Here is a 57,671-nt window from a genome sequence, read left to right on the forward strand (position 1 = left end):
GACAGTGAAGCTGGCTGAACTTGAGTACTCAAAAGCATTATCAGCACGAGTGAGTCAGTTAGAGACAGCGATTAGTGCAAAAACAGCGCACATTAGCAAGCAAGCAGAGCAGTCTAAGTTAACGGCTTTATTTGCTGCTCTTGAGAGCGGCAGCGAACTTCCTTCGCAATTCCAAGCCGCATTAACGACAAACTTAAATGCTGCGCAGCTCTTAACTCGTATCGAAATTTTGGCAGGTGTTGAGTCAGCTGATAGTCAGTTACGTATGACAGAGCAAGTTGCGATGTTAGATGATAAACACCGTGGTGAACATGCAGATGTTTATTATTACTTAAAGCAATTACTTGCAGTCAGTAAGGGTTCAGTTTCAGCTGACACACTAGCAAGGCTTAAAACAATATTTGCAATTTAACGAATAAAACCGCTTTTTGAAGCGGTTTTTTTCCGTGTGTTTTTGAGGAAAACAATGAGAATTTTATTACTACTTACCTGTTTATTTTTAGGGGCATGTAAAAGTACAGATCAAGGAATGTCGGTGTACTCGTTTACTAATTCAGAAATTGAAGCAGCCCTTGCTAATCAATTACCAAAACTAAGTGAACAGATTAAGCTGATGGGCTTACCTGTTGATTTTGCTGTAAACGATCTGAGTGTCAATGTCGGCCCAGATAAGCGTGATGTGGTGGTTTTAGGGGCTGATTCTAGTGCTGTCATCAAAGCTTTCGCGCTTAAGTATCCAGTCCGCTTAAAGCTTCAAATCGAAGGTAGTCCATTTTATGACAGCGAGAAAAAAGCGGTCTTTTTACGAAATGTAAAACTGGTTGATACAACTTTAGATACAGCGGGTTTTAAGGGCAGCTTAAACTTATTAGATGATCAAGCAATGCAAGTGATTAACGGCTTTTTAGCGGTTAACCCTGTTTATAAATTAAATATGAACGACCCTAAAGTTGCATTACTGAGCAAATTGCCATTAGATATGAAAGTATCTCAGGGCGAAATTATCCTAGTACCTAGACTATAAAAAAATATTAAAAATTTTTAAAGCGGCCTTGAGCCGCTTTTTTGTAATTACTTGTTAAGCAAGTTCAACCTTGCCATAATTGCTCGTGATATTTCGCGAAACAAGTAATTGCTATGATCAAGGAATTTTTAAACGACCCTACGTTACTGTTAAATGCAGTTGGTGAAGGGATCTATGGCTTCGATTTATCGGGTAATGCGGTTTTTGTAAACCCTGCCGCTGAGCGCATGACAGGCTGGAAAGCAGACGAGCTCCTTGGTAAAAAAATACACCAATATCATCACCATACTCGTAAAGATGGGTCACCATATCCCGCAGATGAATGCCAAATATATTGCACTATGTTCGATGGTAAACATCGTCATGTAAACGATGAAGTCTTCTGGCGTAAAGATGGTAGCTATTTTGCCGTCGAGTATACTTCAACCCCAGTTTATAAAAATGGCGCCTTGATTGGTGCGGTCGCGATTTTTCGCGATGTATCAAAACAGCAGCAAACAGAAGTGGCATTGCGCGACGCTCTAGCGCAAGTTCAGCACTTGTCTGAGCAACTACAAGCTGAGAATGCTTACCTTATTTCAGAGTTAAACGAAGATTGGCAAGATTCCGGTTTGGTTGGTCAAAGTCATTCATTCCAAAGTATGCTCGAGCAAATTACCTTGGTAAGCCAGACTAATAGTACAGTTTTGATTTTAGGTGAAAACGGCACGGGTAAAGAGCTGGTGGCACGAAACCTTCATCGCTTGAGTAGCCGTGCTGAGCAACCTTTTATAAAGGTCAATTGTGCTGCGTTTTCAGCTAATTTAATTGAGTCTGAACTATTTGGTCATGAAAAAGGGGCATTTACTGGTGCAAATGAACGTAGAAAAGGGCGTTTTGAATTAGCTGACAAGGGGACTTTATTTTTAGATGAAGTGGCAGAGCTGCCATTAGAAGCGCAAAGTAAATTACTGCGCGTGCTACAAGAACAAGAGTTTGAGAGAGTTGGTGGCAGTCAAACTTTAAAAGTTGATATTCGCGTGTTAGCTGCAACAAATCGAAACCTGTGGCAAATGGTTGAGCAGGGTAGCTTTCGAATGGACTTGTATTATCGTTTAAATGTGTTTCCTATTCGTGTGCCAGCTCTACGTGAACGCAAAGAAGATATTCCACTTTTAGCAGCAAACATAATAACTCAGCTTAATAAGCGCTTAGGTAAGCAGTTAAAGGGGCTTAGCAAAGCAACGCTCACTAAGCTGGGTAACTATGATTGGCCTGGCAATATTCGTGAATTACAAAATATCCTTGAGCGTGAAGCTATTTTATCTAAGCAGTCTGTACTACAACTCTCTGCTCCGTTGAATAATGAACAACCGGATGAGCAGGTTGTCTCGCTTGATGCTGTACAAAAACAGCATATTCTCCAGGTGCTAAAGCGTTGTAACGGACAAGTATCAGGTGATAATGGCGCTGCAACTTTACTGGGTCTTCCAGAAAGTACCCTCAGGTCAAAAATGAAAAAGTTGGCTATAACACGCTAATTCGTGAAATATCGCGAGTATTCGTGATATTTCGCGATTTTAATATTCTTAAATTTAAATTTTCCCTTTTATATCAATGGTTTGATTTTATTTTTTGTTGGCCTGATAGTTGCTGTGTCAGGTTATTACCGACACAATAGTAAGTAGCAAAATGAAATTTGATATAAAAGAGCAAGACTTAATCATCAAGCCCTACAACCAAGATGGGCCAATTTATATTCGAGAGCAAAAAGGGCATTTCCAACGTATCCGCCGTTACTTAGGCTGGGTGCTGATGCTGACTTTTATAGCTATTCCGTGGATCCCATATGATGGTCGGCAAGCTGTATTACTTGATGTAGCAAGTCAAAAATTTACCCTGTTTGGATTAACGTTGTTACCGCAAGATTTTATGATCTTAGCCATGTTATTTATGACTGGTGCGTTTGCTTTGTTTTTCGTCACTAACTGGCTAGGTCGTGTTTGGTGTGGTTACACTTGCCCGCAAACAATCTGGATGCTTATGTTCACTTGGGTTGAACACAAAGTTGAAGGTAACCGAAACCAGCGTATTAAACTTGATAAAACAGCTTGGTCAGCAAGTAAATGGCAAAAGAAAATCACTAAACATGCCGCTTGGCTTGTGATCTCTTTACTCACATCAATGTCATTCATGGCTTATTTCATCCCGGCTAAGTCTTTATACATGAGCTTATTTACCCTAGAAATGTCTGGCATTGTAAGCTTTTGGGTATTCTTATTCGCATTTTGTACGTATGGGAATGCGGGATTCTTGCGTGAAAAAATGTGTACTGTTGCTTGCCCATATTCGCGTTTTCAATCAGTAATGTTTGATAAAGACACCTTGGTGGTCACGTACGATCAAGAGCGAGGAGAATCTCGCGGTGCTCGTAAGCGTAAAGCCGATCCAAAAGAGTTAGGCTTAGGTGACTGCGTAGACTGTAATTTGTGTGTAGAAGTATGTCCAGCTGGTATAGATATTCGTAATGGCTTGCAATATGAATGCATAAACTGTGGTTTATGTATTGATGCCTGTGATAGCACAATGGAAAAGTTCAACTATCAAAAAGGGCTGATCAAGTACGCCTCGGAAAAACAAATGGAAGGTAAAACGACCAACCCATTTAGACTAAAACTTCTTGGTTATGGTGGTTTGACGGCGCTATTTGTCGTTGGGATGGTTGTGTGGATGGCAATGCGCACACCAATCGAGGCCTCTGTAATTCGTGACCGTAATGCACTGTACCGAGTTAATTTTGAAGGCTTGGTAGAGAATCCATATACCTTATCAATCATCAATAAAACGCAGCATAGTTTGAGTTATTCAATTGGTATAAGTGGTATCGAAGAAGCAAGCTTACAATTGCCTGAAACTATCAAAGTTGAAGCAGGTCAGATGAAGCGAGTACCTGTTACTGTGGTTGCCGATGGCTATGACTTAAAGTCAAAAGTAACGCCTATCAGTTTTCACATTCAAGCATTAGAAGATGCCAATATCGCAATTACTAAAGAGACTAAGTTTTACCGAGATTAATCCAACCCCAAAATGAAAATGGCTTGTTTTTAACAAGCCATTTCTGCAAATTCGAGTTTCTTTAGCACATGGGCTTTAGCGCTATCTAAATCATCAAATAAACAGTCCATTATCTGAATTGGTGATTGTGCTTGTGCAATGATGCGTTTCATTTGATTGAGTACAATTGATGAGCTAAACATGTATGCGGTAGCGACACAGTTAGTGCTTTGTAGAGCACGTAACAATTGGATAAACCCGCGTTCGGCCTCAGGAGTAGTAGCAAGTAATTGGGTAGAATGACTAATATAAGCCCACGGCTTTCCAGCTAGATCAGAAATATGCTTTTTTATATCTACTGCAAAGTCATTGACTAAACGTGCGTTAATATTACCAGAAAATTGTCCAATTATAATTGGACCATCAGTGATGATACTGACACTGCCATAGTGATTCTTAAATTCCAATTTGCTTCCCTTTTGAATTAAAAGAGCGCGAATTTTATACAATTCTATGTATGTGTCTAGTTATTTAATATACATTTATTAAATAACATAAATAATTCAATTGAGTTTTTTATTTGTGTGTTTTATTCATTTAAGTGGTTTGGAGTAAATTATTTATTTACTCCAAATTTAAAATATAACTAACTATTTATTAACAATATAGTTCAATGCACCGGTAACCGAGGCTACTTGTGCATCAATACAGACTTCATCATTTGCCTGTGGGCTATCAGGGTAAACTTCTGTTGTTGTCACAAATTCAGCATCAGTGAGACCCATACATAAGCCGAGTTTTTTCGCTTGGTAATGAATAACACCCAATTGGGTTTGCGGTACACCAATCAACTGGTTATTCTCATCGCTAGGTGCGATATGAGTTACTTTTTCAACAGACTTAATAATCGCTGCCTGAAACGCGTCATGTGGACGTTCACTATCAGCAACGAGATAAAAGCCATCTGGGATGTTCCAGTTATCGTGAGTGGTTGCATCACGTGCTGCAAGAGCAGGACGAAACTCACTATTATCAGTATCAGTTGTTTCATGTAGGTCGATATGCACGTAAGGTGCAATGGTATTGTCAGCTAAATACTGCATGATTGCTGCAGACTCTTCAGCTGGGCTGTCAGCGTAGAATGAGCGGTTTGGATCTGTCGCATTAGGGTTCCAGCGATTAATTGTTTCATAACCCCACGGGCTGATACACGGTGCTACTAAAATATTAAAATCGGCAAAGTAGTCTTTAGCTTTGTTCTTAGCAAACGCTAATGCGCCATGCACACCACTTGTTTCATAGCCATGAACGCCACCGGTAACCAATACTGTCGGTTTATCAGCTTGCCATTGCTTGCTCTTTAAAATGTAAAGAGGGTACTTGTCGCTGTCGTAACTTAATGCACCATACTGTTCAATATTGAAATCGATTGATAAAGACTCTAATTGCGATACAACATCATCTATATAGCTACGTTTTACTGTCTGTGATTTAAACCATGCTTTTTTATCTGCTTCGTTCCACGGTTTACCTGGGGTTCCTATAGGGTAACTCATAAAATACCTTATTCGACTTGCTACAAAACGCCAAGCTTATCTAAGCCGTTAAGTCACTGCAACTAGATAAGTTCAGTGGTAAAGGTACCTTGCTCATACAGCTTTGCGTGATGGTGCTTATGGGCCTCAAATAAGTATCTACGAAGTTCCTCTTCACCTTTGCAAACCTTTACGATCTTACCTGCAATCCCTTTACTAGTGGTTCGAATTGGCTTCACACTAAGAATAATGTGATCTCTGCTAGGTAAATCAAATGCGAGTAATATGTCTTTGTTTAGCTCTGGAGCTTGACGCTTAGGCTTGAGTAACACGCCAGTACTTGATAAAGATAATATTTGAAATTGCTCGGTATGTATTTCGAGATCAGGAGTTCGCCAGCTGCGTTCGATCCCTTTGGTATCTATCACTTCTGGTGCACTGAGTAAGGGTATCAGCTGGCCATTTTCGTCATTGATAAACTCAAGTGGAAACCAAAGCTGATAAATACCCACCTCGGCAAGTAAAGTTAGTTTGGAATTTGCTAGTAAGCCGTTTAATTTATTTGGCAAGTTGAGCCTAACAGACATTTTTGTATCGGTTGGATCGCCATCAAGGTTTTCAGCCTCGAATAAACGGTTGAAAAAAGTAAGTTCTTGTTCGGATAAATGTGCCATATAAAGCTCCTTCTTTAGCACGCTTACTTATATGTATCATAAATTGTTCAAATTATGCACGTATAATCAGCATTAATTATGCCAGAAGCTTTGTGATTTATTTTGCGGCGTATTTCACTTACACTGATAAAAAAGTTAACAAGGATTTTATTTTGTCGAGCCTGACTGGTGTAAATAAAAGTTTAGTAATATTTGCTGCTTTAGTCGTTGTTTTAGCGGGTATTAAAGCTGCAAGTGTGATTGTTATTCCATTTGTGTTGGCGGCCTTTATCGCTATTATTTGTAATCCCTTAATCCGTTTCTTTGCCAAATACGGTATCCCTAAAGGTATTGCTGTGGTTTTTGTGATGCTGATGATTGTCGGTATAGGGATAAGCCTTGCCGGTCTGGTTGGGCAATCTATGACCGATTTTTCAGAAAATTTACCTGAGTACAAGGCACAACTCAAAGAAGAGTTTGTCTGGGTGGTTAACGTTGCTGCAAGCTATAACATTTTGATTGATAAAGAGCAGATTATTTCTTTATTTGATCCAGGTAAAATGATTGATGTTGCAACTAATATGCTCACCGGGTTAGGTGGGGTGATGGCGAACCTGTTTTTAATCATATTAACTGTCGTGTTTATGCTATTTGAAGGGCCAATGCTCAGCAAAAAAGTGCATTTAGCACTCGATGACCCTGAAATGAAAATGCAGCAAGTTGACCGTTTCTTAGATTCAATTAATTCTTATCTAGCCATAAAAACAATGGTTAGTCTAGGCACAGGTGTTCTTGCAGGATTCATGCTGTGGGCACTTAATGTTGATTATTTTGTGCTCTGGGCTGTGGTGGCGTTTATGCTTAACTATATTCCTAATATTGGTTCTATTATTGCTGCAGTACCAGCTGTGTTACTTGCTTTAATCACGCAAGGCCCATTGGTAGCAGGGTTTATCGCTGGTGGATATTTAGTTATTAACACAGTGATGGGTAATATTGTAGAACCGCGCTTTATGGGGAAAGGGCTGGGCTTATCGACGCTAGTGGTGTTTTTATCGTTGATTTTCTGGGGCTGGTTGATGGGAACAGTTGGTATGCTATTGTCAGTTCCATTAACTATGATAGTTAAAATTGCTTTAGAAACCAGCCAAGAAGGGCGATGGCTTGCTACTTTGCTAGGTAATGGTGAAGAGCTAAAACTTGAGGATTAAAAAGGCGCTTAAGCGCCTTTTTATTTTTCAAAATGATTAACGATTATAGCGACTTGGTATCACTTTAGAGGTTGTTGTAAAACCTTTACATGGTTTTTGAGAATTTCAATCTCACATTGTTTGTAGGCAATAGCGGCACTAGTGCCATTTGGCATTTTTTGTAAGTAGCGCCAACGACAACTGTCTTCTAAATAACGCTCTTGGTTTTTTATACTGCGATTAAAAATTGGTAGCAATTGGCTATTACCGGTATCTTCTTTTATTTTTTCAAGATCCATAGTGAGCTTATTAACCCACATTTTTTGGTCACGTTGCAGGTCTGCAATAACTTGATCAAGGCATTGAATATACCGCTTGGTGTCATCAGTATGGTTGCTCGCGAGCTCACAAGCTTGCTCTGCTTGAGCCTGTGATGCAGTCGTAATTAAACCTAAAAAGATGCTCTTAACGAATATGGATGTTTTATTTTTTATCATGGTAATTAAACTCTAATATAAACTCAGCGCCGGCTAGCTTCTCTGCATCTTTAATGGTTAATGTGCCATTATACGAGTTTACTAAATCAGATACGATAGCCATGCCAACACCATGGCCACTTTCGTAAGTATCGAGTCTGGTACCGCGAGTCAGTAATGATTCGCGTTTGTGCTCAGGAACACCTGGGCCATCATCACTTATGCTGAGTGTTAACTTTTTGTTCTGTTTAACCTTTATATCGACCTGTGAACGGCAAGCTTTACAGGCATTATCGATTAAATTACCGAGTAGTTCCATTAAATCGGTTTTATCACCTAAGAAATAGTCTTTTTCACTAACCTCAGAGGTAAAAATAATATCTTTATCGCGATAAACCTTGCTCATCGCGCTTAAAATTGAATCAATAACAGGTTTAATATGGGTTTGCTTTTTCCAAGTATCAGAAGCACCCGTTGCAGCTCGTTTTAATTGATGTTCGATCATCACATTAATACGATCTAACTGCTCTTGTGCATCGGCATCATTGGCTAAAGGGCTTGATTTAAGGACTGCCAAGGGGGTTTTTAATGCATGAGCAAGATCGCTTAACGAAGCCCTATAGCGCTCTTTTTGGCGCTGTTGCGATTCAAGTAATAAGTTTAAGTCGGCTTTTATGGTTTGCAGCTCTACTGGGTAGAGACCTTTTATTTGCTGATTATCGCCCGATTCAATGGCTTTAATTTCTTTATCAAGACGTTGCAATGGCCTTGCACTCCAAACAAAACCAATCGCCATAAGCGCTGCAATGGCCACACCCATTACATACATCCAATTTACTAACGTTTGTTTAAAGCCATCCATCAGCCTGAGAAGTGCATCATTACGTTTTAATAAGATAAAACGCGCATGCTCCGATTGGTCAATGTTTTCTAAAATAACGGTAAGGGTTAATTGCCAGTACACGGTCTTGTTGTATTCAACACGGCGAAAATCCGCAGAGCCTGCTGGGGCTTCAAAGTTATCTGGAATAAAATTGATGTTGGTGGCTGATTCAGAATACCAAACAGGAAGATCACCACGATAAATCATTGCATAGGTATCTGAATTTAAACGATTTAGCTCTGGAGTTAAGATGGTGCTCGGCATTACAATGCCGCGTTCAGTGAAGTCAACTTCAGAAATAAGAGAATATAAATGAGCTTCGAGGGTTTTTTCGGTCGCTTCGACCAAAGAAGCGTAGTAAGCCTTACCAATTGAGAAAAACAGAATTGGCAAGGCTACTAATAAAACAAAGACAAGGATAAATCCTTGCCTTACTTTAAGCGGTATTTGCGATGCTACCACTGACTTTTAAGCCTATAACCACGGCCACGTAATGTTTCAACTGGGTTAAGGGTACCGTCAGGGTCAAGCTTCTTACGTAAACGCAATACGAAAACTTCTATTACGTTTGAATCAAGGTCGAAGTCTTGATCATAAATGTGCTCTGTCAATTCAGATTTAGAAATTACCTTTTGTGGGTTAACCATTAGATATTCTAAAACTTTGTATTCGTATGCAGTTAAGCTAAGTTCTTTATCATTAACCCAAACTTGTTGTGAGCGAGTGTGTATTTTGATAGGACCTGCTGTCATTTCTGGGTTTGCTTTACCTGCGCTGCGGCGGATAAGTGCATTACAGCGTGCAATCAGCTCTTCAACATGGAAAGGTTTAGTTAGGTAGTCATCAGCACCTGCATCTAAGCCTTCTACTTTATCCTGCCAACGGTCACGTGCAGTTAAAATCAAAATAGGGATAGTAATCCCCTGAGCACGGGCTTTGGTAATTAATTCGATACCATCTACTTTTGGTAAGCCTAGATCTACTACCGCCATATCAAGCGGGTACTCGGTAATATGGAATAAACCAGCTTCACCATCGTGACAAAGGTCAACGCTATAACGCTCTTTTTCAAGTGCATTACGGAGGTTATCTGCTAAGTGTAAATCATCTTCAATAACTAAAATTCGCATTCTTAATCCTTTTTCACTTCGCCAGTCTTTTTGTTCACATGGACATCAACCACATGGCCGTTCGTTTTTAAAATTCTTACGGTAAATACTTTATCTTGCTCTGTGATTTTTAGGGTTCGGCCGTCCTCAGATTTTTTGGCAATTGTCACAGCCTGTTTTTTAGTCACTTCAGAGACTTGTTTCTTACTGGCATCAGCATGAAAGCTTGATAATGCAAATAAAAGACTAAAACTGAAGGCTAATAATATGCGCATGACGGGGAACTCCTAAACCAGACCCATTTAGTTTAATTAACCAATTAACTAAAATTCAAGTAATTACGTTCAATTCTGTAATTTCAATAGGCAAATCTTAGTTAATAAGCCGTGAACAAACACTGAATTAATGATTCAGTTAAGTTCAGACGTTAACCAAATACTTTTTTAAATGGTTTTACAACTGAGTTATCGTAAACACCTGCAGCAATATAAGGATCATTTGCTGCCCATTCACGAGCTGCTTCTAATGACTCAAACTCAGCAACGACTAACGAACCTGTAAAACCAGCTTCAGCGGGATCTTCACTATCAATGGCAGGAAGCGGACCTGCTGTGAATAAACGGTTTTGTTCATCTAATTCTTGTAGACGTGCTAGGTGAGCAGGACGCGCAGATTTGCGTGCTTCTAAACTATTTTCAACATCAGTTGAATAAATCATATACAGCATGGTGTGTTCTCAATGTTATTTTTAAAAAATAGTAGCATATTCTTAGCAATAGACGAGAGAATATTCGCGTAATAATCTTTACACAAACCCATATAACTTTAACTTATAAAGCTTGAAATACGCGGTGTAACACTGGTAGAGTCGCTGGGTTGAGAAAATAATAATAAGGTTTTTAAATGAGCGAAAAACGCGAGCATTTTAGCTCCCGCCTCGGTTTTATTTTAGCGGCAGCCGGTTCTGCTGTAGGTATCGGAAACTTAGTGGGTTTTCCTGTTTCAGCTACAAAAAACGGCGGTGGTGCTTTCCTATTAGTTTATGCATTGTTTGTCATTTTCATCTGTTTACCAGTGATGATGGCTGAAATGGCAATGGGTCGTAAAGCGCAAAAAGATCCTCTTGGTTCTTACAAATTATTAGCGGGCAACGATCCTAAATGGAACTTTGCAGGCTTTTTAGCAGTATTAACGCCATTTATGATTGCTGTTTTTTATATGGTTATCACTGTATGGATTTTTGGTTATTTATCGCAAACTGCATTTGGTAATTTAGATGCTTTGGCTCAGCCAGATAACTTTGGCACTTTTATTAACAGCTACACCGTGTTTGGCTATATGGCAGTGGTTGCTATCATCGTTAACTTGATTTTGGTTGGCGGCGTAAAAGAAGGTATTGAAAAAGCAGCTAAGTTTATGATGCCAGCTTTATTCGTTCTACTAACAGCGTTGGTTATTTATGTATTAACACTTGATAACGCGATGGCTGGTGTGAAGTACTATATAGTGCCTGACTTTTCAAAAATGGATGCAAGTGTATTAAATGGTGCATTAGCACAAGCGTTTTTCTCATTGTCGTTAGGTATGGGTATTTTAATGACCTATGCATCTTATATTTCAAAGAAAGACGACATTGTTGGTAGTGCTAAAATGGTTGCTGTAACCGATTCTCTTGTTGCATTTATTGCGGGTCTTATGGTTCTTCCTGCTATATTTAGCTTTAACCCAAACACTGACCCAAGCACTTTATCTGACTCATCGGTATCGATGATTTTTGTTTATTTACCAAAAATTCTATTAGCGTTACAAGCTGATATTGGTTATGTAGGTGCATCAATTGTTGCGTTTGTATTCTTTTTACTCGTCTTTTTTGCTGCAATTACGTCGCTTGTATCAATTGTAGAAGTTCCAACAGCAACATTAAGTGACCGCAAAGGTATTAGCCGTAAAAAAGCGTTGCTTATCTTAACTTTATCTACAGGTGTATTAACTGTGCTTTGTACGATGTCGTTTGGTATGGTTGAATCACTCACTAAGTTTGTTAGTTATGGCGGCGCAGATAAGAGTTTATTTGATATTGTTTATGATGTGTTTTATGACACAATTTTACCGCTTAACGGTTTAATGGTGTGTTTATTCGTTATGTACCGTTGGAAAAAAGCAAACTTATCAGCAGAGCTAAGCCAAGGCTGTGACGGCTATGTTGGTAGCTTCACAGAGAAGTATGTGAACTTCTCACTATCAACGTTTATCCCTGCCATTTTATTACTAATCTTTGTAAATACGGTGGCGACTAAATTCTTTGCATTTAGTATTTTCGGATTTTAAAAACCAGTTCAATACTTAGCCGCGCACTTTGCGCGGCTTTTTTATGCCTGCTATTTGTTGTGCTTTAATAATCAAAATGCTCCTGCATCAAGCACATCACCCAAGCCAAGGGTAAACATCCAAAGTCCCCACAAACTGTGTTCAATTACACACACGAAGGTAGAGCGGCTTTGCGAATAAGTATATGAGAACAACAGTCCACCTAAAAATGCTAGAAGTATGGCCAATACATTCGCATAGACAATATGCGCCAACGCAAACACCGATGCGCTGACAATAATACGCACCGTTTTACTTGGCATAATGCGTTTATAACGATGGAAAAAATAGGTTCTAAAAATAAGTTCTTGCGGCATCACCGATAAGATAGGGTAGAGCAGTAGCAACATTAACCAATCGTTGAATGAGTTTCGTGGTAGTGAAAACCAGTTTTCTTGATTCATGATGCCGTAAAACATCCCGGAGAATAGCGCTCCTAAAAAGAAAAAACTAAATAAACGACGTTTTACCGCACTAAATTGTCCGAGGCTTGTTAAGCGAAAACGCTTAAAGTGGGGATCAGACAGAAGCAGCATGCCACATACAATCATTAAGATAATAAGTGCGGGAATGAGCCAGTTAGCGAGGTAGGCACGCAAAAAGAAGCCTAAGAGCGGCAAAGAAACAAATATGAGGGTAAATTCAAACCAGCGGTATTGGTTAGCGTTCAATGTCGTCTCAGCGTTTTTTTGTTTACGCTAACAAGCTAAGACGACAGTTTTATGACACTAAGATTGCTTTGAATCTTTCTCTTCGTCATCTTCTGGTAAGTATTTGAATAGGGTGATGATTGTTGCTAACACGCAGACAAAGGTAATACCCATTAAGCCAAACACTTTAAAGTTAACCCAAAAGTCGAGTGAGAAGTTATACGCAATGTAGATATTAAGCGCAGAAATACCTGCAGTAATTGCAACCCAAAACAGGTTAAGCTTGTTCCATAATGCTTCTGGTACCTTTATTTCTTGTTTACTCTCAGAGGCATTTTCTAAAATCGAGCTAAGTGCTTTTTTCACTAGGTTTTTGCCAAGTACATAGCGGCTTACTAACAAAGTGACACTGAAAATTGCATATACAATGGTGGCTTTCCATTTGACAAACTGTTCATCGTGAAAAACTAAAGTAAGTGTACCTAACACCACCGCGATGGCAAAAAACAGCCAATGTCTGGTCGGCACTTTGCCATCCTTAAAATAACAATAAGCAACCTGAATTAAGGTGGTTAGCATCAGCAATGCTGTTGCCCAATAAATATCAACTAACTTGAAAACCGCAAAGAACAAAATCAGCGGGATGTATTCAATAATCGCATGCATAGATTTATAAATGCTCTAATTTAAAAAGATACTGGGTTGTATCAAGTTATTGCGCAAGATACAAGGTTGACTTAGTAGAGCTGAAAGCTTAGCCTCCCGAGCCAATCTGGCCTAAACCTGCGTTTAGGTTGTTTTACCTTATCTTTTTCCGCTTAACCTCAGATGATTAAGTGGCGTATTTTGGAGCATTTTATGAATAAAGCCGCGTTAGTATCACAAATGGCTGCCCACAGTGAATTAACAAAAAAAGACACACAAGCTGCCTTAACTAGTATGTTAAATGCTATCGAAAAATCACTGTCTGAAGGCGATCAAGTGCAAATTAATGGCTTTGGTACGTTTGCATTGAGTTATTACCCAGCACGTAAAGGTCGTAATCCACAAACAGGTGAAGAAATTGAAATTGAAGGCGCTAACAAGCCTGTTTTTAAACCTGCTAAAGCATTAAAAGACGCCCTATAAGCAGGATTTGCAAATTCGTTGTAGCATTTACACACTGAAACAGAATATTTTTAGATTAAGTTAATACTTTCAATGTGTTAAATTTGGCATGTTGTCTGCTGCTATTACTTTAGGTTTACCTAAATAAGGAGATAACATGTCAAATTTAAACAGCCAACTTAATGGTAAAAAGATTGCCATTCTAGCAACCAATGGTTTTGAGCAAAGTGAGCTATTATCACCACGCAGCGCATTGTTAGAAGCAGGTGCACTTGTAGAAGTCGTGTCTCTTGAACGTGGAGATATTACTGGCTGGGATGAAAACCAATGGGGTGAAAGAGTCACAGTGGATCGTGTGGTTAGCGAGGCTGACTCAAGTGAATATGATGCCCTATTGCTACCTGGTGGTTTATTCAATCCAGACACACTGCGTCAAGATAGCGAAGCAAAAGCCTTTGTTGATGGTTTCTTCAGTGCAGGTAAAAATAAACCCATTGCAGCGATTTGTCATGGACCATGGCTACTAGCTGAAGTTAACAAATTACGCGACCGCAAGGTGACGTCATACCCAAGCATTAAAACCGACTTAATCAATGCTGGCGCAAATTGGGTTGATCAAGAGGTGTGTGTTGATGAAGGTATAGTCACAAGCCGAAGCCCAGCTGACTTAGAGGCTTTTAATCGAAAATTCATTGAAGAAATTAAAGAGGGTGTGCATCGCCATCATTAATAGTTAGATACAAAAAAGGGCCTATAAGGCCCTTTTTTAAGTAAACTAAACAACTTATTTTGTAGCTGCTTTCATACTGGCTACAAACTCTTTCAACCCACTTAGCATCGCTGCCTGGTCATCAAGGTTTGCTTCTATGATTTTAACTACTGCAGAACCTGAAATCGCCCCAGCGGCCCCTGATTCGAGTGCTGATTTAACATCTTCCGGTGTTGATACTCCAAAGCCTAATAAAGCTGGTGCAGCATGATAATCTTTTAGCTTTTTAACTAACGAGTCTGCTGGCATTTGTGCTTTAGTTTCTGTTCCCGTAACGCCCGCGCGTGATAACAGATAAGTGTAACCACGGCCATATGAAGCACACTCGCGTAAGGTGTCGTCATCAGCATTAGGCGTTGCAATAAAAATTGGGTCTATGCCATTTTTCATTGCTGTTTGGCGAAATAGCTTTGATTCATGTAGCGGTACGTCAGCCACTAAAATTGAATCGACACCTGCTTCTTTAGCATCTTGATAAAACTTTTCGATGCCACGCTTAAACACCAGATTTGAATACAATAATAGGCCAATTGGAATATCTGCATTGTATTCACGCACTTGTTTGATGATATCAAAGCAATCTTGGGTATTAATGTTTTCATCAAGCGCACGAATGTTGGCCGCTTGGATAACAGGGCCATCTGCAATCGGATCAGAAAATGGAATACCTAACTCAAGGGCATCAGCGCCGCCATCAATTAAGCTTTTGATGATTTCTACACTCAGTGCTTTATTAGGGTCGCCAATAGTCACAAACGGCACAAACGCACCTTGGTTTGTTTCATTTAATGTGGCGAACAATTGTCCGTAACGGTTAGTCTGGCTCATAGTGCGCCTCCTTCAGATAAAACACTGTGTACGTGAGCCAAATCTTTATCGCCTCGGCCGCTTAGGTTAACCACTAAAATAGTGTCTTCGGTTTGTTGCTCGGCATATTTAAGGGCATATGCTAGGGCGTGGCTTGACTCAAGGGCTGGAATAATCCCTTCGTTTTTAGCTAATAATTGGAATGCCTCTAGAGCTTCAGTATCGCTAATACCAACGTATTGTGCACGGCCTGTTTCATGTAAATGAGCATGCTGTGGACCAACGGCTGGGTAATCAAGACCTGCTGAAACAGAGTAAGACTCTTCAATTTGACCATCATCATCTTGCATAATATAAGTATAAGTACCGTGTAAAATGCCCTTTGTGCCCTTACATAAGGTGGCACCATGTTGATGCGTATCTAAGCCTTTACCAGCAGGTTCTACACCAATCAGTTTTACGCTTGGCTCATCAATAAAGTCTGTGAACATACCAATTGCATTAGAGCCACCTCCAACACAAGCAAGCACGGCATCCGGTAATCGACCTTCTGCTTTTAACACTTGTTGTTTTGCTTCTTCTCCAATCATTTTTTGGAACTCACGTACCATGGTTGGGAATGGGTGAGGGCCTGCTGCAGTGCCCAGTAAATAGTGAGCATCTTTGTAATTAGCAGACCAATCGCGTAGTGCTTCGTTTACTGCGTCTTTTAAAGTACCAGAGCCTGCTGTGACAGGAATAACCTCTGCACCCATTAGTTTCATTCGAAATACGTTTGGTTGCTGACGTTCAACGTCTTTTGCGCCCATGTAAACACGGCACTTTAAGCCAAGTAGGGCACACGCGAGGGCAGTTGCAACACCGTGTTGGCCAGCACCTGTTTCTGCAATGACTTCTTTTTTCCCCATGCGCTTTGTAAGTAGTGCTTGACCAAGTACTTGGTTGGTTTTGTGCGCACCGCCGTGGAGTAAATCTTCACGCTTTAAATATAGTTTTACCTTTGGGTTTTTAACTAAATTACGTGTCAATGTTAGTGGCGTAGGGCGACCTGCGTATTCATTTAATAGTTTTTCAAATTCAGCCTGAAAAGCTGGATCTTTTTGTGATTTATTAAACTCTGCTTCTAGTTGCTTGAGTGCAGGCACAAGCAACTGTGGTACAAACATACCACCGAATTCACCAAAATAAGCTGGATTTTGCATTATAACCTCAATAATTTCTGATATGCGAAAACGCATTTTGTAATTTTGTTTGGCACTTTTTACCCGCTGACGCTTCAACGCCAGAATTTAGGTCAAGGCCATTGGCACCGCGATAAAGCGCTGCATGAATATTCTCTGGATTTAAACCACCGGCTAACATAAAAGGCACCGTTGCCGTTTCTAGTACAGACCAATCAAATGTTTCGCCTGTGCCGCCTTTTTGGCTTTTGCTGTAAGTGTCGTACAAATGGCGGTCAACCCCTTCAAGCGGTTTTGGTAATTCGCCTTTAACGGCTTGTGCTTTCCAAATTTCACAGCCAAGCGGTAATTGCTTTCTGAGAGTTTGAATATATTCGCTATTCTCGTCACCATGTAATTGCACTGCAGCTAGCTTTAAACTTTGTGCATAATCTACTACTTGTTCAACAGGCGCATTGACAAAAACACCAACATAAGCGAGCGGGGCACTTTGTGTTACTTGCTTGGCGCAGTCGATATCGACATAACGTGGTGACTTAGGGTAAAAAATTAAACCGCCATAAACAGCACCACTCGCGTAGGCTGCCATCGCGTCTTGTGAACGGGTTAAGCCACACACTTTATTTTCACCTAAAATCACTTTACGACACGCGGCTTCTAAGTCGCGCTCAGCCATGAGTGAGCTACCGATTAAAAAGCCGTCGCATAATGGCGCTAGGCGTTTTACATCTTTATGGGTATAAATGCCCGACTCTGAAATGACCACTTTGTCATTTGGGATAAGCTGGCGTAATCGCTCTGTTGTCGCAAGATCAGTACTTAAATCACGAAGATCGCGGTTGTTAATGCCAATAAGGCTGGCATTAAGTGCAAGTGCGCGGCTTACTTCTTGCTCATTACTGACTTCAGTGAGTACCGACATATTCAAAGAATCAGCCACTTTATGAAGCGCTAAATATTGTTCGTCATCAAGGACAGAGAGCATTAATAAAATAGCATCACCACCAGACAAGCGTGCTAAATAGACTTGGTACTCATCAATAAAGAAGTCTTTACAAATTAGCGGCTGCTCAACTTGGCTGCGCACATATTCAAGGTACTGATAGCTGCCTTGGAAATATTTTTCGTCAGTAAGCACACTCATGCAGGTTGCGTACTTTTTATATACCGAAGTAATTTCGTCTAAATTAAACGGCTCGCGAATAAGCCCTTTTGACGGTGATGCTTTTTTACACTCTAAAATAAATTGTGTGCCAGTTGCTGCTAACGCTGCTTCAAAGTTTCGCTTGGTTGGTACAACATCCTCAATGAATGACTCAAGCGGGCGCTGTGCTTTTCTTTGTTCTAATTCAATGCGTTTGTCGGCAACAATTTTGTCTAACACGTTAGCCATGACTTACCTCAATAATTGCGTTCAATGTGTCCATCGCTTTGCCTGATGCTAATAATTCACTTACTTGATCTGCGGCTGCTTTTAAATCACTTGTTTTATCAGTTAAATAAAGAAGTGCCGCAACGTTGGCTATAATAGCTGCGTTATGCGCCATTTCACCTTGACCTTGTAAAATCGCTAAGCTTGCTTTTGCGTTATATTCTGGCCCTTGGCCTGTTAGTTGTTCAAGTGAATAGTTTGCAAGACCAAAATCGCTCGCTGTTAGCGTGTATTCGCTTAGTTCACCGTTATTTAGCTCAACCACTTTGGTTGTCCCGTGCAAGGCAATTTCGTCAGTGCCTGCACCATGAACCACCATGGCGCGTTTAGTGCCAAGGGTTTTTAAGGTTTCTGCCATTGGTAAACACAGTGAAGCGTCATAAACACCAAGCAATTGAACCTCGGGTGCAGCAGGGTTGGCAAGTGGCCCTAAAATATTAAAAATTGTGCGGCTTTTAAGGGCTGTTCGCACGCCCATCGCATGGCGTACACCACTGTGATAATGCGGCGCAAATAAAAATGTGAAGCCAGTATTTTCTAAACAAATGGCTGCTTGCTCAGGGCTCATATCGATATTGATACCCAAGGCTTTTAGTAAATCCGCAGAGCCAGAATTACTCGATACACTACGATTACCATGTTTGACCATGTTGATGCCCGCAGCGGCGGCTACAATAGCAGCAGTGGTACTAATATTAATTGTGTTTGAGCCATCGCCACCGGTACCACAGCTATCTGCAAGCAAGGTTTTGCTGGTTTTAAATGGCACTGCATTGGCGCGCATTGATGCTGCCGCACCGGCGATTTCATCACTCGTTTCGCCTTTTAGTTTTAGGGCGATAAGTGCAGCGGTTAATTCAATATCATTAAGCTGACCATTCATGATGGCGTCAAACAATGCAGTTGCTTGCAGAAATGATAAATCTTGCTTTGCTAATAATTGGTTTAACTGGGTTTGGGTTGTTGCTTCCATGTTATTCCTCTACTGCACGCGTGCGGTTAAAAATTCAATGCTTTGCTGTAATAGCAATGCGCCATTTGGCGTTAAAATTGACTCAGGATGAAACTGATAGCCAAGGGCATTATCTTGTTGGTGGTAAATTGCCATCGGAATAGTCTCATAAGAAGCAATTACTTCAACGTCATCAGGGACTTTGGTTGCCATTAATGAATGATAACGAGCAACCGGCATTTTATCGCCCATACCTGCAAATACTGGGTGCTCAGTCAACGCAATAATTGATGACTTGCCATGCACTGTTTCACCTGCATGACCAATAATCCCACCGTAGCTTTGTGTTAGTGCTTGCTGTCCTAAACAGATGCCCAGCATCGGGAAGCGGCCTTTACACAGTTCAATGAGTTCCATTAAACAACCCGCATCCGATGGTGCGCCAGGGCCGGGTGAAAGCACTAATAACACGGGCATTGTCTCTTGGCACATTTTGTCAAAGATGCTTTGTGCACTGATGTTATTACGGTATACCACTAACTCGCACCCTAACATAGAAAGTTCATCGACTAAGTTATAACTAAATGAATCAAAGTTATCTAAAAAGTAGATTTTATAGGCTGATGTTGTTGTCATTATTGTGCCTCGTAGGTCGATTGAATCGCAGTGATCACGGCTTGCGCTTTAGCACGAGTTTCATTGGCTTCTGATTGTGGTTCTGAATCAAACACCACACCTGCACCTGCTTGCACGAAGGCTGTGCCGTTTTTAACAAAGGCAGAGCGAATAACAATGCAGCTATCCATGGCACCATCACCCGTTAAATAACCTACTGCACCACCATAGCTGCCACGGCGTTTTTGTTCGGTTTGACGAACTAATTCAGCGGCACGTACTTTAGGTGCGCCCACTAACGTGCCCATGTTCATACAGGCTTGGTAGGCATGGAGCGCATCTAATTCTGGCTTTAAAGTACCAACAACACGTGAAACTAAGTGCATCACTTGTGAGTAGCGGTCTACTTTTAATAACTCTTTAGCGTGGCGTGTGAAAGGTACGCTAATACGAGCTACATCATTTCGCGCTAAATCTACTAACATCAAGTGCTCAGCACGTTCTTTTTGATCGTTGCGAAGCTCAAGCTCAATGCGGCTGTCTAGGTCTGGATTAATTTGTCCGTTAGCAAACTTGCCACGAGGGCGAGTGCCGGCAATAGGGTATACCTCAACTTGTTTACTCTCTGGACAATATTTGAGGGCTGACTCGGGCGATGCACCAAATAATACAAACTCTTCATCGCGCATGTAAAACATATATGGGCTTGGGTTTTGTTGTTTTAATTGGCTATAAGCATGAAGTGAGTCAGGACAGGCGAGAGAAAAAGTACGTGATGGAACAACTTGGAAAATATCACCATCAACAATGTTCTTTTTTAACCTGATAACATGTTCACAGTATTGCTCGTCGCTAACATCGATAGAAATAGGGTTTGAGCCTGTTTGTTTTTGCCCTTGGTAGCTTTGTGCATTGTCACATACGGTATTTAAACGTTCTAACTGTTGACCCACTTCAAAGCAGTTAGCGTGTACTTCAGGGCCGTTAAACACATTGCCGATTAGTTCTGTTGTTTTTGCCTGATGGTCGATGACAACTAACGTTTCAGCTAAGTAGAAAACATAATCTGGGCAGCTATTTTCGCCGTCAGGTACATCAGAAAGGGTTTCGAAATTAGCAACCATATCGTAGGCAAACACACCGCCTAAGAACACAGAAAACGGGTTGTCTGTGGTACTTTTAATACTGTTAATGCAGCTACGTAGCGCACTAAATGCGTTATCTGCTACTAATTTACTGGCTTCATCAATGTCGCTTGCGATCTCGTTGTAGGTTAACGTTAACGTGTCATCTACAAGCTTTGCAGAACAGTTTTGCACATGACTTTGTAAATAAGGCAGTAATTGTTTGCCATTATTTGACTGTGCTGTGAGTGTGACCTGTTTGCCTTGGCAAACAATACGTAGCGCTGAGTCAACCAAAATTAGACTTTTTACACTGTCTTTTGAATCAATTTCAGCAGACTCTAACAGCAGTGAATTAGGCTTATCGAGTAAACTGTATAACGCAAGTGGGCTACTAATGTAGTCACGCACTTGAGTGATACTGGTTACTTCACCCGGTGTCGTCGTTATATGACTAAAAATCAAACCTTATTCTCCCTCATTCCCAAAAACTCTTTAAAAAACAAAACCCCGCGAAGCGATGCTTGGCGGGGTTCGTATAAAGATGCCTATAAATTAGATAGACCCTTACCGTCCCGCTAAGCCAGGCGCCACCACCAATGATGTGTAAGAGTTGCTATGTAATTCATTATAAAACCTTAAAATTTAGATATAAAAAAACCCGCTACATGAGCGGGTTTTGAAATCGTTAGACACGACAATTCGTCACCCGCTAGTTACGAGTGCCACCACCAAATTGTGATTTGAATTGTTTTGTTCATTGTTATTTCTTATTTAACGTGTCTGAAAGTGCCTACAGTAAAGCGTACCTAAGCCGATACTGTCAAGCATTAATTTACATATTAATACGAGTTCGGCATTTACCCATCGTAATTGCCCATTTATGAGGGTAAAACACACAGTTATATATCTTACTTAAAAAGATAATCACGCCCTCGCACTAAATTTTTGTTATACTCACATCATTGATTCAAGAACTTACGTAAAGCAGTCTTTCCCTTTGATAAAATACGATTTACATAGCCACACCACATACTCAGATGGTCAGCTATCAGTCGAGCAATTGTTACACCGCGCGGTTGAGAAAAACATAGATGTGTTTGCAATTACCGATCACGATACGTTAAGTGCGATAAAACCAGCACGCAAAGTCATTGCAGATGATAATTTACCGCTTAAATTGATTGCTGGTGTTGAAGTATCAACAAAATGGGAAAGCTTTGAGATTCATATTGTTGGCTTAAATATTGATGATGAGAACAATTCACTGCTGTCATTATTACACGCGCAACAAGCCAAGCGTGAAGAGCGAGCCACCGAGATAGGTCGCCGCCTCGCTAAAAATGGTTTTGAAGGCATTTACGACCAAGCAAAAACATTCGCTGAAAACGCACAGATCACACGCGCGCATTTTGCTCGTGCACTGATAGAGCGTGGCGTAGCTAAAAACTTCCCAGGCGTATTTAAAAAATACTTAGGGCGAGGAAAAACAGGCTATGTACCAAGTAGTTGGTGCGATATGCAAACGGCAATTGCTGCAATTCACCAAGCTGGTGGGGTTGCAGTACTCGCTCACCCTGGGCGATATCAAATGTCTAACAAATGGCTGCGTAAGTTAATTATTGAATTTAAAGACGCGGGTGGCGATGCAATGGAAGTAGCACAACCACAACAAGCACCGAGTGAGCGCCAGTTTTTAGGTGAACTTAGTCGTGAATATGGTTTACTTGCGTCGCAAGGATCAGATTTTCATTTTCCGACCAGTTGGTTGGAGTTAGGTAAAAATTTATACTTGCCAAAAGATTGCCAAGGGGTTTGGCAAGCATGGGAAGGGCAATAGGAGCGTGTAATGAGTCAGCTTTTTCATATTCATCCAGATAATCCGCAACCACGCTTAATCAGCCAAGCGGTTGATATTATTAAGCAAGGTGGTGTTATTGTATACCCAACCGATTCGGGTTATGCACTTGGCTGCAGCATTGGTAATAAGCAAGCAAAAGAGCGCATCGAACGTATTCGTGGTATTGAAAAACACCATAATTTTACCTTAGTTTGCCGCGACCTATCGGAGCTATCTACTTATGCTCGCGTCGATAACCAGCTATTCAGATTAATTAAAAATAACACGCCGGGGCCTTATACGTTCATCTTTAAAGGCACAAAAGAAGTACCAAAGCGTTTATTAAACGAAAAGAAAAAAACCATTGGTATTCGTGTTATCGAACACCCAATCACCTGCGCTTTATTGGCTGAACTAGGGGAGCCGTTAATGTCGTGTTCTTTGATTTTACCGGGTGAGCAATATACCGAGGCTGATCCTGATGAAATTCGCGATCGCATTGAAAAGCAAGTTGATTTAATTATTCATGGTGGTTATCTTCCTGAACAAGCAACCACAGTGATTGATTTGTCGGATGATGATATTGAAATCTTACGTGTGGGTTGTGGTGATACTAAACCATTTGAAATGTAGAGACTTCGTTGACTAGCCCAGAGCTTGATGCCCCAGATAATATACAAGAGCCAGTTCAGCAAAAGCTGCCTTTGGCTTTTTTGCATGGCAAAGCGGTAGTCGACAAACCTGAAGACTTATACATTCCACCTGATGCGTTAGAGATCATTTTAGAAACCTTTGAAGGGCCTCTCGATTTACTTCTGTATTTAATCAAAAAACATAAACTTGATGTACTAGAGCTCTCTATTTTTAGTATTACAGAGCAATACGTTAGTTATGTTGAAATGATGAGTGAATTTCAGCTTGAACTAGCTGGTGAGTACCTTGTGATGGCGGCGCTATTAGCACAAATTAAATCACGATTATTACTGCCAAAACATGAAGAGCTTGAAGAGGAAGAAGATCCAAGAGCTGAGCTTGTAAGACGTTTACAAGAATATGAGCAATTTAAAAAAGCAGCGGAGAATCTTGATGAAATCCCTCGCGAAGGCCGCGATATCTTTGTAGCCGAAGCGCTGGTGCCAGAATTCAGTGAACGTGAGGTACTGTTACCTGATGTTGACATGAAAGACTTACTCGTTGCGCTAAGCGACGTTATGGCCCGAGCTAAAACATTTGAACACCATCATATTACAGCAGAAGCTTTATCGACCCGTGAACGCATGAGCTTAATATTAGATAAGCTCTCAGAAGCGCAATCACAATTACCTTTTCATACTCTTTTTACCATTGAAGAGGGCAGAAGTGGTGTTGTAGTAAGCTTTATCGCTATGTTAGAGCTAGTGAAAGAAAACCTGATCAGTTGCTTTCAGGTTGATGCCAATAGCCAGATTTATATTGGTTTGGTGGAAGAAAGCGAATAGTAGCAAGCTAATCGTTTTAAGCGGTAAGTTCTAAGTTTCAAAAGCTGTACCTGCTTTCATAGCAAGTAGGTATTCACCACTCAAAAAATAGATATTTCCATACGAATGAAGCGCTTAACTAACAGAGTGTTAAATAATTGCGCCAAGGCTCAGTACTTGTTAAGTTGTTTTTCCCACGCTGCTAGGTATAAGCCTACTATTAAGGAAAATATAATGAAAAAGTTAGGAATGGTACTGTTATCTCTCGCGGCATTTGGAGCCTCTGCTGCAGAAAATTTGCAATTAGACCTTAACCTTTATTTGAATAACCAACTTGTAAAAACGCACGCAGTTAAAACTGAAGAAGACAAAATTCAAACAGTGACTGCAGATGGCATTCTTAAATTTGATGTAACCCCTTCGTTGCACAACCAAATTGTGACACTGACATCAACACTATATAAATTTGAAAATGGCTCTTACAATAAATTTCAAGAACCTAAGTTAATGGTAAACCTTAACGAACCTGCAACGATTGAGGTTGGGACTGAGGGTGTTGAAGTTTATAGGATTGAAATAACAGCAAGTAAAATATAGCTGCTCTGAAATTTACTATACATTTTTATAGCGGCTAGATTTAGGTATGCGTTTAATAAATAGATGTATTTTGAGTGGCATCATAATACAAATAGCTATTGAGTTAGAGGTATTTCAACTTTTTAAGGAAAGCAGATGCAGAGTAAACACTTTACAATCAAAACCATGACCAAAAAGGAAGTCGAACTCATGATTGATTGGGCTGCAGCAGAAGGTTGGAATCCAGGCCTTAATGATGCAGATTGTTATTTTGCAGCTGATCCTGAAGGATTTCTAGTTGGTTTTCTAGACGATGAGCCTATAGCGACAATTTCTGCCATTAATTACCACGATGTATTTGGCTTTATTGGCTTCTACATTGTTAAACCCGGTTACCGTGGCAAAGGTTACGGAATACAAATCTGGAATGCCGCTTTAAAACGTCTTGAAGGCTTGAATATTGGCCTTGATGGTGTGGTGGAACAGCAAGAGAACTATAAAAAGTCTGGTTTTAATCTGGCCTATCGCAATATTCGCTTTGCAGGAGTAGGTGGAGGTAGTACACCGCAAAATGCAGACATTGTTGATCTTAATGCTGTGCCATTCGAAATCATTGACGCATACGAACAGGCATTTTTTCCTGTGAATAGGTCAAACTTTAATAAAGCATGGTTAAGCCAACCCCAGTGCGATGCGTTTGGCATAATGAATAACGGGAAATTGGCAGGGTACGGCGTAATTCGCAAATGCCAAAACGGCTTTAAAATTGGCCCTTTATCTGCCGACTCACCAGAATTGGCTGAATCTCTATTTCTAGCTTTAAAATCTAAAGCGAGTGCATCCGACGTTATTTTCCTTGATACGCCAGAAATCAATCAAGCTGCTGTTGCTTTAGCACAGAAGTACAACATGCAGGTGTCATTTGAAACCGCCAGAATGTATACCAGCGAATGTCTGAGCTTGCCATTAAATCGTATTTTTGGTGTTACTTCTTTTGAAATCGGCTGAGTTAAATCTTATAGCTATTCAATTTCACGAGATATTCAAAGCTCGATTAAACATTAATATAAGTTCTTACATTTATCCAAGGACGTATTTTGGAAATTAGAAAACTTAACTCACTACGTGCTTTAGCTGCGCTCATTGTCTTTTTCACTCATTTTAGCGACATAACTAATTGGCTTGGTGGTGTGTTAGGAGGAGGCTCAGGGGCATACGGGGTGATGCTTTTCTTTCTTCTTAGTGGCTTTTTGATGTCTTATCTATATATAGAAAAAGGCTTTAATAAAGATAATATTGTCCGCTATTTTTCTGCTCGTTTTGCTAGAGTTATTCCTTTGTATTTAGTGGTTGTTCTTGCCTCTTACTTGTTATCGAATAATGGTAGTTCTGTTCTTTATAACATTCCTGATACCGAGACCTTAATAGCTCATTTACTGTTTATTTATGGCGAAAGTGTTCTGTGGTCAATACCGCCAGAAATATACTTTTATTTTATATTTACACTTTTTTGGGCAATGGCGAAAAATAGAACAGGGTATATTTATCTTTCAATTTTAGCTGTAATGCTATTGTTGTTCTTTACAAATTATCCACGTATTTATGGTGATATAAATGGTGTTCCATACAGTCTGTTTAGTGTATTGAGGACATTACCCTTCTTTTTTGTCGGGGTTATCTTGGGTATGAACTATCGTTCATTAACTATTCCATATTACCTGCGAAAACATTGGTTTGTATTAACGCTTGGTTTTATTCCTTTGCTGTACCCAGCATTTTCTCCCATAAATACTGCTGATAAGGTAAGAATGTGGTTGAGTTATGAAGTTCTGCTTGTAATGAGCTCTGTTTTCTTTTGTGTTGTTTTCCTCGTGCCAGACAATAATATATTGCTCGTTAATCGATTTGGTGATTTTATCGGAAAGATATCGTATTCGCTTTACTTGCTCCATATGCCAATAATCGCAAAAGTGAACCAATTAGACGCCTCGATTGAGCTAAAACTCTTGCTATCTCTGCTGCTGAGTGTCATAGCAGCAGCTATTTCATATCAATTTTTTGAAAAGCCAGTAGCAAATTTAATTCGAAAAAAAGTATCTAATCGGTCAAATTCAGCCACCAGCCCAGCTTAGCGAAACTACATTCGTTTTTTACTGAAGATACAATTTTAATATTGCGGTAATAAGCTCTCCATCATCTGCTAGCACCTAGCACCTAGCACCTAGCACCTGTTTTCCTTTTTCCTTTTTCCTTACAACTTTCGCCTGGAGTGTGCATATACGCACAGAAACTGTTCGTTTTACGCTATTTTCATTATTTAACCCATCGGTTAATCTGTATTTAATTTCACGATTCTCATGGGAAATGAGTATGTTAAAGAATTCAAAGTCAAGTTATGGCTGGGTGGCCATCTTAGTGCACTGGTTAATGGCACTTGGGGTGTTTGGTTTATTTGGCTTAGGCGTTTATATGGTTGAGCTAACCTATTACGACGCTTGGTACAAAGGCTCTTTGGATTTGCATAAAAGCGTGGGTATTACCTTAGCGGCATTATTGTTGTTTCGTTTTGGTTGGCGCTTGTTAGGTACTCAACCTGAGCCTGTTGCAGGTAACTCGAAAGCAATGAATCGGGTTGCACACTCAGTACATAAACTGATTTATTTAGCTTTAATTGTCATTGTGACATCGGGCTATTTAATCTCTACGGCCGATGGCCGTGCAATTGAAGTATTTAATTTATTTGCTGTACCGGCAATACCAGAGTCGGTCGCAAACCAAGAAGATATTGCAGGTAAAATTCACTTTTATGCCGCGTATGGGCTAATAGCTGTGGTTGTTTTACATGCTTTAGGGGCACTAAAACATCATTTTATCGATAAAGATAAAACCTTAATTAGAATGATCAAACCATTGAAGGATGATTAACATGAAAAAATTACTATTAGGCACAGCACTAAGTGCTGCACTTTTCTCAACTGCTAACGCAAATGCAGCTGACTACGTTATTGATACAGACGGTGCGCACGCATTTGTAACTTTTAAAATTAAGCACTTAGGTTACAGTTGGTTACATGGTCGTTTTAATACCTTTTCAGGTGATTTTAGCTATGACGATAAAGCGCCGAATGCGTCTAAAATCAATGTAACGATTGAAACGAAAAGCATCGACTCAAATCATGCTGAGCGTGACAAACATTTACGTAGCAAAGATTTCTTAAATGTTGATAAGTACCCAACCGCAACATTTAAAAGTACTTCAATCAAATTTGATGAAGACGGTGATGAAGCTGATGTAACGGGTGAATTCACCTTAAATGGTGTCACTAAAACCATTACCTTTGAAATTGATAAAATTGGTGAAGGTAAAGATCCATGGGGTGGTTATCGTGTTGGCTTTGAAGGCGAAACAAGCCTAAAACTAGCTGACTATGGTATCGACTACAACCTTGGTCCTGCTTCGACACATGTTGATATAGGTTTATTTATTGAAGGCGTACGTAAGTAAGTTTATCAATGTTTAATTAATAAAAGTGCCGCTTAGTGAGCGGCACTTTCGTTTCTATCTTTTAATCTCTTTTCTAAAATTGGTTGCAAATTATCAGGTAGCCAGCGCACTAACACATCATGAAAAGCATCTGTATGAGCGATTTTCTCAAGTGTTTGATCTAATAATTTTACCGTTACCTCACCTTGCTTGTTTTTAGTGCAGCCTACATAGCCAATGCTTAACGCTGGTGCTTCAGTAAGTGTGATTTGGGTTAGTTCATCTTCAAAGCCCATGGAATGAGCAAGATAATAATGCTCGCTTGGGTAGCCAAGTAATATATCAATACGCTTTTTTTGTAGCATATAAGTCAAGCTTGCGAGGGTGTCTCTGCCGGGGCGTGAAATGATATTGGCATCATGACTTTCGTTAATCACCTTGTCGATATTAGTCCCGAAAGAGCGGCTCATTGATACCCCTAATGCAAGGTTTTCGGCTAATAATGATTTTAGTGACACAGGTTTTGTGACGTCTAACTCAAGTTTTGCGGCTAACTCTTTACGTATTGCAATAGACGGCGACAAACCTACAGTTGATGAATGTTCAGTAAACTGAATATGCTGCTTACGGTGCTCGTTTTGATATAACGACAGCATACAGTAATTATTGTGTGGGTTTGATAGTTCATGCACAGCACGACTGGCTGGCAATAAAGTGCGTTTAAATGAGACCTCAGGCAGTGCTTTTTCTAATAATTTGATCACACTTTCATCACGACCTGTGCCTTCATATTTATCATGCATGATGTAGTAGGGGGCAAAATCAACCATGATCCACTCAATGGCTTTAGGTTGCTTATTTGCATAAGCTGGCAAGCAAAAAAGTAATAGTAAAATAGACCACACACTACGCATAGTTACTACCTATATAGGAACTAAAATATAAGTGTAGCAGGAATATAGGCTTATGTGGCTGGTGGTGAAAACTAAAACGCCAGCTTGTTGGCTGGCGTTTATCGGTAGGGTTTAGTTGGCTTTTAACCACTTCACAAATTGGCGTGCATCACTAGCCTTTTGGAAGATGGCATTTTTTAAGCCCTGCGTGTCGCTAAAAATTACACGCTGTTTGTTTACCGAGATTGATTGCACTGGATGTGCGATCTGGATCAAAGATCCGTTGTATTTATATGACATAATAAAACTCACTTTTTCTTTTGTCTGTGTCTGTAGAGCTTTAATAGGCATTTAAAAAATACAGACCGACATTTGTTGTCTTGCTAACAGTGTTGACTAAGTTTGTGACAGTTTGGTGATGATTTGAAAATTCATCAAAATGTCATTTAGCGAACAAGCTGCAAGTATTTATACGAATATGCGGGAATTACTGGATCAAGGTAAGGGGTTAACCGCGTGGTTTCTACAAACCAGACAATCAGAGTACTGTAAGAATCAATTAAGCGCAAGGTTTATTTTTTAAACATCAAAAATAATCTCTGGATGTTTAATAGAAACAGGCGTATTGTGATTAGGCACAAAATAACAATAAGAAGTATGCTTATGAATTACCTTTTGGTATCAGATATATTCGGTAAAACAGCGCATCTATCGCTGCTTGCTCAGCAGCTTCGCGGTAAGGTTAGTCTTTGTGACCCTTACATGGGGGAAATTCAGCTCCCCATAAATGAGCAGTTTCAATATCAACATTTTATGACTCAATGCGGCCATGACAGTTATTTTGAGCTAGTGCATTTAAAAATGGCGACTGTCCGTCAGCCAACCACGATTATTGCATTTAGTGCAGGCGCTGCCGCTGTGTGGCGTGCTCAAGCAGAATTAAAAGATTCTTTCATTAAAAAAATCATTGCCTTTTATCCATCACAAGTTAGACATCATCTTGAGCTTGAGGCTAACGTTCCTTGTCGATTTATTTTTCCTCACAGTGAAGAGCATTTTGATATTAAGCCTGTGATTGCTTCATTAAAAAGTAAAGCCAAGGTGAGCTGTGAAGTAGCCGACTATGCTCATGGGTTTATGAACCCGCTATCTGAGAATTTTAATCAGCTCGGCTATCAGCAATTTACCGAACAGCTATTAAAAGAGTGTTGTAACTCAGAACTTGTCCCCAACGATTAAAAAACTGGTCTATAGTCATTACTAAACAACAATATAAGTAATGACTATGACGGACCAAACAAATTACAGCCACTTCTTATCTAACCCGGTTGCTAAACCACCTTGTCGAATGATCAACGCGCAAATGTATGGTTTTTTTGTGTCTGGCTGCGAGCAAAAAATGCAGCAGTATGTTGATGCAACTTTAAATCTACTAGCAACTGAATCAACCTCGTTTAATGTGTTAGGGAGTGCTTGTTTACTTACCTTCACTGATATCGAAAAAATTTCTTCGTTAACGCCACCGTTTTCTGAGCATGGCTGGATGCAAGAAACCGATATTATTATTTGGCTCCCAGTAGCAAAAATGCAAGATGGTGATATTAGCCATTTATATTGGTATCCGGCTTTTATTAGTGTGAATAATATCTATGCCTTAATTAATGGCAGAGAGGCTTGGGGTTACAATAAATACTTATGTGAATACCAAATGCCTACAGCTGTGAGTGATGCGGGGCCCTTTAGTATAACTTTAGAATGTTTTGATGTATTTCACCCAGACTCTAAATTAGCGATGCATGAGCTATTAACCATTGAGCAAACACAAGCAAGTACCAAGGAAAACTTACTCGATAACTTATCGCAATTTTCTAAGCACGTAACAGACTTGTTTGATGCGCAAATTAAAGGCATTGACATATCACTTCTTAAACAATTGTTAGAGGGATTTATACACCCGCAGATGGATCAGATTTTATTTAAACAATTTCCTGATGGTGTAGGAGAAAAAGCGGTTTATCAGAGCGTTGTTCATTCGCCATCACTAATCAAAAAAATCCACCAATTAAAACTTTTACACAATGATTTTAGTCTTGATGTAAAAGCGCTTGCGAGTTTTCCTTTAAATGACATGTTTGGCATCGCACTTGGCAAGCAAGTTGTTCATTTACCTTTTTACGTCAATATGGATTTTGACCAGCTTGGCGCAACACAACTGTTACCAGCATAGAGGTGACCATGGAAAAAGAAAAAATCACTATTGTCGGGGGCGGTGTTGCAGCGATGACTGCGGCTGTGTACTTAACCGAGCAAGTTAATTGGCAAAGCCAGCGCGAAATTACTGTCTATCAACAAGGCTGGCGTCTTGGCGGGAAAGGGGCAAGTGGCCGTAACGCCCATTTCGGACAGCGAATTGAAGAGCATGGTTTACATGTTTGGTTTGGCGCATACGTGAATAGTTTTCGCACCTTAGAAGGTGTATATAATTCACTCAATAGACCCGCTAGTTGTTCATTGGCTACTTGGCAGCAGGCCTTTAAACCACACAGCTTTATTGCCTTACAAGAGTTTATTGATAACGAATGGCAAACTTGGCCGATTGATTTTCCAACCGTTGCAGGTAACCCCGCTGATGGCAGCCTAGATATAACAGTGTGGGACTTTGTCACCATGACATTAGCATGGCTAAAAAAATGGACCGAAGGCATTGAGCATGTTTGTCAGCAGCAACATGCTCAAACTACGTTAGTGACTAAAAAATCACGGGATCAATCGTTACTCAAGCACATGTATCAAGAAATCAAAGCAGATATTGATACCCATTTAAATGGCGCAAAGCAGTTTATTGATGATATTGAAGCAGGCGCAACTGAAATTGCCTCGAACCCACGAACATTGATAACCCATTTGCTACAGTTCACTGAAAAGCAGGCTACGCACACCGATAAGCAAGCTGATCGCTTGGTGATTTGGTATATCGTCAGAAAGTTAAAACGTTGGTTTAAAGATCAAGTGATTGATTTACTGGATGACAACCCAGAGCTGCGTAGACTTTATATTTGCGCCGATCTTGCTATTGCAATGCTCACAGGACTGATTAAAGACAAGGTCTATCGAGACGGTTTTGGCGTCATTAATTGCTACGATTTTCGTCAGTGGCTAGAAAAAAATGGTGCTAACAAAACTTACAGTGTCGATTCAGCGCCAGTACGTGGCTTTTATGATTTGGTGTTCGCTTATCCAAAAGGAGACTTTAATAAACCCAATGTTGAAGCCGGTGTTGCCGCCCTTGCCATGTTACGAATAGGCCTTTGCTACAAAGGTGGCGTGATGTGGAAAATGCAAGCAGGGATGGGCGATGTCATTTTCGGTCCAATTTATGAGCTTTTAAAGCAGCGCGGCGTTAAGTTTAAGTTTTTTCATCAGTTAACTAACTTATCGGCAGGACAAAATGACCAAGGTGAGTCGCTGGTAAGTGAAATTAAACTTTGCCAACAGGTGAGTTTAATTGGCCAAGATTATGAACCGCTTATTGATGTAAAAAAACTACCTTGCTGGCCTAGTGAGCCATTGTATGAGCAAATCAGTCCTGAACAAGCGCATTTATTACAAGAATATCAGATCAATTTAGAGTCATTTTGGAGTAATTGGCCTGAGGTCTATCAAGAGCACTTTAGCACCCCATTGCCAACAGTGTCCCTACGCCATGGTATTGATTTTGATACACTGATTTTAGGTGTCTCAGTTGCCTCACTTGAACATGTAGCCTCTGAACTTTTAGCTGTAGATTACGCGCTTTCTCAACAAGCAACAAAAGTGCAAAGTGTGGCGACTCAGGCTTGCCAAGTATGGTTGAATAAAACCGATCCACAACTTGGCTTTACGCAAACTAATGCCGCTGATGAAGGGCCTATTTTAAGCGGCTTTGTTGAGCCGTTTGATACTTGGGCCGCAATGGGCAATTTGCTAGATAAAGAAGATTGGCCAAGTGAAAATGCGCCAGTGAACATTGCCTATTTTTGCAGTGCGTTTAGCTGCGAAAACTACCCACCTGCCAGTGCACATCAATTCCCAGAGCAAATGAAAGCCGAAGTCAAATTGAATATGCATAATTTGTTTAGCGCAGATATGCGGCCACTTTGGCCCGAAGCCTATATTGATAACAAGTTTGATTGGCAGGTTTTTTATAGTGATCCACACAGCATTTTACCTGTACTTGAGCAGCAATATTGGCGCGTTAATGTAGACCCTAGTGAGCGCTATGTTTTATCTGTGGTTGATTCGAGTAAATACCGCCTTGCTACAGATGGCAGTCAGTTTGTCAATTTACGCATCACTGGCGACTGGATAAAAACAGGGGTTAATGCAGGTTGTGTTGAGGCTGCTGTGATGGCAGGTATGCAAACAGCGCGGGCAATATGTGGTTGGCCAACTAAGATCAGCGGAGAGCACGCATTCGAAAAAGGTTAGTGTGAGTAAAGTTGTAAATAAGTATGCGTATAAGTCATGAAATTCCATGATTTATATGCGACTTTAATTGATTGTTTGGTCTATACTTACCACTAAATTACAACAATTTAACAAGTTTCCCTCTTTTAAGGTCTAAAAGCTAATGAAGCGACCCTTTCTGAAAGATCCTAAGTTTATGATGTTGTCGAGCACCAGCTTGGCGGCATGTGTAATGGCAAGCGCTGTTGCACAAGGAGCTGAGATTGAAAAAGACATGGAAGTTATTAGCGTTTATGCACAAAAACGTCCGCAAGCAATTGAAGACGTGAGTGTAGCGGTAAGCCAAGTGGATGGCGAAATTTTAAAAGCTCAGCATTTTAAAGATTCAACTGAAATTGGTTTGTTTGCGCCAAATGTAAAAATAACCCAAAACGCCGCAGAAGGAACGCCACCTGCTGTTAGTATTCGAGGGGTAGGGTTACTTGATTACAATACGGCGAACACTTCACCTGTCGCTATGTATATTGATGGCGTTGCGGTGGGGTCTGCCAATAATCAAATTGTTAACTTATACGATATTGAACAGCTCGATATTTTACGCGGCCCACAAGGCACTCTGTTTGGGCGAAATTCTACCGGTGGTGCAATTCTGATTCGCTCAAACCGCCCTGAGTTTGATAGCTATGGTTCATTGACATTAGGCATTGCCAATAATAACGCTACTAGCATCGATGGTATGTGGAACCAACAACTATCAGATTCAAGTGCAATGCGTATTGCTGTTAACTATCAAGACTATGAGTACTCAACAAATAATATCTATACAGACTCACCAACAGCAGGTATGGAGCAAAAAAATGCCCGTGTGTCTTTTCTATCTGAGTGGGATGAGGTTGATCTTTACCTGCAAGCGCATATTGAAGACTGGGATGGTATTGCCCAGCCTGTTGGCAGTATTGGTATTGTCGCCAACCCTTTAACGGGTGAGCTGTGTTCACCAGCAGATGCAGGCTCAACACGCTGCTTTGATAACTTTGGTTTTAATGATGGCAGTGATGATTTCTTTGCGGTAAGCGTCAATAATGACTCGCCTCATAAATCTGATGGCTATGGCTTTATTGCTGAAGTAAATTGGCATTTAAACGAGCAAAGTACTTTTACAACGCTTTCGAGTTTTAACGATCTCGAAAGAAGCCATGCTTTTAATTGCGATGGCTCGCCAGCTCGCTTGTGTGAAGGAGTATTAGGGTTAGATACACATCTAATTAGCCAAGAATTCAGATTACTTAACGAATTTGCTGATTACACGTTAACCAGTGGGGTGTATTTTGCAGATGAAACAATTGAGCAAGATAATTTAAATGATATTTTGCGCGATTTTCGTGGCATTTTACCCACAAACTTAACCGCGACCTTTATCTACGATAACGAAATCGAGATGCAAAATTTGGCAGTATTTAGCCAAATTGAAGTGCCTGTCGCAGATAAATGGATGATCACCGCGGGTCTTAGATATGACTATGAGTCACTTGAGTATGACTCAATCGCCACGTTAAATACGGTGCTTGATGTGAACGACTTAGACGGTGTGCTTGTACCATTTTATCGCGTCACGGATGAGCAATCAGATAATGGCTTTAGCGGGCAATTTGCAATTAATTATCGTTATTCAGATGCAAGCAATCTTTATTATCGTTTTGCAAATGGTAGTAAAAGTGGCGGCTACAATGGCGGCTTTTTGTCATCTGAAGAACAAGCAATGTTAGCAAACTACGGCAAAGAGCGCTTAAATGCCCATGAAGTTGGCTTGAAGTCGTTCTGGCCTAGCCAGCAATTAAGAATGAATTGGGCAGCGTTTTACTATGATTATAACGACCAACAGGTGTTTATGAACCAAGCGTCAGAAACACCGCAAATGCCACCAGTGCAATTACTTGAAAATGTAGCTGATTCAACAATTTATGGTCTTGAAACTGAAATTAATTACCAAGCAACTAAGCAATTAGCCATGCTACTTTCAGTAGGTTATATCCCCCATGCTGAATTTGAAGAATACGTTGACCCACTTGGTAACAGTATTACCGATAACCAACTGCCATTTACCTCTAAATGGAATGTTTCAGCGGGATTAAAATATGATACCAGCTTGGCGTCGTATCCGTTATCGGCAAACATTATTTACGATTATCAGTCTGAATTTTATTTTGATCAGAACATGAACCCATATGCTCGCCAAGACGGCTTTAGCATTGTGAATGCGCATCTAAAATACGATGTTGATAATTGGTCATTTACTTTGTGGGGCAAAAATTTATTTGATACTGAATATAGTCAGTTAAAGTTCGATTTAAGTTCGTTCCTAGGCATGCTTGAAGACTTTAAAGGGGAAGGGCGTCGCTATGGCTTTGATGTTTCACTACAATTCTAGTCGTTGCCATCACCACAATGGTACAGGGGTTTTGTGAATGCGGTTAAAGCTGTATTTAAGTACTCTGCTGTTATTGTTTATATTAAGTGTTTCGGCTAATGCACAAGATACGTTTGTCTACACTGATGCTGTAGCTGATCAAAACCTCCATGATGTCGGTGAAGTGTTTATGGCGAACGATAATATGTTCCCGCAATCTGTGGCTGCGATTGATGCTTGGCGAGCCAGCAAAAAACCGCAATCTCGAATAAGCTCTGTCGGCGGTAGCTATTGGTTAATTGTTGAAATTGAAAATCAAAGTGATATAGAAGATTTAGTCCTCTATCCGTATAACACTTTGGTTTCGAAAATAGAAAGCCGCATTTATGATATATCTGATCCAAGTGCCCCGATACAGCACTTTGTAACCGGTGGGGTCGAGCCTAACCAATTTGCTTTTCACTATGGTAATCGTTTATCTCTTGAAAAAGGTAAGCACTACACGTTAATCACTTATTTTGAGAGTGACTACTTTTATACTCCCGCAAAGCTGGTATTAACGCCTTATCAAGATTATTTTCAGAACATAACCGTCGAAAATATGATCATGATGCTGTGCTTTGGGGTGGGCATTGCACTTGGTTTATATAATTTATTAATTTACTTGGTTTCCCGTGATGTTACACACCTGTATTACGCATTATTTACTGCATCCTGGGTGTTTGCTTGGAGCCATTTTTTCCATATTTCTGATCAGCTGTTTGGTTACTATAATCCTCATCTTCACTGGCTCGGCTTTGCCCTCACACCATTAACCAATATTCTGTTTTACAACAACTTACTTAAACTCAAAGAAACATTTCCGAAACTGGCGCAATTATCACTCACGGTGGGTGTAATTGCCACTTTGGGTATTCCGTTTTGTATTTTATGGCCAAGCTTTGGTTTTTATTGGTCAACGTTAGTAACGGGTGTTGCTTTATGTTTAGGCTTATACATAGGTATTCGCTGTATGCTCATTGGCTTTAAGCCAGCACGCTATTTTGTGCTGGCTTACATTGCCATGATGCTACCGAATATGGTGGGTAATTTAACTAATTTAGGCTTGCTGCCAGCTACTTCCATTAATTTATATTTATTGGGGTTGATAGGCACAGCCATGGACGCCATGTTGCTGGCGTTTGCTGTGGCCGATAAGTTTAGGCTGCTTCACGATGACAACGTAGAGCTCAATAAAAATCTAGAAGAAAAAGTACATTTAAGAACCTTGGAGCTTGAAGAGCTTGCCTCTGAGCTTCGCGATGCGAATGAAGCTAAAAGTCGCTTTTTAGCGAATATCAGTCATGAGATTCGCACCCCAATGACATCAATTATTGGCTATGCAGATGGCATTATGCTCGGGGACATTAAGCCTCATGAGCGCAACCATGGGATTGGCGTTATATTGCAAAATAGCCGCCATGTTCTTGGATTAATAAACGATATACTCGATATGTCGAAGATTGAAGCCAACAAGCTAGAAATAGATTTAGTCGAAACAGACTTGTTTGCCACGATTGCCAATATTGAGTCACTTATTGGCAAGCAAATCCGTGATAAGGGCTTAAAGTTCAGTGTTGATTATCAGTTTCCCGTTGCCAGACTACCTAATTACTGATCCGAGTCGATTAAGGCAAATCTTATTAAACCTAACAACCAATGCCCTTAAGTTTACTCAAGTCGGGCGTATAACCTTAACGGTGAGCTGTCATAACGATAAGTTGTCGATAAGCGTAAAAGATACCGGTATCGGCATGACAGACAAAGAGCAACAAGCCTTGTTTAGTGCCTTTTATCAAGCGGATTCAAGTATTTCTCGCCAGTATGGCGGCACTGGTCTTGGCCTTAATATTTCTAAAAGCCTCGCCAAAAAATTGGATGGGGATATCAGTGTTAAAAGTAATGTCGGTTCTGGCAGTGAATTTATTTTTACCATGTCGGTTTATACCACAGATAATACACGTTGGCTCAATGATATGAGTGAAGTCAAACTTGTTGAAACCTCACCGTTTAGTAAGCTTGATGCACCTGAGAACTTAAAGGGTAGGGTACTACTTGCTGAAGACCACCCAGACAACCGGCGTTTAATTGCGCGAATATTAGAGCGTATGGGGCTGACAGTGACCACCGTTGAAAATGGTAAAGACGCAGTGCAAGCAACCCTAGAAGACAGCTTTGACCTTATTCTACTGGATATTCAAATGCCGATTATGGACGGTCAAGAAGCATTAAAAATGATGCAAGCAACGGGAGTTAGTGCGCCAATCATTGCACTGACAGCGAATACCATGAAGCATGAAATTGCCCGTTATATGAAGCAAGGCTTCAATGATTTAATCGCCAAACCAATTGATAGAAATGCGTTTAGTCATAAAATTGCCAGTTACTTAGATTGCGATGAATTAGCTGATATTAAATTACCTGAAAAAGAGTTTCAGGCGCTTAAAGATGATTATATAAAGGGCCTTGAAGAACAATATCGAGAAATGCGCGAGCAATATAAAAACATGGATATTAATGGCTTAAGCAGAAATGTTCATATGCTTAAAGGCGCTGCAAACATGTTCGAATGTGAAATGCTCTATGTTAAAGCGGTTGCCGTTGATACTGCGCTAAAAAACGATACGGTCACGCTCGATACGCAGCTTATTGCATCCTTATTTTGTGCCATGCAAGACGAGATAACCAAGGTAACGCATTGATTGCTTGAATAGCGGCTATTTCTTTGTAAGCACAGACAAATTAATTATTTCCTGATATTAATATTGTTAAAACACCTTGCTGGGAAGACATGATGCAGTATCAACATATTTCAGTACCATCGAATGGCGTGCAAATTACTATCGATAGTAAGGGCCAGTGGCATATTCCTGACAATCCAGTTATCGCTTACATTGAAGGCGATGGTGTCGGTCATGATATAAGCCCGGTGATGCGTGAGATTGTCGATGCAGCAGTGGACCATGCTTATCAAGGCGATAAACAAATACATTGGATGGAAGTGTTCAATGGCGAAAAAGCAGCAGCGCTTTATGATGGTGACTGGTTCCCGCAAGAAACCCTGCATGCCGTTAGGCAGTTTAAAATTGCCATAAAGGGGCCGCTAACAACCCCCCTTGGCGGTGGCTTTCGCTCTTTAAATGTGGCCCTTCGTCATGAGATGGATTTATTCGTTAACATGCGGCCCATTCGCAGTTATCCGCACTTACCATCACCTTTAAAAGAACCTGAAAAAACCCAAATAACAGTAATCCGCGACAGCTCAGAAGACGTTTATTCAGGCATTGAGTGGCAGGCTGGCAGTATTGACAACGAGCGGATGCTTGATTTTCTGTGTCAAGAAATGGGTGTCACCCGACTACGTTTTGATAACCAATGCGGCATTGGTATTAAAAACAGCTCGAAAGAGGCGGCAGAACGCTTGATGCGCTATGCTCTTAACTTTGCCCTTAAAGAGCACAGTGAGTCACTGACTGTGGTGCACAAAGGTAATGTACTTAAATTTACCGATGGCGCTTTTAAACGCTGGGCATTTGCCCTTGCTGAGCAAGAGTTTAACGCTATAGCGCATGACAATGGTCGTTGGTTAGTTATCAAACGTGAAGAGCAAGATGATTTAATCATCAAAGAAGTCATTGCCGATAACATGTTACAACAAGCGCTGCTCACTCCTGAGCAATTCGATGTGGTGGTAACAACCAATCAAAACGGCGATTACTTAGCTGATATGTTAACAGCACAAGTCGGTGGGGTAGGAATTATGCCTGCGGCAAACTTAAATAATGAAGTAGCCTTTTTTGAACCGACTCATGGCACATTTAATCGCATTGCCGGTGAAGACAGTGCAAATCCAACAAGCAGTATTTTAAGTGCGGTAATGATGCTACGTTTTATGGGCTGGCATCAGGCTGCGAATAGAATAGAAAAAGCTCTAGAAGAGACGCTTAAAGCAAATGAAATGACGTTTGACTTGGCTAATTTAGTAGCCGATGCGACGATGCTTAGTTGCAGTGATTTTGCAAAAAGCATCATCGCGCGAATAAGTAACTCAAATAATTAACCATATTATGCGGCACTGGCGCTTTTAACTGCGTAGACACATGGTTTACCTGTTAATTGTGCTGCACGTTGGTAAATATGTTCTGCACCTGGTTCATTGCTTGTCATGCCTGTTAATGTGTCCATTAACGCAACCACTAAAATAGCGGGTACTTGGCAGCAGTATTCATCGAGTACTGCAGTTGTTGTTTGAGCATCAACATGACAATGCGGGTGAGTGCGTACTGTGCTGTATGCTTTTAACAGTGTGTCCGCTTGTAAAACATCATCATCTTGATGTTTGGTTTTACGGCATTGGCAACCAAACTCATCAACCATAGTGGCTAATGTTTGGTAAATTTCTTCACAAGGTAAATTACTTTTTTTACAAAGTTGTTGCTCGATGAATGAGTGTAATTGACCATTAATGTAAAGGCCGTCCTGTTGAGTGAATTGCGCTGAAGTTTCCATAATCATTTTCTCTTTGTTTATGTGCTTAACTTCACTCTAGCCCTTCACTCATTATTAATGAAATTGTTGTTTTCAATAACTGATATTGATTTTATCAATATTACGCTGTTTTTAGCGATCAGCCACGGTACTGGCAAAGGCAAGTAGCTCTCTGCGAAGCCACTGGTGCGGGTTTGCGTGATGTAACAAAGGGCTCCATAACATTTTCACTTCAATAGGAACAATTTGAAAAGGCACTGGACTTATTACCAAATCAGTGTGTTTTGCTAATAACATGGCTTGTCGACGAGGTAATGTGGCAATCAGTTTTGGTGATTGACACAGCAAGCTTGCCACCATGTAGTGGCGGGTGAATACGCGAATATTGCGGGTTTGTTCTAATTGCCATAATGCCTCATCGACCCAGCCGAGTTTTTGACTACCTGATTTATTCGTCAATGCCGCTTCTACGCCCCAACCTGCCCGATTCACCCAAATGTGCTCTTGTACAAGGTAGCCTTCAAGATTTTGCTGTTGTAAGTAGGGATTGTCTGGGTGTGTTAAGCAGCAGTAATTATCGCGCCAAACACTGGCTTGGTGGAATGAGCGGGGCAGGCCGTTAAAGCGGTTTATGGCAAGGTCGATGGTGCCTTTTTCCATATCTTGAAGATTAACATCGCTTGGGCTCAAAATATCAAAGTTAAGTCCCGGATTTTTTTCCAGCTGCTGCGTGATAAACGGCGCAATTAGGGTTGATTCAAGGTAGTCGTTTGCCATAATCCGAAATGTAATTTTAGCTGTGCTAGGGTCGAATACTTCACTTGGCTGAGTAATTTCTTCGGCCATTTTTAACAGTGATTCTATTTCAGGTTTAAGGCTGAGCGCTTTTGCTGTCGGCGTCATCGTGCCAGCGGCTCTCACTAATAATGGATCATCAAATAAATCACGTAAACGCTTAAGGGCATTACTCATTGCTGGTTGAGTCAAAGCCAGTTTATTGGCGGCTTTTGACACACTTTGTTCATCAATGAGGACATTTAAATACACCAATAGGTTGAGGTCGACGTGCCTAATATTCATTTGATCAATCTTATTTATTATCTTTATTAATTACCTAAATTAAAGCGCGCTTGCTATTGTGTGTAAACAAGGCGACTAAAATAATCAGCATAAGCGATAAAAATAATGCCACAGCAGAGCTCACATTTGGCTGTTAAATCACACAGCGAACAGTTAAATCAGGTAGTAGCGACTAAGCTTGCCCGCGCGGTGTATGCTGGCTTTGAGGCTATGTTTGCAGAGTTTTTAAATATTACCCTCGGTGCACAAAGTCGTTTTGAACAGCGCCAGTGGCATCAAGTTCAAGGGGCTATGAAATCGCGATTACAGGTTTATGAAGGGCAAGTAAAAAAGGTAAGCCAAGCAGTAAAAATTATTGCTTATAGCGAGGTAGATGATCCTGCAATTTGGTTACTAGCCAAAAAAATATACGCAGAAATGGTGCAAAGCCATGAAAATCAGCCGATTGCTCATACTTTTTTTAACTCAACCTTCGGTGCTATTTGGGACTCACGAAAAATCCGCAATGTACATTTGTTTGTACTAAAAGCACGTTATCAACTTGGGCCGCGGCCTTTTGATTCATTGGTTAGCCGCATTTCTTTACAAAATGGTTTTGAAAGTGCCATCAGCAGCTTAATAAAACGCCATGTGTTTCGTTCACAATACGCTGATTTTACTGGTGATGTTGCCATGTTGCAGCGTACTTTAATTGCGGGTGCAAAACTGCAATGCCCGCAAGTCTATGAGCTACTTGCACTCAACGATGGTTATATTGAATACGCAAATTCTTTGTTTTTCAGAAATAAAGCGTGTTACATCATAGGTCGATGTATTGCTAAAAATGGCGATAACATGCCATTTGCGATTGCGTTATTAAACAGTGAAAAAGGTCTGCATATTGATGCTGTGATGATGGGAGCTGACCAACTTAGCTTATTGTTTGGCTTTGCGCGTACTTATTTTATGGTCGATACCGACCAACCCGCACGATACGTTGATTATCTCAGTGTTTTAATGCCCCATAAGCAACGCTTTGAGTTGTTTAATGCCATAGGCTTTATCAAACATGCTAAAACCGAGTTCTATCGTTACAAAGTTGATACCACGCGCAATAGCCCTGTGGATGATAAATACATTATTGCACCAGGAACGCCGGGCATGGTAATGCTAGTATTTACAACCCCAGGCTCAGATTATGTCTATAAGGTAATCAAAGATAAATTCAGTGCACCGAAAACAGCCACCAAACAGCAGGTCATGGCCAAATACGATTTTGTTAAACAAGCCGATAGAGTTGGTCGGTTAGTTGATACACATGAATTTCGTTATTTAGCGTTTGATTTAAGTCGATTTAGTAAAGAGCTAATAAAGACGATGCAGCAGCAAATTGGTGATAGTTTAGTAATTTCGGGTAATGCACTTATATTGCGCCATGTTTATGTAGAACGCAAAATGACGCCGCTTAATTTGTATATCAATGACTGTGATGAGCGAAAACTGCAGCAAGTCATGGTTGATTACGGTAAAGCAATAAAAGAGCTCGCGGGGGCTAATATCTTTCCCGGCGATATGCTGATGAAGAACTTTGGTGTCACTCGTTGGGGAAGAGTGGTGTTCTATGACTACGATGAAATTTGCCCAATGACGGAATGTCAATTTAGAGAGCTGCCAAAAACCGATGACTCATTGGATGAGCTCAGCAGCGAAAGCTACTTTGATATCGCAGAAAACGATGTATTTCCTAGCCAGTTTAAAGTGTTTTTTAGCGCCAATAAGCGGGCGTTTGATTATTTTAATGCAGCCCACCAAGATATTTTCACAGCCACTATGTGGCAGCAATTACAAGCGGCTATTAACGATGGGCAATTGCTTGATGTTTATCCTTATAAGCAGTCTTGGCGCTTTTCTTCGATGAAAGCTCAAATGAAAAAATCTCAACCTGTAACTGTTTAATAGGAACATAGTGTTAGCGTATGCTATTGAATAAATGCTAAGGAACGCACTATGAAAAACACACTTTTAATATCGAGTTTATTTATTTCATCAATTGTAAGCGCCAATCCGTTATTAGGTAGTTGGCAATTTGTTGAAGGTAAATATGCAACCAGTGATGGTTATGTAACGGCAAAAGCGCCAGAAATAACCTCTGTTAAACTGATTACACCCAGTCATTTTAGCTATATCACCCAAAAGCAAGGCAACTTTCATTATGCTGGTGGTGGCAAATATGTTTTGCAAGACCAGCAATTTATCGAAACTTTTTCCTATGGTAATGTACCTTCACTACTTGGTAAGACCATGGCATTTGATTACAAAGTTGAAGGTGACTTATGGCACCACACCTTGTATGAAAATGGCAAATTAGTCGAAGCTGAGATCTGGCAACGAATTAAATAGAAGGTGATATGCGTTATATTAAGCACGAAGACTCACAGTTACATTTTGCGCAAACAGATAAACCAGCCCTAAAAGATAACGAAGTTCTTATTGCTGTTGCAGCAATCGGCGTTAATCGGGCAGATTGTTTACAGCGACAAGGTAAATATCCTGCGCCCAAAGGTGACAGTGAAATTCTAGGGTTAGAATGCGCCGGTACCATTGTTGAGCAAGGTAGTGCAGTATCCGGTGACTGGCTTAATAAACGCGTTTTTGCCTTGTGTGCGGGCGGTGCTTACAGCGAGTATGTTGCCGTTGATGCTGCGCAAGTGATGCCTTTACCAGATGAAATGACAATGGCCCAAGGCGCTGCTATCAGCGAAGTTTACTTAACGGCATTTTCTGCTTTGTTTCAATTTGGTCAGCTTAAAGCAGGGCAAACGGCACTTATTCATGCAGGAGCCAGTGGCGTAGGCGGTGCCGCAATTCAAATGGCAAAACGCGCTGGCGCTCAAGTGGTGATCACCGCCGGAAGCGATGAAAAGTGCGAGCATGCCAAACAGCTGGGTGCTGACCATACCATCAATTATAAAACCACCGACTTTGTAGAATACTTCAAAGCAAATAATTTACAGGCCAATACCATTGTTGATCCAGTTTCAGGGAGCTATTTAAACAAAAATGCCGCCGTTGCAGCAATGGATTGCCAAATTGTGATGTTAGCGTTTTTAGATGCGCGCTTTGCTGAGGTTGACTTTGCAAGGCTGCTTAGTAAGCGTATTTCATTTCATGCATCAACCTTACGAAACCGTTCAATTGAATTTAAGCGCGATTTAAAAGAGCAGTTTATAACCCGCTTTTATGATGATTTGGCACAAGGACTGTTGGATTGCAATATCTATAAAACGTTAAATTGGCAAGATGCAAATGAGGCTCATCGTATTTTAGATAACAACGAAAATTCGGGAAAAGTGGTAATGTTAGTTGAATAACATTAATTTGCCCATATTATTGGTTTTATTAGTAGTTAAAAGTAAAGGTTAGTATGAACCCAATTATTGCAATGCTCAAAGAGCACAATGTAAGTGACGAAAAAGTGCGTGAGCTGTTCCAAGCATTTATGGAAAACCCAATGATGGCAATGGGTTTGGTTCAACAATTAGGTATCCCACCAGAAAAGCTTCAACAACTTATGGCATTAGTGATGACGCAGCCACACCTTATTAAAGAAGCGGCTGAATCAGTTGGGATCAGTGATGACGAAGTTGAACAAGCCAAAGCGCAGTTCAAAAATCAGCAGCCGTAAGATTTTACGATGCTTACTGAACAAAAAAGGTTAGCTAAATAGCTAACCTTTTTTGTTGGCCTATTGATATGAAAAAACATCATCCAGCTTCTTATCAAACAATTGAGCAATCTTAAAAGCCACTTCGAGCGACGGAGAATACTTACCTTTTTCAATCGCTACTATGGTTTGCCTTGAAACGCCAACAGCCTCTGCCAATGCTTGCTGAGTCATTTCATTGTGATGAAATCGAAGTTCACGAATGGTATTACTGAGCTGTTTTGTCATTTAGCTATCTCTTCGATATAAATATGCTTTGCTAGCATTAGTGATAATTTCACTAATTAAAAAACCTATAATAAGTAAATGCATAATATTATATAGATCAGAGACGTCAGGTAACAACATACGGTCTGACACACGCTCAATTTGAGTCGTTAGAAATACACACATTAAGATAATTGCAGAGCAAAACCAGTGTCCAAGTTTGGTACTTTTTAATTCAATGAGCTTATCGCGTTCATCATCACCTAAGTCTGCTTCTTTGTGTTTAATGCCTGCAAGTATCGATTGCATGATTATCTCTAAGATTACCGCTACAACAACGACCTTATATAAGTATGAAACCATGGTATCTTGGCTAAGATTTCCAGCAGCTTGTAGTGAATTAATACCTAGGAGGTAATAACTTAAAAGGCCAATTGTCACTACTAAAGTGCCCCAAATTGTCATTTCTTTGTAGCTCATATTTCATAATCCCATGTAAAATATATTTGACTTGATGTTAAGTAAACTACTCATCGCTTGCTGTGTCAAATATTTTTAACATCATGTATGATATTTTTATCTTTGACGTATCTCGTTACATTTAGTTAAGAACTAATTCTCAGCTAAAGGCTCTTAGTAAAACAAACCACAAAATAAGGAATGACTATGAACTGGATTGTAAAAGTATGGAAAAATAACCGTTCATTGATTGTATTTATCTGCTTGATGAGTGTTTTTAGAAGTGCGGTAGCTGATTGGTATGAAGTGCCAACAGGTTCAATGAATCCGACCATTGTCGAAGGGGATCGTATTTTAACGGATAAAATGGCTTATGATCTGCGTGTGCCATTTACTCATATTTCGCTTATGCGCACCGATGAGCCAAAAGCCGGGGATATCATCGTATTTGATTCCAAGGCTGCAAATAATCGTTTAATAAAGCGTGTTATTGGTGTGCCGGGCGATACAGTGACTTTAGTAGATAATAAATTGATTATTAACGGTAAAGCGCTTAATTACGCATTAACTGATGACAAGCAACAACAGCAGACACTGATTGAAAACCTTGCAGGTGTTCAGCACGCCATCCAGGTATCAAAAGCCTCTTCGGTGATGCAGCATTTTGCACCTGTCGTAATTCCAAAGGATATGTATTTAGCGATGGGTGATAATCGCGATCATAGTGCAGACTCGAGAGTGATTGGTTTAGTGCCTCGCAGTGAGTTGTTAGGTAAAGCTAAAAGAGTCATAGTGTCACTTGATTATGATGACTATTATTTACCTCGAAAAGAGCGAGTTTTACATGATTTATATTTAGCACCTTAGATGAAAATCGTATAAAAATTGGCAATTTACAGTTTTATGTCTCAATATTAACGACATAAAAATAATAAGCCAAAAAGGTTAAATATGATCAATGATAAGCTTGCTAGGTTAATTCGATGCTATTTGTTACTAGTCATTTCATTTAGTCTCGTTGCATGTGGTTCAAGCTCAAAAAGCGAAACTACAAAAGTCGATGAGCCTGACAGCTCCACCCCAGATACAACTGTTGGGCTAGTCGATAACAGTGGTAGTGCTGACTATAAAGTTATTATTTACGGTAATAGCCATAGCGCTAAATTAGGGGATTTGCTTGAACAGCTCATTTCAAGTGAGTTAACCAACGCTCAAGTATCAACCCTTACCGTCAGTGGTCGCTTTTTAGATGAGATAGTTAACGAATCGGGCAATGTTGAAAAGCTACAGCAAGACAATTGGAGTCATGCTATTTTTCAAGGTCAGAAATATTCTCAGTCTGGCTCTGTTAACTATTCTACGAGTGAGGCAGAGCGATTGATTGCAAGTGCGAAAGAGCTGGATATCACACCCATCTTATTTCCTGAGCATCCACAGCGAGGTGACAGCAAAGAAGGGGAGCTTGTCTATCAATTACACTTGTCTATTAGCGAAAAAGAAACAAGCTGTGTTGCACCTGTCGGTTTAGTTTGGGACAAAGCAATAGCTGCATTACCAGATCTGAATTTTTACAGTGCCGATGGTAATCATGCTTCAGATGCAGGGCACTTACTTACCGCAATGACTTTTTATGAAGTAGTAACCGGTGAGCTTGCTGACACTCTCGCTTACAATGCTGCTTTTGCTATCACAGAGCAACAACACCAGCAGTTCGGACAAATAATTACTCAAGTACTGACTGAGCACCCGGCATGCCCAAGTTCATAACCATACATTCAACATAAAAAAACCGTTGTGCCTAAAACACAACGGTTTTTTAGTAGCTAGTAATTGTGCAATTACATTACGCGCATGCCAGGCTCTGAGCCTTCATCTGGGTTAAGAATATAAATTTCTTTACCGCCAGGGCCAGCTGCTAATACCATGCCTTCAGACATACCAAAACGCATCTTACGAGGCTTAAGGTTCGCTACCATTACCGTTAGCTTGCCTTCGATGTCTTCAGGAGCATATGCAGATTTAATACCTGCGAAGACTTGGCGCGTTTCGCCACCTAAATCTAAGGTTAGTTTTAATAACTTATCTGCGCCTTCAACGTGTTCTGCTTTAGCAATTCTTGCTACACGTAAATCAACTTTAGCAAAATCATCAAATTCGATTTCTGGGCTGATTGGCTCTTTTGCTAGCGGGCTGTTTGGATCAATCTTGTCTTTTTCAGCAACTAGGCTTTCTTTAGATTCTTCAATCATTTTATTTACTTTATCCATTTCAACACGTTGCATTAACGGTTTGAATTTATTAATTGCGTGACCTACAAGCGCTGTTTGCGTACCTTGCCATGTTAAACCGTCGTTTAAGAAGGCTTCTACGTTAGCAGCCATACCTGGAAGAACTGGTTTTAAGTAAGTGATAAGTACACGGAACATATTTAAACCAAGAGAGCATACATCGTGTGCTTCTTGTTGTTTTGTTTCGTCTTTAATTAACACCCACGGCGCTTTAGCATCTATAAATTGGTTTGCTTTATCAGCAAGGGCCATGATTTCACGAATTGCACGGCTGTAATCACGGTTTTCATAGTGATTTGCAATGCTTGCAGAAGCCGCTTGGAACTCACCTAACAGTGTTTCATCCATCACTGTGTCGCTAAGCTTACCGTCAAATTTCTTGGTGATGAAACTTGCACAACGGCTTGCGATGTTAACAACTTTACCTACTAAGTCAGAGTTTACACGTAGTGCAAAGTCTTCAAGGTTTAAGTCAAGGTCAGTGATGCCGTTGTTTAGTTTTGCTGCGTAGTAATAACGAAGATACTCAGGGTCTAGGTTATCAAGGTAAGTACGCGCTTTAACAAAGGTGCCTTTTGATTTAGACATCTTTGCGCCATTTACTGTCACAAAACCGTGGGCAAATACGTTTGTTGGCTTTCTGAATTTTGCGCCATCTAACATTGCCGGCCAGAATAAGCTGTGGAAATAGATGATGTCTTTACCAATGAAGTGGTAAAGCTCTGCATCTGAGTCTTCACTCCAGAATGCATCAAAATCGATACCTTTTTTATCGCACAGGTTTTTAAAGCTCGCCATGTAACCAATTGGAGCATCTAACCATACGTAGAAGTATTTACCCGGTGCACCAGGGATTTCAAAGCCAAAATAAGGTGCGTCACGGCTGATATCCCACTGCTGTAAGCCATCTGCAAACCATTCATCTAACTTGTTCGCCATTTCTTGTTGAATCGTACCTGAGTGTAACCACTCTTTAAGCATGTCTTCAAAAGCTGGAAGATCGAAGAAGTAATGCTCAGAATCTTTTAAGATTGGCTCAGCACCCGACATTACAGAACGTGGGTTGATAAGCTCAGTTGGGCTGTAAGTAGCACCACAAGAATCACAGCTGTCACCGTTTTGATCTTCTGACTTACACGTAGGGCAAGTACCTGTTACAAAGCGGTCTGGTAAGAATATACCTTTCTCTGGGTCGAACAGTTGAGAAATAGTATGCTTTTTAATGTGACCCGCTTCATTTAAACGATTGTAGATTAATTCACTAAAGTGACGATTCTCTTCACTGTGCGTGCTGTGATAGTTATCAAATTCAATGTTGAAATCAGCAAAGTCGCGTTGACGCTCAACACTCACGTTTTTAACCATTTCCTCAGGCGTGATCCCTTGTTTTTGCGCATTAAGCATAATTGGTGTGCCGTGGGCATCATCCGCGCAAACGTAGTAGGTTTCATGACCTTGTTGTTTTTGGTAACGCGCCCAAATATCAGTTTGGATATATTCTAGTAAATGACCTAAGTGAGTCGGGCCATTGGCATAAGGTAATGCGCTAGTAATCAGGATCTTTCGCTGTGCCATAATCATTCCGAATTGAGATTAGTTCGATGCAAACATGCACGAATATCATTATTTAATTCATTGTGAGTTGCTTATATACAACCTAAAGCAATGATATTATCTAATTGTCTGGTTTTAATGCCTTGAATGTTACATAATTCCGCAGCACTTTTCATCAAAGAAACGCTAATTTATTGCTATGTTTGGACTGTCAAAACTATTCTCAAGTAAATCGACTGAAAAAGCACCGATCATTGATGCCTTCGCCGCCTATCGTAGTAGCGCATTTGCCATTGGTATTGAGCAAAGCTGGCTCGAAGAGCTTAATCAAAACAGCGATAAAAGCTGGCAAGTAAAACTAAGCCTACCTTTTGCTGGCTGTGGTGAAATCAACGAAATTGAAAAGTTTGTCGCCGATAAATTATCAGTGCCTGTGTCAATTAGCGCCAAAGTCAAATTACCTAATTCTTATAGTTTTAAGCAAATTAAACATATTGTTCTAGTTGCATCAGGTAAAGGTGGAGTTGGCAAATCAACCACGGCAGTGAATCTTGCCTCGGCTTTAGAGCAAGAGGGTGCACAAGTAGGTATTCTCGATGCCGACATTTATGGCCCGTCTATTCCATTACTTTTAGGTCTGCAAGGAGCTGAACCTAAAACAGCGGATAATAAAAACTTACTTCCTTTTGAGGCACATAATCTCAAAGCGCAATCGATCGGCTTTTTAGTTCCAAGTGATGATGCCACCGTTTGGCGTGGTCCTATGGCATCAGGAGCACTTAATCAATTAATGAACGAAACCGTTTGGGGAGAGCTTGATTATCTAATCGTTGATATGCCCCCTGGTACGGGTGATATTCAATTGACGATGAGCCAAAAAGTGCCTGCTAGTGGTGCTGTGATCATTACCACCCCTCAAGATTTAGCCCTTGCCGATGCACAAAAAGGTATAGCTATGTTCAATAAAGTAAACGTCCCTGTGCTTGGTTTAATTGAAAATATGAGCTACTTCTTGTGTGGCCATTGTGGGCAACCAAACCATGTATTTGGTAAAGATGGCGCCGTAAAATTAGCTCATCGCCATGGTGTGCCTGTACTTGCTAATATTCCGTTGGCCATTGAAATTCGTGAAAGCTCAGAGCAGGGTAATTTAATAGCGAAAGATAACGCGGCTCAAATAAGTGAAACATACAAAACAGCTGCCCGTGTACTTGCTAGTAGCTTGTATTATCAGCAGTCACACACAAGCTCCGTTGAAATTGTTATTACTGAAGATTGATTGTTGCAAAGATTTTGTTAATGGGTTTTTCTTATTAACAAAGACTTGATTATTTTGTACTAAATTCACTCCCAACCACGCTTTTAGCAGCATATAGCCTAAATTTTCGTAAAACATGTCAAAAAATTTGCAGTAATTGTTAATAATTTATTGACGTTTTAATAACCATGCCATACTCTAATGTAAGCGCTTACATTAATGGTTCTTTTTATTTAATCTGTTTTGTAAGCGCTTACAATTAACTGATTAAAATAATACTATATGAATCAGTTGAGTACTAACAAACACATAATGTTAGGGTTCAATGCAATGAACAAATTCAAAACACACTTAACACAACTAGCAATGGCGCTTTCAGTAGTGACTGTAGCTGGCTGCGGTGGCTCTGCCACAGATACAAAAATAGATACTGTAAACCCGACTGAGCCAGTTTCAGATTGGGTTATGGTTTGGGAAGATAACTTTGACGGCGATGCCATAGATGACAACAAATGGAATTTCGAAATAGACTGTGCAGGTGGTGGTAATAACGAAAAACAATGTTATACCGATAGTGAAGAAAACGCCTTTGTTGCAGACGGTATTCTTAATATTGTTGCATTACCTGCAGAAGAAGGGGCAGCAAAACCTTATACGTCTGCACGTATCAATACTCGTTACAAAGCTGATTTTAAATATGGTCGCTTTGAAGTAAGAGCTAAATTACCAAGTGGCCAAGGCTCTTGGCCTGCGTTTTGGATGATGCCAACCGATGAAGTTTACGGTGGCTGGCCTCGTTCAGGCGAAATTGACATTGTTGAGTCGGTTAACTTGAAAGTTCCAACCGAGGATGGTGTCGAGTCAAACATCTACGGAACACTTCATTATGGTAAAGAGTGGCCAAATAACGATCAAAGCGGCAAAGCTTACACATTTGACCAAGGTGTAAACCCTGCTGATGACTTTCATACTTATGCTATTGAGTGGCAAGAGGGTGAAATCCGCTGGTACGTCGATGACTACTTGTATGCCACGCAGCGCAAATCAGAATTACTTTACAATGCAAATGGTGAGGCGCTTGCTCTAAAACATAAGGGTTGGTATACCGAGTATTTTGATCAAACAACGGGTGAGTTAGAAACTCATTGGGACACAGCCCCATTCGATCAAGAGTTTTATTTAATTCTTAACTTTGCAGTGGGCGGTGACTGGCCAGAAAACGTTAATGCTTTAGGTATTGATGCTAGTGCATTCGAAAATGGTCAGACTTTTGAAGTTGACTATGTTCGTGTTTATGAATGTTCGCAAAACCCAGACACAGGCAAAGGCTGTGAAACGGTTCGTCCTGGTTACGACAATCCAGAAGATGCACTTGTGCAGGGTGCAGCACCAGCTCCGACTCCACCGAGTGATGGCACCGTAACGCCACTCACCATTTTTGATAACAGCTTTAATCCTAACTGGCCTGCATGGGACTGCTGTGGCGGTTCAACACCTGCGCTAGTAGAAGATGCTGAGCGCGGTGATGTGGTTGAGTTTGTTGTTGGCGCAGAACCTACTGTAAATGGTTTCATTAGTCGTGATGCTTTTATCACAGATGAAAACGGAGAAGCCTCACCTTTCGATGCTAGTGCTATGTTAGAAGACGGTTATGTAACTTTTGACATGCAAGTAACTTCGCTTCCTTCAACTCCAGATGCACCTTGGTTATTTAAAATTGAGAGCGATGAAGGCTCGACAGCGGTTGAGTTAAATCTAAGTGCGAGTACTGAAGGTGTAAGTCCAGTTGCCGGTGAATGGCAAACCTATACATTCCCTCTGCAAACACTGGCAGATGCAGGGCTAAATGTTTCACTGATTGATGTGATTATGATTTTTCCTGCATGGGGTCAAGGTGAGGGCGCAGTTTACCGTGTTGATAACGTAGAGATCACCAATGGTGCAACGACGACATTACCTTCATTAACCTTATTTGCAGATGAAATGAACCTTGATTGGCCGTTATGGGATTGTTGTGGCGGTTCAACGCCTGTCGAAGTAGTCGACGATGAAGAGCATGGTGTGACAGCTGAGTTCTCTATTGGTGCTCAACCAACAGTAATGGGCTTTATCAACCGTACTTCATCAGGTGGTAGTGGTAGCCAGTTTGATGCATCAGCATTAGTTGATGATGGCATGTTGCAATTTGAAATGAAGATCACGTCTTTATCGTCAACGCCAGATGCACCTTGGCTTTTAAAAGTAGAGTCAAATGAAGGTGCTACAGCGGTTGAATTAAACCTTAACACGAGTGCTGAAGGTGTTGATCCTGTTGCTGGAGAGTGGCAAACCTATACATTCCCAATTAGCACCTTATTAAACGCTGGTTTAGATGTCAGTACAATTGATGTAATTATGATTTTCCCTGCATGGGGGCAAGGTGAAGGTGCGGTTTACCGTGTTGACAATGCCCGCATCTATGCACCTGAGCAAGATACGGCTGCGTCAGAGCTAACATTATTTGCTAATAATGTAGCTGACCAATGGAGTATTTGGGATTGTTGTGCAGGTAGTACGCCAACAGTTGAAACTGACGACGAAGCACATGGCTCAGTTGCTGAGTTTCAAATTGGCGCTCAACCAACAGTTATGGGCTTCTTAGCTGATGACGGCGTAAGCTTTGATGCTTCACACTTATTATCACAAGGTGTGGTTCGCTTTGAAATGAAAATAGTTTCAAACGCCAGCAACCAAGATGCTCAGTGGTTATTCAAAATTGAGTCAAACGATGCAGCTCAAGCTGTGGAGCTTGCGTTAAGTGCAAGCCAAGAAGGTGTCGAGCCTGTAGTTGGTGAGTGGCAAACGTATACCTATACACTTGCTGATCTACTAAGTGCAGGTCTTGATATTAGTGCAATCGACGTTGTTATGGTGTTCCCGTCATGGGGGATGGGTGAAGGTGCGGTTTACCGTATTGATAATGCAGTTATTGCAAACCCGTAATGAACATTGGCAACAAGTGATGGGTGCTGATTACAGCACCCAGTATCCATGACAACATATTGCAAAAGCAGGTAAATCATGAAAAGCACAAAATTTATTAAAACACCTCTTGCAGCGTCAGTTGCGATGATTTTAACCGCAGGGCTAGGCACTATGTCGGCTTATGCACAGGATGAGCAAGAGAAAGCTGATAACGATATTGAAGTTATCGAAATTAAAGGTATTCGTGGCAGTATGATCCGCGCCATGGATATGAAACGTGATGCAACAGGTGTTGTTGATGCGATTTCAGCAGAAGAGATGGGTAAATTCCCAGATACTAACTTAGCTGAATCATTACAGCGTATTACCGGTGTATCGGTGAGTCGTTCAAACGGCGAAGGTAGCGAAATTACGGTACGTGGTTTTGGCCCTGAGTTTAACCTAGTAATGCTTAATGGTCGCCAAATGCCAGGCACGGGTTATACGCGTTCATACGCCCTTGAGAATATTGCCGCTGATGGTGTAAGTGCACTTGAAGTAGCAAAATCAGGTCAAGCTGATGTACCAAGTGGTGGTCTAGGCGCTACTGTAAATATTATTACAACTCGCCCATTAAATAGCCCAGGCGAAAAGTTTAGCTCGTCTATTAAAGCTATTCATGACTCGTCAAATGAAAAAGGTGATGATGTAACGCCAGAATTTTCAGCGATGTACAGCAATACCTATGCTGATGATACATTTGGTTTTGCGGCATCTTTCTCACATCAAGAACGTGACTTTCAACAGCAAAGTGCCAATATTCAAGGTTGGCAAGCTAATGTTGATTTACCAACTCTTGATGAAGGAGAGTACATTGACCCGCGTCCATTAGATAGCGAAGGCAACCGTGTCGGTAATCATTTCTTCCCGAAAGACATGAACTACAGTATTGCTGATGTTGAACGTGAGCGTACTAATGGCCAAGTAACTTTACAGTACTCGCCAGTTGAAAGCTTTACTGCAACAGTTGATTACACAGCAAGCCGTGCTATTACTGGTGTGAATACCGTAGGTTGGGGTATCTGGAATGAGTTCGGTGGTAACATTAATGGCTATGAGCTTGATGAAAATGGTACTGCACTTTATGCCGATATCAGTGGAAACGACGGCTCATTTACTGCAAGCCGTGTTACTACAGAAGTTAAAGCGCGTTCAATCGGTTTAAACCTAGAGTGGCAAATTAACGATCAGTGGGAAGTTGAGTTCGATTATCATGATTCGAAAAACGAAACAGATAATGGTGCAGATGACGGTTTAGGCTCAGACGGTCAAATTATCCTTGGTTCTGACCAGTTAAAGAGCAAAGTATATGACTACCGCACAGGTGAAATTCCGCACGCATACGTTAACTGGAACAACGGCACAACAGTACTTGACCCAAGTGAAATTGATTCAAACTTCAGCCAGTTTAGTTATTCGCCAGGTGAGTCTAAGGTTGAGCAAGCCCAGCTTCATACAACTTGGTTTAATGAAAGCTTCGAAATTCCATTAGTTAAAGTAAAATTTGGGGCGGCAAATACCAAGCAAACCATGGGTGGTTTCACGGCCTGGAGTGGCTTAAGAGGCGGTCCGGGTTTTAATCCATCATTTACCGAAATTCTCCCTGACGGCATGTTCACTTATAACGAAACTGGTGACATGCTTGACCAGTTCGCTGGTGGTGGTAGTGCCCTTGAGCCAAATTACTATTACACCTATAGCTTTGAAGAGGCGTTAGCTCGTCAGCTTGCTTTTTTAAATGAAGATTTATTGGGTGATAATCAATATTCAATTGACCCATTCTTTGATGGTATCGACAGCGAAAGCTATGTAGAAGAGAAAACGCAAAGTTTTTATGTGAACAGCTTGTGGGAATTTGATGTAGCTAATTACTTCGTTCAGATTAACGCAGGTCTTCGTTATGAAGAAACGGATGTAACCAGTACGGTTCGCCAACGCGTTGAAAGCCAAGTGAACTGGGTGAGTGCATCTGAATGGATTATGCAGTACGAAACTGGTGGCACAGATAATTTTTATCAAGAAGAAGGTAATTACGATATCTGGTTACCTAATATCGATGTAAAAGTTGAGATCACAGACGAGCTTGTGGGGCGTGTTTCATGGGGTAAAACCATGGCCCGTGCACCGCTTGGTAACCTTGCTGGTGGCCGAAGCTTATCAGGTAGTCCTAAACCGGGTTCACGCACTGGTGGCCAAGGTAACACTAGTCTTTTACCTTTTGAATCAACTAACTTAGACTTATCGCTTGAATATTACTACGGCGAAGGTAGCTATGCATCGCTTGGCTACTTCAAAAAAGACGTTGATAACTTTATTCAAACACAAATTACTGAAACAACGATTGATGGTTTACATGACATCTTAAATGGTCCTCGTTACCAAGAGGCTGTAGCGTCAGTTGAAGCGCGCGGAGAGCAGGCTACGAGTGATGCTATTTTCAATGAAATGTTAGCGCTTGGTTATGGCAATGCGGATGGCGCTATTGAACCGACGAGCTCAGACCCCCTCATGGTATGGAACATTTCTCAGCCACAAAATACCGACAGCAAATCAGTCGATGGCTTTGAACTTGCTGTTCAACACTTATTTGGTGAAAGTGGCTTCGGTTTAGGTGTTAATGCCACATTTGTAGATGGTGATGTTGAATTTGATGTTGATAGTTTGACCCAACAAGCTCCATTATCAGGTTTGAGCGATTCAGCTAACTTCCAAGCCTTTTATGATAAAGATGGCTTGTCAGTTAAAGTAACTTACGCATGGCGTGATTCGTACTTGATTGGTGTGGGTCAGTCACAAGGTTCATCTGATGCGCCGCCACAGTTTGGCGACACTTACGGTCAATGGGACTTAAGCGTTAACTATGACATTAACGAAAACATGACCGTTTTCTTTGAAGGTATAAATCTTAACAACGAAACTGAGCGTGGCTACGGTCGTTACGAAGAGCAATTCTTATTTGCTCGTCAATACGGACCTCGTTACACAATTGGTGCCCGTTATAGCTTTTAATATATGATCCCTGATAGAACCAAAGCCGCTCAATGAGCGGCTTTTATTTTTATTAAACTAATGGAGATAAGCTAATCGATTTAAAATAGCAGGGCTTTAAAAGAGTTTATTACGATAAAAAAAGTAACCAGAAAAATAGCAATGCCAGGATTAATTAAAAAATTTGGCATAAACACAATATCGGTTTCACCAAAACAGTAGAAGTAAAAGGCAATACTGAGCAATGAAGGTAGCGGAAAAAAGAAAGTTTCGTTAGCAACTAAGCCAACCACCGACCAGCTAGTTAATAGTAGTGAACCTACAAAAACGAGAAAGCCATACCATAAATCGTGCTTTTTAGCGTAATGTTTGGCGATTAAAATTGCGACAACGCATGCTGGCAATGTTATTACGGATAAAATAACGTAATCCATAACAACTTATCCTCATACTCCCTGTAATCGGGGAATTAAAACAAACCTCAGCAGTTCAGATAAATCGGAAATAGCTGATGTTATTAGCTGAGATGGCTTATCTTATTTTGTTGAGAATTATTCGCGCAACACGCTGTTGATTTGTGTAATATATGTCACA

54 protein-coding genes and 1 pseudogene (1 of these 55 cut by a window edge) are annotated in these 57,671 nt (G+C 40.6%); 31 read left to right on the plus strand and 24 right to left on the minus strand.

All coding sequences use genetic code 11. From position 1 onward, the window contains the following. From HYD28_08960 to ccoG, 4 genes are all read left to right on the plus strand, one after another. Positions 1–412: the final stretch of a DUF349 domain-containing protein gene (locus tag HYD28_08960; protein ID QLE09068.1), read on the plus strand. The gene continues 2,270 nt to the left of window position 1, outside the view; the window shows 412 of its 2,682 coding nt (coding positions 2,271–2,682); its start codon lies off the left edge, out of view; the stop codon is at positions 410–412. 54 nt (positions 413–466) lie between these two features. Then, positions 467–1,024 carry a DUF1439 domain-containing protein gene (locus HYD28_08965; GenBank protein QLE09069.1) on the plus strand — a complete coding sequence of 186 codons (558 nt, stop codon included), beginning with the start codon at positions 467–469 and terminating at the stop codon, positions 1,022–1,024. A gap of 113 nt (positions 1,025–1,137) precedes the next feature. Further along, a complete protein-coding gene (locus tag HYD28_08970) occupies positions 1,138–2,544 on the plus strand; it encodes a sigma 54-interacting transcriptional regulator (GenBank protein ID QLE09070.1) in 1,407 nt (468 codons plus the stop codon). 151 nt (positions 2,545–2,695) lie between these two features. Then, positions 2,696–4,078: a cytochrome c oxidase accessory protein CcoG gene (gene ccoG / locus HYD28_08975; protein QLE09071.1), complete on the plus strand. Its 1,383-nt coding sequence runs from the start codon at positions 2,696–2,698 to the stop codon at positions 4,076–4,078. A 29-nt stretch (positions 4,079–4,107) separates the two neighbouring features. Here the strand turns inward: ccoG and HYD28_08980 are convergent, their stop codons facing one another. From HYD28_08980 to HYD28_08990, 3 genes are all read right to left on the minus strand, one after another. After that, on the minus strand, positions 4,108–4,524 hold the full coding sequence (locus HYD28_08980; GenBank protein ID QLE09072.1) for a hypothetical protein: 417 nt from the start codon (positions 4,522–4,524) through the stop codon (positions 4,108–4,110). A gap of 183 nt (positions 4,525–4,707) precedes the next feature. Beyond that, on the minus strand, positions 4,708–5,613 hold the full coding sequence (locus HYD28_08985) for a M14 family metallocarboxypeptidase (GenBank protein QLE09073.1): 906 nt from the start codon (positions 5,611–5,613) through the stop codon (positions 4,708–4,710). A 62-nt stretch (positions 5,614–5,675) separates the two neighbouring features. Continuing rightward, positions 5,676–6,266 (minus strand): hypothetical protein, encoded by a 591-nt coding sequence (locus HYD28_08990; GenBank protein QLE09074.1) that lies wholly within the window; start codon positions 6,264–6,266, stop codon positions 5,676–5,678. Positions 6,267–6,418: 152 nt separating this feature from the next. Between HYD28_08990 and HYD28_08995 the strand changes: the two genes are divergently transcribed. After that, entirely contained in the window at positions 6,419–7,456 is a 1,038-nt protein-coding gene (locus HYD28_08995; protein QLE09075.1) for an AI-2E family transporter, read from the plus strand. A gap of 59 nt (positions 7,457–7,515) precedes the next feature. Here HYD28_08995 and HYD28_09000 read toward each other — a convergent pair whose 3' ends face one another. From HYD28_09000 to HYD28_09020, 5 genes are all read right to left on the minus strand, one after another. After that, positions 7,516–7,932 (minus strand): hypothetical protein, encoded by a 417-nt coding sequence (locus tag HYD28_09000; GenBank protein QLE09076.1) that lies wholly within the window; start codon positions 7,930–7,932, stop codon positions 7,516–7,518. After that, positions 7,919–9,256, minus strand: coding sequence for a GHKL domain-containing protein (locus HYD28_09005; GenBank protein QLE09077.1), 1,338 nt, complete (start codon positions 9,254–9,256; stop codon positions 7,919–7,921). The genes HYD28_09000 and HYD28_09005 overlap by 14 nt, the downstream gene beginning before the upstream one ends. Further along, positions 9,250–9,924, minus strand: a complete 675-nt coding sequence (locus HYD28_09010) for a response regulator transcription factor (protein ID QLE09078.1) — start codon at positions 9,922–9,924, stop codon at positions 9,250–9,252. Before HYD28_09010 ends, HYD28_09005 begins: the two co-directional genes overlap by 7 nt. 2 nt (positions 9,925–9,926) lie before the next feature. Further along, on the minus strand, positions 9,927–10,178 hold the full coding sequence (locus tag HYD28_09015; protein ID QLE09079.1) for a PepSY domain-containing protein: 252 nt from the start codon (positions 10,176–10,178) through the stop codon (positions 9,927–9,929). A gap of 152 nt (positions 10,179–10,330) precedes the next feature. Then, positions 10,331–10,630, minus strand: coding sequence for a YciI family protein (locus HYD28_09020; GenBank protein ID QLE09080.1), 300 nt, complete (start codon positions 10,628–10,630; stop codon positions 10,331–10,333). Positions 10,631–10,806: 176 nt separating this feature from the next. Between HYD28_09020 and HYD28_09025 the strand changes: the two genes are divergently transcribed. Beyond that, positions 10,807–12,231 carry a sodium-dependent transporter gene (locus tag HYD28_09025; protein ID QLE09081.1) on the plus strand — a complete coding sequence of 475 codons (1,425 nt, stop codon included), beginning with the start codon at positions 10,807–10,809 and terminating at the stop codon, positions 12,229–12,231. A gap of 71 nt (positions 12,232–12,302) precedes the next feature. Here HYD28_09025 and HYD28_09030 read toward each other — a convergent pair whose 3' ends face one another. Both HYD28_09030 and HYD28_09035 read right to left on the minus strand, forming a co-directional pair. Further along, a complete protein-coding gene (locus HYD28_09030; protein ID QLE09082.1) occupies positions 12,303–12,941 on the minus strand; it encodes a CPBP family intramembrane metalloprotease in 639 nt (212 codons plus the stop codon). 57 nt (positions 12,942–12,998) lie between these two features. Next, positions 12,999–13,586: a septation protein IspZ gene (locus HYD28_09035; GenBank protein QLE09083.1), complete on the minus strand. Its 588-nt coding sequence runs from the start codon at positions 13,584–13,586 to the stop codon at positions 12,999–13,001. 192 nt (positions 13,587–13,778) lie between these two features. Between HYD28_09035 and HYD28_09040 the strand changes: the two genes are divergently transcribed. Continuing rightward, positions 13,779–14,048: an HU family DNA-binding protein gene (locus tag HYD28_09040; GenBank protein QLE09084.1), complete on the plus strand. Its 270-nt coding sequence runs from the start codon at positions 13,779–13,781 to the stop codon at positions 14,046–14,048. A 136-nt stretch (positions 14,049–14,184) separates the two neighbouring features. Next, the gene (locus HYD28_09045) at positions 14,185–14,757 is read left to right on the plus strand and encodes a type 1 glutamine amidotransferase (GenBank protein QLE09085.1); all 573 of its coding nucleotides are present in this window, start codon (positions 14,185–14,187) and stop codon (positions 14,755–14,757) included. A gap of 54 nt (positions 14,758–14,811) precedes the next feature. On the opposite strand, the gene trpA is transcribed toward HYD28_09045, so the two are convergent. Genes trpA through HYD28_09075 form a run of 6 tightly spaced genes read right to left on the minus strand, consistent with a single transcriptional unit; the run spans position 14,812 to position 21,372 of the window. Continuing rightward, complete coding sequence (gene trpA / locus HYD28_09050; protein QLE09086.1) at positions 14,812–15,624, minus strand: tryptophan synthase subunit alpha; 813 nt, start codon at positions 15,622–15,624, stop codon at positions 14,812–14,814. Further along, entirely contained in the window at positions 15,621–16,805 is a 1,185-nt protein-coding gene (trpB, locus tag HYD28_09055) for a tryptophan synthase subunit beta (GenBank protein ID QLE09087.1), read from the minus strand. Before trpB ends, trpA begins: the two co-directional genes overlap by 4 nt. Before the next feature lie 7 nt (positions 16,806–16,812). Then, positions 16,813–18,177, minus strand: a complete 1,365-nt coding sequence (trpCF, locus tag HYD28_09060; protein ID QLE09088.1) for a bifunctional indole-3-glycerol-phosphate synthase TrpC/phosphoribosylanthranilate isomerase TrpF — start codon at positions 18,175–18,177, stop codon at positions 16,813–16,815. Further along, positions 18,170–19,189: an anthranilate phosphoribosyltransferase gene (gene trpD / locus HYD28_09065; protein ID QLE09089.1), complete on the minus strand. Its 1,020-nt coding sequence runs from the start codon at positions 19,187–19,189 to the stop codon at positions 18,170–18,172. Before trpD ends, trpCF begins: the two co-directional genes overlap by 8 nt. Positions 19,190–19,198: 9 nt before the next feature. Beyond that, positions 19,199–19,804 (minus strand): aminodeoxychorismate/anthranilate synthase component II, encoded by a 606-nt coding sequence (locus HYD28_09070; protein ID QLE09090.1) that lies wholly within the window; start codon positions 19,802–19,804, stop codon positions 19,199–19,201. Continuing rightward, complete coding sequence (locus HYD28_09075; GenBank protein ID QLE09091.1) at positions 19,804–21,372, minus strand: anthranilate synthase component 1; 1,569 nt, start codon at positions 21,370–21,372, stop codon at positions 19,804–19,806. The genes HYD28_09070 and HYD28_09075 overlap by 1 nt, the downstream gene beginning before the upstream one ends. A gap of 535 nt (positions 21,373–21,907) precedes the next feature. Between HYD28_09075 and HYD28_09080 the strand changes: the two genes are divergently transcribed. The 8 genes from HYD28_09080 to HYD28_09115 all read left to right on the plus strand — a co-directional run bounded on the left by HYD28_09080 (position 21,908) and on the right by HYD28_09115 (position 28,285). After that, the gene (locus HYD28_09080; GenBank protein ID QLE09092.1) at positions 21,908–22,747 is read left to right on the plus strand and encodes a PHP domain-containing protein; all 840 of its coding nucleotides are present in this window, start codon (positions 21,908–21,910) and stop codon (positions 22,745–22,747) included. Positions 22,748–22,756: 9 nt separating this feature from the next. Then, positions 22,757–23,380: a threonylcarbamoyl-AMP synthase gene (locus HYD28_09085; GenBank protein ID QLE09093.1), complete on the plus strand. Its 624-nt coding sequence runs from the start codon at positions 22,757–22,759 to the stop codon at positions 23,378–23,380. 41 nt (positions 23,381–23,421) lie between these two features. Beyond that, on the plus strand, positions 23,422–24,225 hold the full coding sequence (locus tag HYD28_09090; protein ID QLE10523.1) for a segregation/condensation protein A: 804 nt from the start codon (positions 23,422–23,424) through the stop codon (positions 24,223–24,225). Positions 24,226–24,438: 213 nt separating this feature from the next. Further along, positions 24,439–24,801 (plus strand): hypothetical protein, encoded by a 363-nt coding sequence (locus HYD28_09095; protein ID QLE09094.1) that lies wholly within the window; start codon positions 24,439–24,441, stop codon positions 24,799–24,801. A 135-nt stretch (positions 24,802–24,936) separates the two neighbouring features. Further along, positions 24,937–25,788, plus strand: a complete 852-nt coding sequence (locus HYD28_09100; protein QLE09095.1) for a GNAT family N-acetyltransferase — start codon at positions 24,937–24,939, stop codon at positions 25,786–25,788. 89 nt (positions 25,789–25,877) lie between these two features. Next, positions 25,878–26,912: an acyltransferase gene (locus tag HYD28_09105; protein ID QLE09096.1), complete on the plus strand. Its 1,035-nt coding sequence runs from the start codon at positions 25,878–25,880 to the stop codon at positions 26,910–26,912. A 238-nt stretch (positions 26,913–27,150) separates the two neighbouring features. Beyond that, complete coding sequence (locus tag HYD28_09110) at positions 27,151–27,705, plus strand: cytochrome b (GenBank protein QLE09097.1); 555 nt, start codon at positions 27,151–27,153, stop codon at positions 27,703–27,705. Position 27,706: 1 nt separating this feature from the next. Further along, positions 27,707–28,285 carry a YceI family protein gene (locus HYD28_09115; protein QLE09098.1) on the plus strand — a complete coding sequence of 193 codons (579 nt, stop codon included), beginning with the start codon at positions 27,707–27,709 and terminating at the stop codon, positions 28,283–28,285. Between the two features lie 32 nt (positions 28,286–28,317). Here the strand turns inward: HYD28_09115 and HYD28_09120 are convergent, their stop codons facing one another. Both HYD28_09120 and HYD28_09125 read right to left on the minus strand, forming a co-directional pair. After that, positions 28,318–29,178 carry a TIGR02285 family protein gene (locus tag HYD28_09120; GenBank protein QLE09099.1) on the minus strand — a complete coding sequence of 287 codons (861 nt, stop codon included), beginning with the start codon at positions 29,176–29,178 and terminating at the stop codon, positions 28,318–28,320. A 111-nt stretch (positions 29,179–29,289) separates the two neighbouring features. Beyond that, positions 29,290–29,457, minus strand: coding sequence for a hypothetical protein (locus HYD28_09125; protein ID QLE09100.1), 168 nt, complete (start codon positions 29,455–29,457; stop codon positions 29,290–29,292). Positions 29,458–29,820: 363 nt separating this feature from the next. On the opposite strand from HYD28_09125, the gene HYD28_09130 reads away from it, so the two are divergent. The 6 genes and pseudogenes from HYD28_09130 to icd all read left to right on the plus strand — a co-directional run bounded on the left by HYD28_09130 (position 29,821) and on the right by icd (position 40,109). Beyond that, positions 29,821–30,396 (plus strand): hypothetical protein, encoded by a 576-nt coding sequence (locus HYD28_09130; GenBank protein QLE09101.1) that lies wholly within the window; start codon positions 29,821–29,823, stop codon positions 30,394–30,396. Between the two features lie 46 nt (positions 30,397–30,442). Beyond that, a complete protein-coding gene (locus tag HYD28_09135) occupies positions 30,443–31,384 on the plus strand; it encodes an acetoacetate decarboxylase (GenBank protein QLE09102.1) in 942 nt (313 codons plus the stop codon). Between the two features lie 8 nt (positions 31,385–31,392). After that, positions 31,393–33,624 carry an NAD(P)-binding protein gene (locus tag HYD28_09140; protein QLE09103.1) on the plus strand — a complete coding sequence of 744 codons (2,232 nt, stop codon included), beginning with the start codon at positions 31,393–31,395 and terminating at the stop codon, positions 33,622–33,624. Positions 33,625–33,802: 178 nt separating this feature from the next. Continuing rightward, complete coding sequence (locus tag HYD28_09145) at positions 33,803–36,031, plus strand: TonB-dependent receptor (protein QLE10524.1); 2,229 nt, start codon at positions 33,803–33,805, stop codon at positions 36,029–36,031. Between the two features lie 37 nt (positions 36,032–36,068). After that, positions 36,069–38,751 (plus strand): annotated as a pseudogene (locus HYD28_09150) (response regulator). A 92-nt stretch (positions 38,752–38,843) separates the two neighbouring features. Next, positions 38,844–40,109: an NADP-dependent isocitrate dehydrogenase gene (gene icd, locus HYD28_09155; protein ID QLE10525.1), complete on the plus strand. Its 1,266-nt coding sequence runs from the start codon at positions 38,844–38,846 to the stop codon at positions 40,107–40,109. A gap of 5 nt (positions 40,110–40,114) precedes the next feature. Here the strand turns inward: icd and HYD28_09160 are convergent, their stop codons facing one another. Further along, positions 40,115–40,558: a hypothetical protein gene (locus tag HYD28_09160; GenBank protein ID QLE09104.1), complete on the minus strand. Its 444-nt coding sequence runs from the start codon at positions 40,556–40,558 to the stop codon at positions 40,115–40,117. Between the two features lie 111 nt (positions 40,559–40,669). Beyond that, positions 40,670–41,617 (minus strand): LysR family transcriptional regulator, encoded by a 948-nt coding sequence (locus HYD28_09165; protein ID QLE09105.1) that lies wholly within the window; start codon positions 41,615–41,617, stop codon positions 40,670–40,672. Between the two features lie 105 nt (positions 41,618–41,722). Here HYD28_09165 and aceK point away from each other — a divergent pair, with 105 nt between their 5' ends. From aceK to HYD28_09185, 4 genes are read left to right on the plus strand one after another with little or no spacing between them, the layout of a single operon-like run. Continuing rightward, entirely contained in the window at positions 41,723–43,552 is a 1,830-nt protein-coding gene (gene aceK / locus HYD28_09170; protein ID QLE09106.1) for a bifunctional isocitrate dehydrogenase kinase/phosphatase, read from the plus strand. A gap of 51 nt (positions 43,553–43,603) precedes the next feature. Continuing rightward, positions 43,604–43,996 (plus strand): hypothetical protein, encoded by a 393-nt coding sequence (locus tag HYD28_09175; GenBank protein QLE09107.1) that lies wholly within the window; start codon positions 43,604–43,606, stop codon positions 43,994–43,996. A gap of 8 nt (positions 43,997–44,004) precedes the next feature. Beyond that, positions 44,005–44,967 (plus strand): zinc-binding dehydrogenase, encoded by a 963-nt coding sequence (locus HYD28_09180; GenBank protein QLE09108.1) that lies wholly within the window; start codon positions 44,005–44,007, stop codon positions 44,965–44,967. A 53-nt stretch (positions 44,968–45,020) separates the two neighbouring features. Continuing rightward, the gene (locus tag HYD28_09185) at positions 45,021–45,281 is read left to right on the plus strand and encodes a DUF2999 family protein (protein QLE09109.1); all 261 of its coding nucleotides are present in this window, start codon (positions 45,021–45,023) and stop codon (positions 45,279–45,281) included. Positions 45,282–45,341: 60 nt separating this feature from the next. Here HYD28_09185 and HYD28_09190 read toward each other — a convergent pair whose 3' ends face one another. Beyond that, entirely contained in the window at positions 45,342–45,548 is a 207-nt protein-coding gene (locus tag HYD28_09190; protein ID QLE09110.1) for a helix-turn-helix transcriptional regulator, read from the minus strand. Then, the gene (locus tag HYD28_09195; GenBank protein QLE09111.1) at positions 45,549–46,007 is read right to left on the minus strand and encodes a hypothetical protein; all 459 of its coding nucleotides are present in this window, start codon (positions 46,005–46,007) and stop codon (positions 45,549–45,551) included. It lies immediately after the preceding gene. A 186-nt stretch (positions 46,008–46,193) separates the two neighbouring features. Here HYD28_09195 and lepB point away from each other — a divergent pair, with 186 nt between their 5' ends. After that, positions 46,194–46,853: a signal peptidase I gene (gene lepB, locus HYD28_09200; GenBank protein QLE09112.1), complete on the plus strand. Its 660-nt coding sequence runs from the start codon at positions 46,194–46,196 to the stop codon at positions 46,851–46,853. Between the two features lie 84 nt (positions 46,854–46,937). Further along, positions 46,938–47,753, plus strand: coding sequence for a hypothetical protein (locus HYD28_09205; protein QLE09113.1), 816 nt, complete (start codon positions 46,938–46,940; stop codon positions 47,751–47,753). Between the two features lie 71 nt (positions 47,754–47,824). Here HYD28_09205 and metG read toward each other — a convergent pair whose 3' ends face one another. Continuing rightward, positions 47,825–49,849, minus strand: a complete 2,025-nt coding sequence (metG, locus tag HYD28_09210) for a methionine--tRNA ligase (GenBank protein QLE09114.1) — start codon at positions 49,847–49,849, stop codon at positions 47,825–47,827. 178 nt (positions 49,850–50,027) lie between these two features. Here metG and apbC point away from each other — a divergent pair, with 178 nt between their 5' ends. The 3 genes from apbC to HYD28_09225 all read left to right on the plus strand — a co-directional run bounded on the left by apbC (position 50,028) and on the right by HYD28_09225 (position 57,098). Beyond that, on the plus strand, positions 50,028–51,107 hold the full coding sequence (gene apbC / locus HYD28_09215; GenBank protein QLE09115.1) for an iron-sulfur cluster carrier protein ApbC: 1,080 nt from the start codon (positions 50,028–50,030) through the stop codon (positions 51,105–51,107). Positions 51,108–51,416: 309 nt separating this feature from the next. Continuing rightward, positions 51,417–54,068, plus strand: coding sequence for a family 16 glycosylhydrolase (locus tag HYD28_09220; GenBank protein ID QLE09116.1), 2,652 nt, complete (start codon positions 51,417–51,419; stop codon positions 54,066–54,068). 78 nt (positions 54,069–54,146) lie between these two features. Next, positions 54,147–57,098 carry a TonB-dependent receptor gene (locus HYD28_09225; GenBank protein QLE09117.1) on the plus strand — a complete coding sequence of 984 codons (2,952 nt, stop codon included), beginning with the start codon at positions 54,147–54,149 and terminating at the stop codon, positions 57,096–57,098. 80 nt (positions 57,099–57,178) lie between these two features. On the opposite strand, the gene HYD28_09230 is transcribed toward HYD28_09225, so the two are convergent. Continuing rightward, a complete protein-coding gene (locus tag HYD28_09230) occupies positions 57,179–57,511 on the minus strand; it encodes a hypothetical protein (GenBank protein QLE09118.1) in 333 nt (110 codons plus the stop codon). Positions 57,512–57,671 lie beyond the last annotated feature (160 nt).

The sequence above is a fragment of the Pseudoalteromonas shioyasakiensis genome, assembly GCA_013391845.1.
GTDB lineage: Bacteria > Pseudomonadota > Gammaproteobacteria > Enterobacterales > Alteromonadaceae > Pseudoalteromonas > Pseudoalteromonas apostichopi.

Excerpts from the sequence above, each read along its gene's own strand:
- HYD28_08965 (QLE09069.1), top strand. The coding sequence starts at position 467 with ATGAGAATTTTATTACTACTTACCTGTTTATTTTTAGGGGCATGTAAA.
- HYD28_08970 (QLE09070.1), top strand. The coding sequence starts at position 1,138 with ATGATCAAGGAATTTTTAAACGACCCTACGTTACTGTTAAATGCAGTT.
- ccoG (QLE09071.1), top strand. The coding sequence starts at position 2,696 with ATGAAATTTGATATAAAAGAGCAAGACTTAATCATCAAGCCCTACAAC.
- HYD28_08985 (QLE09073.1), bottom strand. The coding sequence starts at position 5,613 with ATGAGTTACCCTATAGGAACCCCAGGTAAACCGTGGAACGAAGCAGAT.
- HYD28_08990 (QLE09074.1), bottom strand. The coding sequence starts at position 6,266 with ATGGCACATTTATCCGAACAAGAACTTACTTTTTTCAACCGTTTATTC.
- HYD28_09000 (QLE09076.1), bottom strand. The coding sequence starts at position 7,932 with ATGATAAAAAATAAAACATCCATATTCGTTAAGAGCATCTTTTTAGGT.
- HYD28_09010 (QLE09078.1), bottom strand. The coding sequence starts at position 9,924 with ATGCGAATTTTAGTTATTGAAGATGATTTACACTTAGCAGATAACCTC.
- HYD28_09015 (QLE09079.1), bottom strand. The coding sequence starts at position 10,178 with ATGCGCATATTATTAGCCTTCAGTTTTAGTCTTTTATTTGCATTATCA.
- HYD28_09020 (QLE09080.1), bottom strand. The coding sequence starts at position 10,630 with ATGCTGTATATGATTTATTCAACTGATGTTGAAAATAGTTTAGAAGCA.
- HYD28_09025 (QLE09081.1), top strand. The coding sequence starts at position 10,807 with ATGAGCGAAAAACGCGAGCATTTTAGCTCCCGCCTCGGTTTTATTTTA.
- HYD28_09035 (QLE09083.1), bottom strand. The coding sequence starts at position 13,586 with ATGCATGCGATTATTGAATACATCCCGCTGATTTTGTTCTTTGCGGTT.
- HYD28_09040 (QLE09084.1), top strand. The coding sequence starts at position 13,779 with ATGAATAAAGCCGCGTTAGTATCACAAATGGCTGCCCACAGTGAATTA.
- HYD28_09045 (QLE09085.1), top strand. The coding sequence starts at position 14,185 with ATGTCAAATTTAAACAGCCAACTTAATGGTAAAAAGATTGCCATTCTA.
- trpA (QLE09086.1), bottom strand. The coding sequence starts at position 15,624 with ATGAGCCAGACTAACCGTTACGGACAATTGTTCGCCACATTAAATGAA.
- trpB (QLE09087.1), bottom strand. The coding sequence starts at position 16,805 with ATGCAAAATCCAGCTTATTTTGGTGAATTCGGTGGTATGTTTGTACCA.
- trpCF (QLE09088.1), bottom strand. The coding sequence starts at position 18,177 with ATGGCTAACGTGTTAGACAAAATTGTTGCCGACAAACGCATTGAATTA.
- trpD (QLE09089.1), bottom strand. The coding sequence starts at position 19,189 with ATGGAAGCAACAACCCAAACCCAGTTAAACCAATTATTAGCAAAGCAA.
- HYD28_09070 (QLE09090.1), bottom strand. The coding sequence starts at position 19,804 with ATGACAACAACATCAGCCTATAAAATCTACTTTTTAGATAACTTTGAT.
- HYD28_09085 (QLE09093.1), top strand. The coding sequence starts at position 22,757 with ATGAGTCAGCTTTTTCATATTCATCCAGATAATCCGCAACCACGCTTA.
- HYD28_09095 (QLE09094.1), top strand. The coding sequence starts at position 24,439 with ATGAAAAAGTTAGGAATGGTACTGTTATCTCTCGCGGCATTTGGAGCC.
- HYD28_09100 (QLE09095.1), top strand. The coding sequence starts at position 24,937 with ATGCAGAGTAAACACTTTACAATCAAAACCATGACCAAAAAGGAAGTC.
- HYD28_09110 (QLE09097.1), top strand. The coding sequence starts at position 27,151 with ATGTTAAAGAATTCAAAGTCAAGTTATGGCTGGGTGGCCATCTTAGTG.
- HYD28_09115 (QLE09098.1), top strand. The coding sequence starts at position 27,707 with ATGAAAAAATTACTATTAGGCACAGCACTAAGTGCTGCACTTTTCTCA.
- HYD28_09120 (QLE09099.1), bottom strand. The coding sequence starts at position 29,178 with ATGCGTAGTGTGTGGTCTATTTTACTATTACTTTTTTGCTTGCCAGCT.
- HYD28_09125 (QLE09100.1), bottom strand. The coding sequence starts at position 29,457 with ATGTCATATAAATACAACGGATCTTTGATCCAGATCGCACATCCAGTG.
- HYD28_09130 (QLE09101.1), top strand. The coding sequence starts at position 29,821 with ATGAATTACCTTTTGGTATCAGATATATTCGGTAAAACAGCGCATCTA.
- HYD28_09135 (QLE09102.1), top strand. The coding sequence starts at position 30,443 with ATGACGGACCAAACAAATTACAGCCACTTCTTATCTAACCCGGTTGCT.
- HYD28_09140 (QLE09103.1), top strand. The coding sequence starts at position 31,393 with ATGGAAAAAGAAAAAATCACTATTGTCGGGGGCGGTGTTGCAGCGATG.
- HYD28_09145 (QLE10524.1), top strand. The coding sequence starts at position 33,803 with ATGTTGTCGAGCACCAGCTTGGCGGCATGTGTAATGGCAAGCGCTGTT.
- icd (QLE10525.1), top strand. The coding sequence starts at position 38,844 with ATGCAGTATCAACATATTTCAGTACCATCGAATGGCGTGCAAATTACT.
- HYD28_09160 (QLE09104.1), bottom strand. The coding sequence starts at position 40,558 with ATGGAAACTTCAGCGCAATTCACTCAACAGGACGGCCTTTACATTAAT.
- HYD28_09165 (QLE09105.1), bottom strand. The coding sequence starts at position 41,617 with ATGAATATTAGGCACGTCGACCTCAACCTATTGGTGTATTTAAATGTC.
- aceK (QLE09106.1), top strand. The coding sequence starts at position 41,723 with ATGCCACAGCAGAGCTCACATTTGGCTGTTAAATCACACAGCGAACAG.
- HYD28_09175 (QLE09107.1), top strand. The coding sequence starts at position 43,604 with ATGAAAAACACACTTTTAATATCGAGTTTATTTATTTCATCAATTGTA.
- HYD28_09180 (QLE09108.1), top strand. The coding sequence starts at position 44,005 with ATGCGTTATATTAAGCACGAAGACTCACAGTTACATTTTGCGCAAACA.
- HYD28_09185 (QLE09109.1), top strand. The coding sequence starts at position 45,021 with ATGAACCCAATTATTGCAATGCTCAAAGAGCACAATGTAAGTGACGAA.
- HYD28_09190 (QLE09110.1), bottom strand. The coding sequence starts at position 45,548 with ATGACAAAACAGCTCAGTAATACCATTCGTGAACTTCGATTTCATCAC.
- HYD28_09195 (QLE09111.1), bottom strand. The coding sequence starts at position 46,007 with ATGAGCTACAAAGAAATGACAATTTGGGGCACTTTAGTAGTGACAATT.
- lepB (QLE09112.1), top strand. The coding sequence starts at position 46,194 with ATGAACTGGATTGTAAAAGTATGGAAAAATAACCGTTCATTGATTGTA.
- HYD28_09205 (QLE09113.1), top strand. The coding sequence starts at position 46,938 with ATGATCAATGATAAGCTTGCTAGGTTAATTCGATGCTATTTGTTACTA.
- metG (QLE09114.1), bottom strand. The coding sequence starts at position 49,849 with ATGGCACAGCGAAAGATCCTGATTACTAGCGCATTACCTTATGCCAAT.
- apbC (QLE09115.1), top strand. The coding sequence starts at position 50,028 with ATGTTTGGACTGTCAAAACTATTCTCAAGTAAATCGACTGAAAAAGCA.
- HYD28_09220 (QLE09116.1), top strand. The coding sequence starts at position 51,417 with ATGAACAAATTCAAAACACACTTAACACAACTAGCAATGGCGCTTTCA.
- HYD28_09225 (QLE09117.1), top strand. The coding sequence starts at position 54,147 with ATGAAAAGCACAAAATTTATTAAAACACCTCTTGCAGCGTCAGTTGCG.
- HYD28_09230 (QLE09118.1), bottom strand. The coding sequence starts at position 57,511 with ATGGATTACGTTATTTTATCCGTAATAACATTGCCAGCATGCGTTGTC.